Origin of the sequence: Microcoleus sp. LAD1_D3 (genome assembly GCF_036702135.1) — a bacterium.
GTDB lineage: Bacteria > Cyanobacteriota > Cyanobacteriia > Cyanobacteriales > Microcoleaceae > Microcoleus.
This window is the reverse complement of record NZ_JAUBSB010000016.1, coordinates 57,672-104,738: the sequence shown is the minus strand read 5'-3', so window position 1 is coordinate 104,738 and position 47,067 is coordinate 57,672. Positions and strand designations below refer to the sequence as shown.

At 45.0% G+C, this 47,067-nt stretch carries 34 protein-coding genes; 23 read left to right on the top strand and 11 right to left on the bottom strand.

The genetic code is table 11. The annotated features are described in order from the left end of the window. Positions 1–221 precede the first annotated feature (221 nt). Positions 222–428 carry a glycogen debranching protein gene (locus tag QUA74_RS12245; protein ID WP_333038077.1) on the top strand — a complete coding sequence of 69 codons (207 nt, stop codon included), beginning with the start codon at positions 222–224 and terminating at the stop codon, positions 426–428. On the opposite strand, the gene QUA74_RS12240 is transcribed toward QUA74_RS12245, so the two are convergent. Next, a complete protein-coding gene (locus tag QUA74_RS12240; RefSeq protein ID WP_333328778.1) occupies positions 425–589 on the bottom strand; it encodes a hypothetical protein in 165 nt (54 codons plus the stop codon). The genes QUA74_RS12245 and QUA74_RS12240 overlap by 4 nt on opposite strands. Before the next feature lie 213 nt (positions 590–802). Here QUA74_RS12240 and QUA74_RS12235 point away from each other — a divergent pair, with 213 nt between their 5' ends. The 3 genes from QUA74_RS12235 to QUA74_RS12225 all read left to right on the top strand — a co-directional run bounded on the left by QUA74_RS12235 (position 803) and on the right by QUA74_RS12225 (position 3,182). Next, complete coding sequence (locus QUA74_RS12235) at positions 803–1,798, top strand: AEC family transporter (protein WP_333328775.1); 996 nt, start codon at positions 803–805, stop codon at positions 1,796–1,798. 75 nt (positions 1,799–1,873) lie between these two features. Then, a complete protein-coding gene (locus tag QUA74_RS12230) occupies positions 1,874–2,692 on the top strand; it encodes a Uma2 family endonuclease (RefSeq protein ID WP_333328772.1) in 819 nt (272 codons plus the stop codon). 76 nt (positions 2,693–2,768) lie between these two features. Further along, complete coding sequence (locus tag QUA74_RS12225) at positions 2,769–3,182, top strand: nuclear transport factor 2 family protein (protein WP_333328769.1); 414 nt, start codon at positions 2,769–2,771, stop codon at positions 3,180–3,182. A gap of 335 nt (positions 3,183–3,517) precedes the next feature. On the opposite strand, the gene QUA74_RS12220 is transcribed toward QUA74_RS12225, so the two are convergent. From QUA74_RS12220 to QUA74_RS12210, 3 genes are all read right to left on the bottom strand, one after another. Then, entirely contained in the window at positions 3,518–4,186 is a 669-nt protein-coding gene (locus tag QUA74_RS12220; RefSeq protein ID WP_333328766.1) for a 2OG-Fe dioxygenase family protein, read from the bottom strand. A 188-nt stretch (positions 4,187–4,374) separates the two neighbouring features. Next, complete coding sequence (locus tag QUA74_RS12215; protein ID WP_333328763.1) at positions 4,375–5,139, bottom strand: aldolase/citrate lyase family protein; 765 nt, start codon at positions 5,137–5,139, stop codon at positions 4,375–4,377. 92 nt (positions 5,140–5,231) lie between these two features. Then, on the bottom strand, positions 5,232–5,744 hold the full coding sequence (locus QUA74_RS12210) for a hypothetical protein (RefSeq protein WP_333328760.1): 513 nt from the start codon (positions 5,742–5,744) through the stop codon (positions 5,232–5,234). 162 nt (positions 5,745–5,906) lie between these two features. Here QUA74_RS12210 and QUA74_RS12205 point away from each other — a divergent pair, with 162 nt between their 5' ends. From QUA74_RS12205 to QUA74_RS12155, 11 genes are all read left to right on the top strand, one after another. Then, positions 5,907–7,979, top strand: coding sequence for an FAD-dependent oxidoreductase (locus tag QUA74_RS12205; protein WP_333328757.1), 2,073 nt, complete (start codon positions 5,907–5,909; stop codon positions 7,977–7,979). Positions 7,980–8,271: 292 nt separating this feature from the next. Beyond that, complete coding sequence (locus QUA74_RS12200; protein ID WP_333328754.1) at positions 8,272–14,088, top strand: HAMP domain-containing protein; 5,817 nt, start codon at positions 8,272–8,274, stop codon at positions 14,086–14,088. Between the two features lie 114 nt (positions 14,089–14,202). Further along, entirely contained in the window at positions 14,203–15,030 is an 828-nt protein-coding gene (locus QUA74_RS12195) for a protein-glutamate O-methyltransferase CheR (protein ID WP_333328751.1), read from the top strand. Next, positions 14,984–15,709: a chemotaxis protein CheB gene (locus QUA74_RS12190; RefSeq protein ID WP_333328748.1), complete on the top strand. Its 726-nt coding sequence runs from the start codon at positions 14,984–14,986 to the stop codon at positions 15,707–15,709. Before QUA74_RS12195 ends, QUA74_RS12190 begins: the two co-directional genes overlap by 47 nt. Before the next feature lie 7 nt (positions 15,710–15,716). Then, positions 15,717–17,786 carry a response regulator gene (locus QUA74_RS12185; RefSeq protein WP_333328745.1) on the top strand — a complete coding sequence of 690 codons (2,070 nt, stop codon included), beginning with the start codon at positions 15,717–15,719 and terminating at the stop codon, positions 17,784–17,786. Between the two features lie 138 nt (positions 17,787–17,924). Beyond that, positions 17,925–18,752 (top strand): type I methionyl aminopeptidase, encoded by an 828-nt coding sequence (gene map / locus QUA74_RS12180; protein WP_333328742.1) that lies wholly within the window; start codon positions 17,925–17,927, stop codon positions 18,750–18,752. 205 nt (positions 18,753–18,957) lie between these two features. Beyond that, complete coding sequence (locus QUA74_RS12175) at positions 18,958–19,650, top strand: response regulator transcription factor (RefSeq protein WP_333328740.1); 693 nt, start codon at positions 18,958–18,960, stop codon at positions 19,648–19,650. Positions 19,651–19,756: 106 nt separating this feature from the next. Then, positions 19,757–19,915: a hypothetical protein gene (locus tag QUA74_RS12170; RefSeq protein ID WP_333328737.1), complete on the top strand. Its 159-nt coding sequence runs from the start codon at positions 19,757–19,759 to the stop codon at positions 19,913–19,915. Positions 19,916–20,260: 345 nt separating this feature from the next. Continuing rightward, positions 20,261–20,620 (top strand): hypothetical protein, encoded by a 360-nt coding sequence (locus QUA74_RS12165; protein ID WP_333328735.1) that lies wholly within the window; start codon positions 20,261–20,263, stop codon positions 20,618–20,620. Between the two features lie 538 nt (positions 20,621–21,158). After that, positions 21,159–26,348 (top strand): nSTAND1 domain-containing NTPase, encoded by a 5,190-nt coding sequence (locus QUA74_RS12160; RefSeq protein ID WP_333328732.1) that lies wholly within the window; start codon positions 21,159–21,161, stop codon positions 26,346–26,348. A 211-nt stretch (positions 26,349–26,559) separates the two neighbouring features. Continuing rightward, a complete protein-coding gene (locus QUA74_RS12155) occupies positions 26,560–28,848 on the top strand; it encodes an FdhF/YdeP family oxidoreductase (RefSeq protein WP_333328729.1) in 2,289 nt (762 codons plus the stop codon). Positions 28,849–29,012: 164 nt separating this feature from the next. Here the strand turns inward: QUA74_RS12155 and QUA74_RS12150 are convergent, their stop codons facing one another. Next, entirely contained in the window at positions 29,013–30,278 is a 1,266-nt protein-coding gene (locus QUA74_RS12150) for a glycosyltransferase family 2 protein (RefSeq protein WP_333328727.1), read from the bottom strand. Positions 30,279–30,610: 332 nt separating this feature from the next. On the opposite strand from QUA74_RS12150, the gene QUA74_RS12145 reads away from it, so the two are divergent. Next, positions 30,611–31,018, top strand: a complete 408-nt coding sequence (locus QUA74_RS12145) for a hypothetical protein (RefSeq protein WP_333328724.1) — start codon at positions 30,611–30,613, stop codon at positions 31,016–31,018. Next, a complete protein-coding gene (locus QUA74_RS12140; protein ID WP_333328723.1) occupies positions 31,012–33,534 on the top strand; it encodes a protein kinase domain-containing protein in 2,523 nt (840 codons plus the stop codon). The genes QUA74_RS12145 and QUA74_RS12140 overlap by 7 nt, the downstream gene beginning before the upstream one ends. A gap of 15 nt (positions 33,535–33,549) precedes the next feature. Here the strand turns inward: QUA74_RS12140 and QUA74_RS12135 are convergent, their stop codons facing one another. Next, positions 33,550–34,962 (bottom strand): hypothetical protein, encoded by a 1,413-nt coding sequence (locus QUA74_RS12135; protein WP_333328720.1) that lies wholly within the window; start codon positions 34,960–34,962, stop codon positions 33,550–33,552. 77 nt (positions 34,963–35,039) lie between these two features. On the opposite strand from QUA74_RS12135, the gene QUA74_RS12130 reads away from it, so the two are divergent. Then, the gene (locus QUA74_RS12130) at positions 35,040–36,065 is read left to right on the top strand and encodes a hypothetical protein (RefSeq protein WP_333328717.1); all 1,026 of its coding nucleotides are present in this window, start codon (positions 35,040–35,042) and stop codon (positions 36,063–36,065) included. A 307-nt stretch (positions 36,066–36,372) separates the two neighbouring features. Here the strand turns inward: QUA74_RS12130 and QUA74_RS12125 are convergent, their stop codons facing one another. Continuing rightward, positions 36,373–36,696: a TMEM14 family protein gene (locus QUA74_RS12125; protein ID WP_333328714.1), complete on the bottom strand. Its 324-nt coding sequence runs from the start codon at positions 36,694–36,696 to the stop codon at positions 36,373–36,375. A 126-nt stretch (positions 36,697–36,822) separates the two neighbouring features. Between QUA74_RS12125 and QUA74_RS12120 the strand changes: the two genes are divergently transcribed. The 4 genes from QUA74_RS12120 (at position 36,823) to QUA74_RS12105 (ending at position 40,440) form a co-directional block, all read left to right on the top strand. Beyond that, the gene (locus QUA74_RS12120; protein ID WP_333328711.1) at positions 36,823–38,127 is read left to right on the top strand and encodes an ATP-binding protein; all 1,305 of its coding nucleotides are present in this window, start codon (positions 36,823–36,825) and stop codon (positions 38,125–38,127) included. 238 nt (positions 38,128–38,365) lie between these two features. Then, positions 38,366–38,812: a tellurite resistance TerB family protein gene (locus tag QUA74_RS12115; RefSeq protein WP_333328709.1), complete on the top strand. Its 447-nt coding sequence runs from the start codon at positions 38,366–38,368 to the stop codon at positions 38,810–38,812. A 153-nt stretch (positions 38,813–38,965) separates the two neighbouring features. Next, entirely contained in the window at positions 38,966–39,379 is a 414-nt protein-coding gene (locus tag QUA74_RS12110; RefSeq protein WP_333328706.1) for a thioesterase family protein, read from the top strand. Between the two features lie 89 nt (positions 39,380–39,468). Further along, positions 39,469–40,440 carry a putative 2-dehydropantoate 2-reductase gene (locus QUA74_RS12105; protein WP_333328704.1) on the top strand — a complete coding sequence of 324 codons (972 nt, stop codon included), beginning with the start codon at positions 39,469–39,471 and terminating at the stop codon, positions 40,438–40,440. A gap of 101 nt (positions 40,441–40,541) precedes the next feature. Here the strand turns inward: QUA74_RS12105 and QUA74_RS12100 are convergent, their stop codons facing one another. From QUA74_RS12100 to menA, 4 genes are all read right to left on the bottom strand, one after another. Continuing rightward, positions 40,542–41,978 (bottom strand): 2-succinylbenzoate--CoA ligase, encoded by a 1,437-nt coding sequence (locus QUA74_RS12100; RefSeq protein WP_333328701.1) that lies wholly within the window; start codon positions 41,976–41,978, stop codon positions 40,542–40,544. 69 nt (positions 41,979–42,047) lie between these two features. Then, entirely contained in the window at positions 42,048–43,085 is a 1,038-nt protein-coding gene (locus tag QUA74_RS12095) for an o-succinylbenzoate synthase (RefSeq protein WP_333328699.1), read from the bottom strand. An 11-nt stretch (positions 43,086–43,096) separates the two neighbouring features. Continuing rightward, on the bottom strand, positions 43,097–43,897 hold the full coding sequence (menH, locus tag QUA74_RS12090; protein WP_333328696.1) for a 2-succinyl-6-hydroxy-2,4-cyclohexadiene-1-carboxylate synthase: 801 nt from the start codon (positions 43,895–43,897) through the stop codon (positions 43,097–43,099). Between the two features lie 401 nt (positions 43,898–44,298). Beyond that, complete coding sequence (gene menA / locus QUA74_RS12085) at positions 44,299–45,195, bottom strand: 2-carboxy-1,4-naphthoquinone phytyltransferase (RefSeq protein WP_333328693.1); 897 nt, start codon at positions 45,193–45,195, stop codon at positions 44,299–44,301. Positions 45,196–45,599: 404 nt separating this feature from the next. Here menA and QUA74_RS12080 point away from each other — a divergent pair, with 404 nt between their 5' ends. After that, entirely contained in the window at positions 45,600–47,033 is a 1,434-nt protein-coding gene (locus QUA74_RS12080) for an isochorismate synthase (protein WP_333328690.1), read from the top strand. Positions 47,034–47,067: the final 34 nt, after the last annotated feature.

Genomic DNA, 47,067 nt, shown 5'->3' with positions numbered 1-47,067 from the left:
TGTGGAACAGGCATCTTGCCTGTGTGTGGAACAGGCATCTTGCCTGTGTGTGGAACAGGCATCTTGCCTGTGTGTGGAACAGGCATCTTGCCTGTGTGTGGCACAGGCAAGATGCCTGTTAACCTAAAATGCCGCACTAGGGTTAATTAATACCTACCTACTTAATTGACAAAAATATAGGAAAATTTAGATAATAGTTAAGTTAATGGGGAGAGTAGATCGTGATTATTTGGGTAAACGAGCAAATCGATCCGTCGGGTATTCTTTATTCTTGCATTGCTTGTTGCGATGAGACTCAAGCGAAGGATTGCCACGAATCTTTTGAGAAGAATTTGACGGCAGAGCAAAAACAGCAGGGCTGGGTTGCTACTTTGCGGACTGTTAGTTCTTGGGATGAAGTGCCGGTTAATGCTTTGAAATTGAATTAATGAGTGCAAGTCATTAGCAGCTTTAGTGTCGCCGTATTTCCGTTAGAGCGAAACGGCAGGACAACGTGGGACATCTGTTCGGAAAAGGCAAGATAGCTCGATCGCACATTGGTCAAATTAACAGAGGTTTTGTGAATCTGAATGCAAAAAACTGCAAGCATTTGGGGCTGCGAGTCTGAGGATTGTGTCCTGAAAGGTGCGGGAATTTGGGCGGAAATTTTCGGGCTGGCACTGCTGCGAACACGCTAGGACGAAAAAGCGTGCAAGTGCGATCCTCTTCGAGGGCTCCGCTAACGACAATTTGCATTTATTCAACAGACTTTAGCATTACTATTAATAGATAGAGGCATTTCCAATTGCCTAGTTAAATTTTTATGATTGAAACCTTATTTCACGCTTATACGCCTCTAGTTATCTGGACTGGCTTGGGACTGCTTCTGTTTCGGTACATCCCAGTTGATTTTCCCAAGCTGCTGAGCCACTTTCTTTTCTGGATTGGGATACCGCTGCAAATTCTAGTTTTAGCCCGTCAAAGCGATTTTTCGGGTGCTGTGGGGTTCACGCCGGCGATCGCCATATTCGTGTTATTTCTGAGTACGAGTTTTGCTTGGCTGACTTGGGTATTATTGCGTAGGCTGAGTGCGGCCCACATCAAAAAACCCTATTTTCAGGGCAAAAATTCTCTAGTAAATTTATTCTTATTAAATTTTAATTCCCTGAAGCGATCGAGCCAAGGCAGTTTTCTCCTAGCTGCGATGTTAGGGAATACGGGCTTTGTTGGATTAGCAATCACCCCCTCTATCATCAGCACCGATAACAACAACTGGGCTGTCTTGTACAGCGTCACTAACAACGTTATTGGAACTTATTGTTTCGGTGTATTTATTGCTAGCTATTTCGGGAACTCCGAGCAAAAAAATCACTGGTGGACTCAGATCCGGGACGTGCTGACAGTTCCCGCCCTGTGGGCTTTTTTAATTGGTTTTTATACTAGAAACATCCCCCTGCCCGAAACAGTGGAATCGGGATTGCAGACTGCTGTTTGGGTGGTAATTGCCAGTGCTTTGCTGCTGGTTGGCATCCGGCTGAGGTCTATTAAGAAATGGGAAAGTTTTGAACTGGCGTTAATCCCGTCGCTTTTAAAAGTGGTAATTGTGCCGGTGCTAATCGGGTTGGGTGCTAGTTATTTCGGATTGAGTGGCGATCCGAGGTTCGTGTTGGTGTTGATGTCGGGAACGCCCACAGCTCTTTCGGTGCTGATTTTAGCAGAAGTCTACGAGCTCGATCGCGATTTGTTAGCTAGCAGCATCGCCATAACTTCCGTCGGTTTACTGCTGATGCTTCCCCTTTGGTTAGCTGGGTTTAGCTAATATTAGCTAAAGTCTCAAATCAGCTTGCTCTAAAATTTCGCAGTACAATTAACAATAACTGCACGGAAAACGACGATGACTGAGATAATAACTGCTACAGATCGGCCTCCTGCATTCCCCGATCATACCCAATTGCCAGACGAAGACGGTACATTTGTGAAAAATTTTCAGGAGCATCCTCAGAGCATCATTCTGACAGATTCGATCGGGCCGGTTGTAGAGCGACTGCATCCAGACGGACAATATGCGATCGGGCAAGATTGCGGCATTTACTGGCGAGAAACTGACCCACCAGAGCGAGGTGCAGAAGCACCGGATTGGTTTTACGTGCCCAATGTACCGGCAACACTCGATGGTTTTCGCCGTTCTTATGTACTTTGGCGGGAACACATGGCTCCGTTCATTGCTTTAGAATTTGCTAGCGGTAATGGAGAGGAAGAGCGCGATCGTACTCCGCTTTCTGTGGCGGCCGACGGTACAACAACTAAACCCGGTAAGTTTTGGGTGTACGAGAGAATTATCCGCATCCCTTACTACGGTATTTATGAAATGAGAACTGGCAATTTAGAAGTCTATCACCTGATAGATTTTCTGTATCGAAGGATGGAGCCAAACGAACGCGGTCACTATCCCATTCCTGTACTAGATGTAGAATTGGGACTGTGGCAGGGAAGCTATCAAAATCAAGAACTTCTTTGGCTGCGGTGGTGGGATTCCCAGGGAAATTTGCTGTTAACTGGCTCCGAACAAGTTGAAATTGAGCGGGCCCTGGTCGAACAAGAACGGGAAAGAGCCGAACAAGAACGGGAAAGAGCCGAACAAGCAGAGCGAAAAGTCACCCAGTTAGCGGAGCGACTGCGAGCAATGGGAATCGATCCCGATGCTGAGGATTGATATCAAAGTCCCCAAACTCTCTCTGTAGCGCTAGCATCCCGCACCTTATCTTTTATAATCACAAAAAACAAAGCTGATGGAAACTAAACCACCTCTACCGCCCTTTACGTTGGAAACGGCTAAAGCCAAAGTTCAAGCTGCTGAAGATGCCTGGAATACCCGCGATCCAGAACGAGTAGCCTTAGCTTATACGGAAGATTCTCAGTGGAGAAACCGTGCCGAATTCTTCAGCGGACGGGAAGAAATCAAGGCTTTTTTAAGAAGAAAATGGACAAAGGAATTAGATTACCGTTTAAAGAAAGAACTGTGGAGTTTTACAGATAATCGGATTTCTGTTCGATTTGAGTATGAGTGGCACGATGATGCTGGCTACTGGTATCGCGCCTATGGTAATGAACAGTGGGAATTTGCAGAAAATGGGTTAATGCGAAGACGTGAAGCTAGTATTAATGATGTTCCCATTCAAGAGTCTGAACGGAAGTTTCGATAGGAGTTATCTGTGAGTTGCTAGAGGCATAAACCTGGCTTTTTAGGAAAATATGCAGGTTTGTAAGCTGTCGCGCATTTAAATTATATATTCAGGGCGGGCGGGACGCCCAACCCCTACTCCCCACAAGACTGTAATTTTTTTTGACATACAATTTAAATGCCGCAACAGCTTAGTAATGACTTGAGTCATGATTGAGGAAACGCCAGAAAGACGCATAAAGTCCTCACTACTAACGAAAGGTTTGTAGTAAGGACTTTAGTCATGATTGAGTAAACACCAGAGAGAGGAGTAAAGCCCTCACTACGAACGAAAGACGCGCAATTGCCCAACTCTCCTCAATCGGTAAGCAAACTCGGAGAAGTCAGCACAAAGACATCCCTGGTTCCCACTCCTTCAGATTCCGGTTTAATCGGTGTAGTAAAGTGGAAAAACTCGTGGTCGTTAACTAACAGCAATTCTCCCGGATGCAGAATTTTATTAAAAACAGGCTTCTCTTTTTTAGCCAAGTACAAATGCGTTTCCCCGCCTACAATATTAGTTCTGTCAACCGAGAAAATCCCGATAAAGTCAGTACCGTCTTGGTGAATGCCTTCCGGTGCGGGGTTGCCGAAATTGTTTGGCGAACAAGTCGTCCTGATTTGATGAATGCCGATTTCAGCTTCCGGGTGAATTTTGCAGGAATCGAAAAAAGCAAAAATCATCTGTTTGAAATTATCGAGGGCGATTAGTCGATCGTCCAATTCGGCAAATTCCCGCCTGAGATCACCAACTAGCGGATTGTATGTTTTGCTTTGATACAAATAGCCGTGAGGTAACTTAACTAACTCATTTCCGTTGACTGCAAACCGCGATAATCTTCTCGAACGATACTTACCTTTCACATACGGATCGACAGGCATATCGTCAAAAAATTCCTTGAAGCCTTCTAGCTTAATCGAGTTTACTTTTTTGAAAGTAAACATGAAGGCATAATCCAAATGAATGGATTCTAATACGGTTTTCATAGATTTTACTCCCTGAAGCCTTGCTCCCCTCCCTAATTTTGCCTTGAGGAGGTGTATGCTTCTACTCTAGCGCAGGTTTTTTGTATGTGTCGTAAAAGACACTACAAAAATTGCAAAGATATCGTAAAGCTTGCAAGATGAATCCGGGGGCTGGTTCTTCTTTTAATCCAAAATCCCTAATCTAAAATCTAAAATCGATTGACTGCTTTCACCAGCGACTGACAGGCCCGCAGGAAAACGGCAACATCGACCCCAAGTGCGACGTACTGAACGCCAGCATCAATCCACTGCTGGGCAATTTCGGGGTTTTCGGCAAAAGTACCGGCGGCTTTGCCTGCTTTGCGGATGGTTTGCACTGCCTCCTGCATCATGTCGATGACTCGGGGATCGCGGACTTGGCCGGGAATGCCGATCGACTGTGACAGATCGTAAGGCCCTAGAAAAATCACGTCCACCTCTGGGACGGTCACTATTTCTGCCAGGTTGTCGATGCCGCCTTTGCCTTCGACATGAATCACAACTAAGGATTCTTCGTTGAGTTTGTCGGTGATATTTGTACCTGCTGCAGTGAAAAGTCCTGCCCGCGTAGCGAAGGAAAGGCCTCGCGTGCCCAGAGGACTGTATTTAGCACTTTTGACAGCGGTTTCGGCATCGATTTTGCTTTCAATTTGAGGTACTTGAACGCCTGCACTGCCGATATCAAGAGCTCGTTGAATTTGCGGGCCGTCGTTTTTGCGGACACGAACAATCGGTGCAATTCCGGTACAGTCGGCGGCGCGACACAAATCTTCAGCAGCAAGCGGGTTCAGGGGGCCGTGTTCCATATCGATAACGGCGAAATCAAATCCAGCGTGACCGCAGATTTCCATGAAGGCGGGATAGGCGCAGTTCATAAATAAACCGAGGACTGTTTCGCCTTGTTTAATTTTTTGTTTGAGTTGGTTTTGACGCATGGGTAATCCCGGAAAGTTTAGTTTTTTTTTACCGCAGATGAAGCCAGATTGTTTTTAATAATACAGCTCAAATATTGTCGTGATACAATACTTTATGTTAAGAGAATAGATAAAAATTTTATAGCTGCTTTTGCTTCTATTTTAAAAGGAATCAAGCACAAAAGCCAGCCGAAAATAAACATTCCTAAAATTGGTAAAAATATTGGTCCCACGGAGGGTTCGACTAACCAAGCAAATAAAGAGAACATTCCTATAGTGCCAGTTGTCCACAGCCAAAGAATCAAAAATCCTAGGACTATTTTATGTAAAGTCATCCTAATTTTGATGGAACAACCGAACTGTTGAGTGTATATATCTCCTTCTATAATTGGGAACAATAAATTTCGACCGATGATGATGCGATTAATTTTGAAAATTTTGCCAGAAATTGTTCCTTCATAAGGTTTGGGAGGGGGCGGGCCAAAGGGTATAATTATTCTAACAACTTTGGGAGGAGTGACAAATTCGTCCAACCTGCGCCCCACTTCCGAAAAAGTTAAACTGGTGGTAATTGTTAAACTCTCAAAAGGAATCAATGACCTAAAAATTTTGACGATTTTGAGCATAAGGTTTATCCGGCTGTTCAATAGTTGTTGCTGGTATTAATGCCTCTTTTCTCAAAAAACTTTTCCCTGACAGCACCGCGAAATACCAGTATACTGCAAAATAAACATTTAGATGGGATGAGTGTTTTTCGCGCTATGTCAAAATTAATTCCACAATCTCCGATGAAACTTCGACAGTATCTATTTTTGCTCAAAGGTCGATCGATCCTTAGCCTCACCCTCGGCATAATTTCCGCGATAGGGAGCATTTCACCAGTATTTGCCGCACCGCCCCGCAATCCGGACTCTGCAGAAACTTGCGACATTCTAGTAGCAGGTGGCGGGCTCGCAGGCGCTGCTACCGCTTACGAAGGTTTGCTGGCGGGGCGCACAGTTTGCCTGACTGAAATTACTGACTGGGTAGGCGGTCAAATTTCCTCCCAGGGAACTTCCGCACTCGATGAAAGAGAGACTCAGCGATCGCTCTTATATTACCCCCGCGGCTACCTAGAATTGCGGGGGCGGATCGAGGAACATTACGGCCGGCTAAATCCCGGAGGCTGTTGGGTTAGCTATTCGTGTTTCATGCCCTACGATGGTCACAAAATTCTATTTAACATCTTGCAGGATGCCGCTAGAAAAGGCAAAGGCACGCTGAAATGGTTTCCCAATACGGTTATTAAAGAACTAGCAATTACTCCTGCTGTGGCGGGGAATACGGTTGGGGGCCAACAAATTAAAAGTGCGATCGCCATTCAACACAAACCGGCCGCCAATACCCCGCCCATCAACACCGAAACTCTTTCTCAGACTATCGAAGATGCCTATCGCTATGAAAATTCTGCACGATTTAACAAAACTATTATTCGGTTTATTCCAAAACCACCTAACCAGTCAAATTCCCAACCTAGACCTGCTGATTGGTACGTGGTAGATGCCACTGAAACAGGCGAGTTGATCGGACTTGGGGATGTTCCTTACCGCCTCGGAATTGACCCGCGTTCTCCTCTCGAACCTTCCTCCGCTAGCCCTAGCGGCGACGCTTACTGCACTCAAGGTTTTACCTACACTTTTGCGATGGAGGCAACGAAGGAAGCGCAGCAGCATCAAGTGCCGTCTTTTTATCAACAATACGCTCCTTACTACAGCTACGAATTGCCGAGATTGGCGAGCTTTCCCTTAGTTTTCACCTACCGCCAAATCAGGAGCATGAGACCAGATCAAAAGCGACCTTCAGACCCGAAGCAATTCCCCATTTATCCCGGTGATATCTCGATGCAAAACTGGACTTGGGGTAATGACTATCGTCCCGGTTCGGCCCAGGATAATTTAATTTATTCTCGCGCGCAGTTGGAAGCGGCCGGTCAACTGCAACCGGGGGGATGGATGGGCGGTTTGCGAACGGAAACTTTGCGTAAGGGTGAAGAAAATGCCAAAGGATTTTTCTACTGGCTGGTAACAGGAACTACTGACTCGCAGCTAGGAGATGGAGTGAAAAAGCCTCATCCAAACAATCGTTTTTTGAGCGGGTTGGAGTCGCCGATGGGGACGGTGCACGGACTTTCTAAATATCCTTATATGCGGGAGGGCCGGCGTATTATTGGGCGGCCGAGTTTCAATCAGCCTCAAGGTTTTACGGTGTGGGAAGTTGATATGTCTCGCACTGACTTTACGGCTGATTTTTATCGCCAGAATTTGTCGGAGGAAGAGTATCGCAATTTGTGGTTAGCTGTGGGTGGTTTGAATGCGCCGGCTTTGGCTGTGGGAAGTCAATCTGTTGAGGATACAACATCGCGATCGCGCGCTACGATTTATCCTGATTCTGTGGGTATCGGTCATTATGCGATCGACTTTCACCCCTGCATGACCAACAGTCCGCCGGAAGCACCAGGAAATACCGAACGCGAAGGCACTCGCAAAGGTCAAGGGCAAGCTTATCCCTTCCAAATTCCGCTGCGGGCAATGATTCCCCAGAAAATTGACAATATGTTAGTGGCAGGTAAAAGTATTGCTGTTAGCCACACAGCGGCCGCTGCTTATCGAGTGCATTCTTTTGAATGGTCTGCCGGTGCGGCGGCGGGAGTTACAGCTGCTTTTTCCCTAGAAAAGGGGATTCTACCTTATGAATTGGTGGACGAATTGCCCTCTCGCGAGCCAAACTTGGAAGTGTTACAGTTGCGGTTGCAACAAAATGCCAATCCGATCGCCTTTCCGGGTACTTCTATTTTCAATAGTTCGTGGCAAAATTGGAAATAATCGCAGTTGGTAATCTGTAGGGCGGGCATCCTGCCCGCCGCACAATAAAATTCACTCTTTGTGGAACAGGGTGGAACAGGCTTTCGGGCCTGTTCCTGCCAACCCACAATTAACTCGTTACCAAGAAGAGCCTGCTAACCAGTATAAAATAACCAATAACTACATAGCTGATAAACAGCAATTTGTCATCCATCTTTCGATAGAAGCAATCAGACACTGCTTTAGTCGGATAATATCAATAATCTCAAAAATATTCCCCCCTTCCCCTTCAAACTCGCCAAAGGTAACGGTCATGTCAACTGCACAGATAACAAGCCCCAATTCCAATAATGGTTATGCCAAACAGTTACTCAGAACCTTAGTGGCAGTCAAAAAAGGGGACTTTTCAGTTCGGATGCCCATAGACCAGACTGGTCTAGCGGGGAAAATTGCTGACGAACTTAACGACATTATCGAACTCAATGAGAGAATGGCGGCCGAACTCGAGCGGATTGGCACAGTTGTGGGTAAAGAAGGCAAAATCGCCCAGCGGGCCACCATCGGCAACGCCGAGGGGTCATGGTCAGCTAGCGTAAATTCTGTCAATACCCTAATTACAGATTTAGTGCAACCAACCTCTGAAACCGCCAGAGTAATTCGGGCCGTAGCAAAAGGAGATTTATCGCAAACCATCGCCTTAGAAATAGAAGACAGACCCCTCAAAGGAGAATTCCTCCAAACAGCCCAAATTGTTAACACAATGGTAGACCAGTTGAGCTCCTTTGCGTCGGAAGTAACGCGAGTGGCTAGGGAAGTGGGAACCGAAGGGAAATTAGGCGTGCAAGCTGAAGTGCGGGGAGTTGCAGGAACCTGGAAAGATTTAACGGATTCAGTTAACTCGATGGCCGGGAATTTAACAGCACAAGTGCGGAACATTGCTGACGTGACCACCGCTGTGGCCAATGGCGATTTATCCAAGAAAATTACCGTAGATGTTAAAGGGGAAATTCTCGAACTGAAAAACACGATTAACATCATGGTGGATCAGTTGAGTTCCTTCGCATCTGAAGTAACGCGGGTGGCGAGAGAAGTAGGAACCGAAGGGAAATTAGGCGTACAAGCTGAAGTGCGGGGAGTAGCAGGAACCTGGAAAGATTTAACGGATTCAGTTAACTCAATGGCCGGCAATCTTACCGCACAAGTACGGAACATTGCCGACGTGACAACTGCTGTGGCAAATGGTGACTTATCTAAAAAAATTACTGTAGATGTTAAAGGGGAAATTCTGGAGTTAAAAAACACTATTAACATCATGGTGGATCAGTTAAATTCCTTCGCATCTGAAGTAACACGGGTGGCGAGAGAAGTAGGTTCCGAAGGCAAACTCGGCGGTCAAGCAGAAGTTAAAGGAGTTGCAGGAACTTGGAAGGATTTAACTGATAGCGTTAACTTCATGGCAGGCAGTTTGACAGCACAAGTGCGGAACATCGCTGAAGTGACAACCGCCGTGGCAAAAGGCGATTTATCTAAGAAAATTACTGTAGATGTTAAAGGCGAAATTCTTGAACTCAAAAACACCGTCAACACGATGGTTGACCAGTTAAATTCCTTCGCATCTGAAGTAACCAGGGTTGCTAGGGAAGTGGGGAACGAAGGGAAATTAGGCGTACAAGCTGAAGTGCAGGAAGTAGCAGGAACCTGGAAAGATTTAACGGATTCAGTTAACTCAATGGCCGGCAATTTAACAGCACAAGTCCGAAACATTGCTGAGGTGACGACGGCTGTTGCTAACGGTGACTTATCTAAAAAAATTACGGTACAGGTTAAAGGCGAAATTTTAGAACTGAAAAACACCATTAACGTGATGGTGGATCAGCTTAATTCCTTTGCTTCGGAAGTAACGCGGGTGGCGAGAGAAGTGGGTTCTGAAGGTAAACTCGGCGGTCAAGCCGATGTCCGAGGCGTAGCAGGAACTTGGAAGGATTTAACGGATTCAGTTAATTTTATGGCGGGTAGTTTGACAGAGCAAGTACGGAATATTGCTGCTGTTACGACTGCTGTGGCAAATGGCGATTTATCTAAGAAAATTACCGTAGATGTTAAAGGCGAAATTCTCGAACTAAAAAACACGGTCAACACGATGGTTGACCAATTAAATTCCTTCGCATCTGAAGTAACGCGGGTTGCTAGGGAAGTCGGAAATGAAGGGAAATTAGGCGTGCAAGCTGAAGTTAAAGGGGTTGCAGGAACCTGGAAAGATTTAACGGATTCAGTTAACTCGATGGCGGGTAATCTTACCGCCCAAGTGCGGAACATTGCCGAAGTGACAACGGCTGTGGCAAATGGCGACTTGTCGAAGAAAATTACTGTGGATGTGAAAGGGGAAATTCTCGAACTGAAAAACACGATTAACATCATGGTGGATCAGTTGAGTTCCTTCGCATCTGAAGTAACGCGGGTGGCGAGGGAAGTGGGAACCGAAGGTAAATTAGGTGTGCAAGCTTACGTGCGGGGTGTAGGGGGAACGTGGAAAGATTTAACCGATAATGTTAACTTGATGGCCGGGAATTTGACGGCGCAGGTGCGGAATATTGCGGAAGTGACGAAAGCGGTAGCAAATGGCGATTTGTCTAAGAAAATTACCGTTGATGTCAAAGGCGAAATTCTCGAACTGAAAGACACTATTAACGTGATGGTGGATCAGCTTAATTCCTTCGCTTCTGAGGTAACGCGGGTAGCGCGGGAGGTGGGAACTGAGGGTAAATTGGGCGGTCAAGCTGAGGTGAAAGGAGTTGCGGGAACTTGGAAGGATTTAACCGACAATGTAAACTCGATGGCGGGAAATTTGACAGCGCAAGTGCGGGGTATTGCTAAAGTTGTGACGGCGGTGGCGAATGGCGATTTGAAGCGGAAGTTAATGCTGGAAGCTAAGGGAGAAATTGCGACTCTGGCAGATACGATTAACGAGATGATCGACACGCTGGCGACGTTTGCGGATCAAGTTAGTACGGTGGCGCGAGAGGTGGGAATTGAAGGGAAGTTAGGCGGTCAGGCGAAGGTTCCGGGGGCGGCGGGAACGTGGCGAGATTTGACGGATAATGTGAATGAATTGGCGGCGAATTTGACTACTCAGGTGCGCGCGATCGCCGAAGTGGCAATTGGTGTTACTAAAGGCGATTTAACGAGGTCAATTTCCGTCGCTGCTGAAGGAGAAGTTGCGATCGTCAAGGACAACATCAACCAGATGATTGCCAATCTCCGGGAGACTACGCAGAAGAATACCGAGCAAGATTGGCTCAAGACCAACCTGGCTAAGTTCACTAGAATGCTGCAAGGTCAGCGGGATTTAGAAACAGTTTCTAAATTAATTCTCTCGGAATTAACACCGCTGGTTTCTGCTCAGCATGGCGTCTTCTTTATGATGGAAACTGTAGAACACGACCCCTTCCTCAAACTGTTAAGTACCTACGCCTACCGGGAACGTAAAAGCTTAGGAAATAAATTCCATTTAGGCGAAGGTTTGGTCGGACAGTGCGCCCTGGAAAAGGAAAGAATACTGCTGACCGAAGTGCCGGACAACTACGTTAAAATTAGCTCTGGTCTGGGAGAATCTACGCCGCTGAATGTCGTGGTTTTACCTGTACTGTTTGAAGGGCAGGTGACAGCGGTGATTGAGCTAGCTTCGTTCCGCCGCTTCAGCGAAATTCACTTAACATTCCTCGACCAACTCACGGAAAGTATTGCCATTGTTTTAAATACTATTGCGGCGAGTATGCGGACGGAAGAGTTGTTGAAACAGTCGCAATCTTTGGCTGAAGAGTTGCAAGCTCAGCAAAAGGAACTAACGGAAACTAACAAGCGGTTAGAACAGCAAGCGCAGTTGCAGCAGACGAACGAGGAACTGCTGAAGAAGCAGCAGGAAGAGTTGCAACAAACAAATGAAGAACTAGAAGAACAAGCTGAATTGCTAGCGCTGCAAAATAAGGAAGTTGAGCGGAAAAACCGAGATATCGAACAGGCGAGGGGGTTGTTGGAAGAAAGAGCGGAACAGTTGGCTCTAACTTCTAAGTATAAGTCGGAGTTTCTGGCAAATATGTCTCACGAGTTGCGAACTCCACTGAATTCGCTGTTGATTCTGGCTCGATTGCTTTCTGACAATACTGAAGGCAATCTGACTCTGAAGCAAGTTGAATACACGCGCACAATTTACTCGGCGGGAACTGATTTGTTAGGGCTGATTAATGACATCTTGGATCTGGCGAAGATTGAATCAGGCACGATGTCGGTGGAAATTGAGCAAGTGTTGTTTCCGGACTTGCGAGATCATTTGGATAGAACTTTCCGCCAAATCGCCCTGGATAAGAAGTTGAGTTTTCAAATCGAGCTTGAGCCTGGGTTGCCAAAAGGTCTCTATACTGATGCTAAACGGCTGCAACAAGTTTTGAAGAATCTCCTCTCTAATGCGTTTAAGTTTACAGAGCGGGGTGAGGTGAAATTGCGTGTCGAAGTAGCGTCGCAAGGGTGGAGTTTAGAGATAGAAAGTTTAAGGAGTTCCGCTACTGTTTTGGCTTTCGTCGTTAGCGATACGGGGATTGGAATTTCGGCTGAAAAACACAGGGTTATTTTTGAGGCTTTCCAACAAGCTGATGGTAGCACTAGCCGCAAATACGGCGGGACGGGTTTGGGTTTGTCAATTAGTAGAGAAATCGCTAATCTGTTAGGGGGAGAAATTAAATTGACAAGTCGCCCTGGTGAGGGTAGTAGGTTTACGCTTTATCTGCCGCAAACTTACCAAGAATCGCGAATAATGAATGATGGGGAATCGGGAAGGGGCAAGCAAACGGCTCAATTGCCGGCTGCTACTTCTTCAGCAGTTCCTTCCCCGAATTTCAACTTGCCGATCGCTCCTTATCCATCACCGATTATCGCTGATGACCGGGAAAGTGTCGAACCCGGCGATCGCGTACTGTTGATTATTGAAGATGACGTGAACTTCGCTCGCATTCTTTTGGATATGGCGCGGGATCAGGGTTTTAAAGGTTTAGTGGCTTTACGGAGCGATATCGGTTTGGCGATGGCGCGAGAGTTCAAGCCAACTGCGATTATGCTGGATCTAAATTTGCCTGTGATGGATGGCTGGACAGTGCTCGATCGCTTGAAGCACGACCCAACTACGCGCCACATTCCGGTTCACATTGTATCAGTGGAAGAAGGGCGGCAGCGCAGTTTGCAGTTAGGGGCGATCGCCTATTTGCAAAAACCTGTTAGCAGCGAAGCTTTGAGCAAAGCTTTGATGGATATTAAGGGTTTTGTCGATCGGCGAGTCAAGAATCTGCTAGTCGTGGAAGACGACGAAACGCAGCGTCTGAGCATTGTGGATTTAATCGGCAATCACGATGTTTGTACAACGGCTGTGGGGAGTGGTGCAGAGGCGCTAGCAACTTTAAGATCGGGGCATTTTGACTGCGTTGTACTCGATTTGGGACTGCCAGATATGACGGGTTTTGAACTGATCGAGCAAATCAAGCAAGATGCAATTTTAAAAAGTCTGCCGATTATTATTTATACGGGCAAAGACTTGACGAAAGCCGAAGAAACTCAACTCAAGCGCATGGCGGAAACAATCATTGTTAAAGATGTGCGATCGCCAGAACGTTTGTTAGATGAAACAGCTTTGTTTTTGCACCGAGTCCAAGCAAATTTGCCTGAACCAAAGCGCCAAATGCTAGAGCAATTGTATCAAACAGATGCGACGCTCGCGGGCAAAACCGTTTTGATTGTTGACGACGATATGCGGAATATTTTCGCCCTCACGAGTATGCTGGAGCGCCATAAAATGAAAATTGAGTATGCTGAGAATGGCAGAGAGGGCATTACTAAATTGCAAAATACGCCTGACATAAATATTGTGTTGATGGACGTGATGATGCCAGAGATGGACGGTTACGAAACAATGCAAGCAATTCGTAATATGCCTCAATTCGCTTCGCTGCCAATGATTGCTCTTACTGCGAAAGCTATGAAGGGCGATCGGGAAAAATGTATCGAAGCTGGTGCGTCTGACTACATTACCAAACCTGTTGATACGGAACAGTTGCTCTCGCTGCTGCGTGTTTGGCTTTATCGATAAGGGAAAGAAGGAAGAAGGAAGAAGGAAGAAGGAAGAAGAAAGAAGTCCGTAGTTATTTGTTAGGTGCTACCAATGCCCAATGCCCCATTCGCAATTCCCAATTACTAAGTGAAAATGCCCGAAAGCCATGAACTTGAAACAATCGAAATTCAACTCCTACTAGAGGGAATGTTTCGCTATTACGGATTTGATTTTCGCAATTATGCTCTTGCCTCTCTCAAGCGCCGTATTTGGAACACTATTCGCTCGGAACGGCTCACTACTGTCTCTGCACTTCAGGAAAAGGTACTTCACAATCCTGCTTACCTAGACCGTTTACTGCTGGACATTTCTGTCAATGTAACGGCGATGTTTCGCGATCCTAGCTTTTACATTAGTTTCAGAAATAAAGTGGTGCCGCTACTGCGTACTTATCCTTTTATTCGGATTTGGCACGCTGGATGTTCAACGGGAGAAGAAGTCTATTCTATGGCAATCTTGCTGCAAGAAGAAGGACTGTATGACCGTTGTCGGATTTACGCTACGGACATGAATGAATTAGTTTTGAAAACAGCCAAAACAGGGATATTCCCGCTGAAACAAATGCAAGAATATACGCAGCTATACCACCAAGCGGGGGGCAAGAAAGCGTTTTCTGAGTATTACACGGCTGCCTATGAAAATGCGATTTTTCGCTCTTCACTTAAAGATAATATTGTCTTTGCTCACCACAACCTAGCAACGGATAATTCTTTTAATGAATTTAATGTTATTTTATGCCGTAATGTGATGATTTATTTCAATTCACACCTCCAAAAGCGGGTACACAAGCTTTTTTATGAGAGCCTGGGAATGTTTGGGGTTTTAGGACTAGGACATCAGGAGTCTCTGACTTTTACGCCTTATGAAAAATACTATGAACCAATTGAAAGTAGTGATAAAATCTACCGAAGAGTTAAATAAAAAAAATTTTGAAATAGTGGTTGTTGGCACGTCTTTGGGAGGGCTAGAGGCTCTGACTGTGCTGCTGGCCGATTTGCCACAAAGCTTTCCTTTGCCTGTAGTTATTGTCCAACACCGCCATAAGAGTTCTCAGAATAGGCTTACTTATTTTTTACAAAAGCAAAGCTCTCTCCAAATCACAGAGGCCCAAGACAAAGAGGAGATCGCACCTGGACGGGTTTACTTGGCTCCTGCGGACTATCACTTGCTAATAGAATCGCCCTCTGACGAGGAGTTTAGCCTGTATGAAAACGACTTTACAGAATGGGGGAGCGTGGCAGTGGAGTCAATCCATAATTCAAAATCTCCAATCCCCAATCGCGGAACTCCTAAATTTGCACTATCAACTGAGGCTCCTGTGTGCTACGCGCGGCCCTCAATCGATGTGCTGTTTGAGTCTGCTGCGGATGCCTTTGGGGAGAAAGTTATCGGCATAATTTTAACGGGAGCTAATTCGGATGGTAGTAAAGGGATGGCAAAAATTAAAGCTGAGGGAGGATTGACATTTGTGGAGGAACCGGTTTCAGCTCTATGCCCGACGATGCCAGCGTCGGCGATCGCAAATGTTGAAGTAGACTGGATTTTACCCCTCTCTAAAATCGCTCCCTGTTTAGTCAATTTGCTAAGAATTAAAGATTAAAAAATTTATGAATATACAGCCCCCCCATCGAGTAAATGTCCTTTTAGTTGACGATCGCCCAGAAAATTTGATAGCTCTAGAAGCTATTCTCAACAGCCCCTCTTATAATCTAGTACAAGCTAGTTCGGGTGCGGAGGCTCTGAGATGTCTGCTTAATGAAGAGTTTGCGGTAATTTTGCTTGATGTGCAGATGCCGGGAATGGATGGATTTGAGACAGCAACATTGATTCGCTCTAGAGATCGATCGCGATCGACTCCGATTATTTTTATCACAGCATTCAGCAGTAATGACACCCACGTGTTTAAAGGTTATTCACTGGGTGCGGTGGATTACCTGTTCAAACCCTTGGAACCGGAAATATTGACATCGAAGGTGGGGGTATTTGTGGAATTGTTCCAAAAAACAGTCGAGGTGAAGCAGCAAGCAACACAGCTAGCTGCTGTTAATAGTGAACTAAGTAAAAGTGAAGAGCGGTTTCGCACTTTGTGTGCTTGTTCGCCGCTGGGAATTTACTTAGCTGACGTTGAAGGCCGGTGTACTTACATCAATCCCCGTTGTCAAGCGATTTGCGGGTTAACTTTGGAGGAAAGTTTAGCAGAGATTTGGCAGCGGGAAGTTCATCCAGAAGATCGCGATCGCGTAGTCACAGATTGGTTAGCTTGGATTAAAGAAGGCCAGGAATATTCTAACGAGTTTCGATTAGCTGGTAGCGAAAATGTGCGTTGGATTAATGTGCAGTCGTCGCCAATGTTTTCGGATTTGGGAAAACTGATAGGTCACGTGGGCACGGTTAGAGATGTCACAGACCGCAAGCAAGCAGAGGAAGAACGCGGCAGACTAATCCGCGAACAAGTGGCGCGGCAAGAAGCGGAGAGAGCTAACCAGATGAAGGATGAATTTCTAGCTATTCTCTCTCACGAACTCCGCACTCCTTTAAATGCAATTCTCGGCTGGTCTAGGCTGCTACGGGCCAAAACATTTGACCAAGAAACTATTGATAAAGCCCTAGAAACAATTGAGCGCAATGCTAAATCTCAAGCTCAACTTATCGAAGATATTTTAGATGTTTCGCGGATTCTGCGGGGGAAACTAAATTTAAATATGCATCCGATTCGGTTGGAATCTGTGATCAAGCTGGCAATAGATTCTTTGCAGCCGCTGACTGAGGAAAAATCAATAGTCCTAGAATTAACGTGCAGTCCCAATGTAGGTGAAGTTATCGGCGATTTCGATCGCTTGCAGCAAATTGTGTGGAATTTGCTGTCAAATGCGATTAAGTTTAGTCCGCAAGAGGGTAAAGTAGAGGTGCGGTTAGAGTCAGTTGGAGATGAAGCTCAAATTCAGATAATTGATAGCGGCATTGGTATCGCTCCTGATTTTTTGCCTTATGTTTTCGATCGCTTCCGCCAAGCTGATAGCAGCACAACTAGGTCTTACGGGGGTTTGGGACTGGGATTGGCGATCGTCCGTCACTTGGTGGAACTGCACGGCGGTAAGGTGTATGCAGAAAATAATCCGGGCGAGGGTGCGAAATTTACGGTGGCTCTACCTATTGCTAAGAGGAAGACCGCAAGTGCAGGGGATGATTGGTCGCCGCTCAATGACGCGACAGAGGCTCTCCCCACTCTGACTAATTTGCAATTGCTAGTGGTGGATGATGACGATGACACGCGGGAGTTTTTGATTGCTTTACTCGAGGACGAAGGAGCTATGGTGCGATCGGCGGCATCGGTGGCCGGGGCTCTAGATACACTGAAGAGTTATTGGCCGGATCTGCTGCTGAGCGACATTGGAATGCCGGAAGCAGACGGTTATGAGTTGATCGCGCGGGTGAGAGAAATGGAATTGCTCAGGGGTGGAAAGATGCCTGCGATCGCCCTGACAGCCTACGCCAGAGAGGAAGAGCGCCAGCAAGCGCTGGAAGCTGGTTTCCAGATGCACTTATCTAAACCAGTTGACATAACTAAGTTAATTGCTACAATTGCTAACCTCACAGGAAGACTGGGAAATCCCGATCAGACGGACTCGGCGGTTGAAACCGCTTTGTTGACCCCCCAATCCCGTGCTGATTACTGAGAAAAATATTAAGCTAGCTTAAAGGACACGCGATCGACAGTTCGGAACAAGACACCCGTTTTTCCACAAAAAGCTGGATATTTGCCGTTTTTTGCTTCAACCTGCCGTCCAAGTACAAAATTACCCGCCGATCAATACATGAATATTTTTAGCAGTCTGCTTTCTAGTCCAACTCAAGCACCCCAAGTCAAAAAACAGCGTCGAGGCATTGAAATTAAGTCGGAACGCGAAATCGAAATTATGCGGCAAGCAGCAAAAATCGTTGCAACGGTACTTAAAGAAATTTCCCAAATGGTGAAACCGGGAATGACTACTGCTGATTTGGATGCTTATGCGGAAAAACGTATCCGTTCTATGGGGGCAACTCCGAGTTTTAAAGGCTATCACGGTTTCACGGGATCGATTTGCTCTAGCATTAATAACGAAGTTGTTCACGGCATACCCAGTCCCAAAAAAGTAATTCGGGCAGGAGATGTTCTCAAGGTAGATACTGGGGCATATTATCAAGGTTTTCACGGCGATTCTTGCATCACGATCGCAGTTGTGGAAGTAACACCGGAATCGGCAAAATTAATCCGAGTCGCAGAAGAAACGCTCTACAAAGGCATCGAACAAGTGAAGGCGGGAGCGTATTTGCTCGATCTGGCTGGTGCGATGGAAGATCATGTCAAAAGCAACGGTTTTAGTATCGTTGAGGAGTTTACCGGCCACGGTGTCGGACGAAATTTGCACGAGGAACCGTCGGTTTTCAATTTCCGCACCCGCGAAATGCCGAACGTGAAATTGCGAGCGGGCATGACATTGGCGATCGAACCAATTCTGAATGCCGGTTCTAAGTACACTCGGACGCTTTCTGACAAGTGGACCGCTGTAACGGTTGACAATGCTATGTCTGCTCAGTTTGAGCATACTGTGTTGGTGACGGAAACTGGTTATGAAATTTTGACCGATCGTTCAAAAGTTTAAGTGGAAGGGTTCAAGAATAATTTTGAGTTTTGAGTTTTGAGTTTTGAATTAAAGATTTAATCAGTTTTTAATCGTTAGATCAAAACCTAACTCAAAACTCTTGAGTTGGACAACAAGTTTTTAACTTCCTTCGATGGATAGAGTGACAATAATAGTTGAATTCAGCTAAATTAAAAAATAGTGGTAAAGCGTAAGGGTAACAACTATGTCAGCACGATTATTATTGGTAGATGATGAACCGGGTTTGCGGGAAGCAGTACAAGCTTATTTGGAAGATAGCGATTTTGCGGTTGAGGTTGCCAGTAATGCTCGCGACGGCTGGGAACTTTTGCAGCAGTACAATCCCGATTTGCTGATTTCAGACATTATGATGCCCCAGGTGGACGGTTATCAGTTTCTCAAGCAAGTGCGGGAAGATCCTCGCTATAAGGCTTTGCCGGTGGTGTTTTTGACGGCTAAGGGGATGACGAGCGATCGTATTCAAGGCTATCAAGCAGGCTGCGATGCTTATCTTTCTAAGCCCTTCGATCCCGACGAATTAGTAGCAATAGTAACCAATTTGCTGGCCCGCCGCGCGGCTGCTAAGGAGACAAGCGAAAATGCTGAAAGTCCAGATATTGCTGCTTTGACAAGCCAAATGGCGAGAATTGAGTCTTTGCTGAGTGGGCGGAGTTCGATCGCCCAAAGTCCTTCGCCGATTAAAATTGATTTGACTCCGCGAGAACAAAGTGTTTTGGATTTGGTTGCTCAAGGTTTGATGAATAAGGAAATTGCCCGCCGCTTGGAAACTAGCGTGCGTAATGTGGAAAAGTACGTCAGCCGTTTATTTAGCAAGACGGGTACTAACAGCCGTACTGAGTTGGTTCGCTTCGCTCTCGAACACGGCTTGACGAAATAGGAGCCATCTCGACTTGGCTGGAGGCTCTGCCTCGCCGAGCTGCGTTACCAGGCTCTTCCTGGTAACGAGAATTATGCAAAAAATTAGAAATGTTAAGATATAAGTATTGACAGATGTCCGGTGGCTGTGGTATGTCACATCAGCTTGCTGGTGGCAGCGCGGGAGTGCGAAAACTGGTGTGCCAAAACAGGTGTGCGATCGAACTTCTCACCCACTTTGCTTTGAGTCTGAGATGAAGGCTCGCAAACGCCGGGGAATTACTTAACGGGAAAACCTGACTGTTTAAGAGTTTTCACGTAGTAAATAAGAATGGCAAACAGTTGACCGGATATGCTCCGTTAAGCAAACTTGCCACGAAGAGTCACAGATAAGGTTATATCCTGTGGAAAAACAAGCCACTATTTATTAATGACTCTGCTCAAAAACGGATAGTTGCGAACTGCCGGAGTGGTAAGTAGCCCACAATTTTAGATCAAAGTTCAAGCTCTCAGATTCATCTGGGGAGTAAATCTAAAATCTAAAATCTAAAAGCGAGTTACAGCCCAGGAAAGTAGCGGCGGATGTTGAATTTATAGCAGCACCAAAGTTTAGTTTATACCAGGAGGATAGCATGAGGAAAATCAGGGCGCGACAAACGATAAGCGCCATAGTAGCACTGCCGATCGTATTAATAGCCAATACAACTCAAGCTTTTGCCACTGATACCGGTCAGAAAATAGATCCAATTAAGAAAGTTTCGGATTTTGGCGATGAACTAGATTTTGATATGGCGACACCAACAACAATCAGCATTGAAGAAAGCGAGGATTGGGATGAACCTGATTTTACAGCTACTTTAGATATCGAGATTAGTAAATTTATGACAAACAATCTTCAAGCTGTAATTGATGAGCCGCCGCCGATAGTTTATCTCAGTGCGGCCAGGGGCCAGTCAACCCGGGAATGCCGGATTTCTGGGATCTGCGAATAACTGAATCGGATTTGGGCGATTTGGGCGATGGCTGGGAGTCCCGCAAACAAAGACTCTTTTGCTGGGTAGAATTTGAGCAATCATCAAGATTTCAGTAAAATTAGGTTGATTTTGCTGGGAATATGCGAATAACAGAGTATGTATTTTTTTGGGTATGCTTTAATGCGATCGGCTAAAATAATAAGTATGCAGGCTGAAATAAAATTAACTAATTGATAGTTCCCAGTGATTGGAAATCGCCCCAAAGGGCAGAAATAAAATTAATCATGTGATTGTTCGCTGTGATTGGTAAACGTAAAAACGGGTTAAAGTGAACTTAGAGCAACCGCCAAAATAGTTAGGAAGTTCTTAATTACACTTTCCCCAGCAGTCGATTCCTGACATCCGTTACATCCGTTACATCCGTTAAAAAATCCGTTGCCGAACTGCCATCCGTTACATCTGTTACATCCGTTGCCATCCGTTACATCTGTTGCCGAACTTCCTTTTTTCGGCAGTTGACAGCATCTATCCTGAGAAACTTTTTCAAAAATTAATTATGATTATGATTAATTCGCACTGCCAGCAAGACACCGCAGCACAACAAAACAAAAGTTCGCTGCAAACTCTCTCCCGGACTCTGAGAATGTCTCAGGGGCAATTTTCGCTAATTTTGGTACGGTGCAATTACAGTGCGATGAGAGAGGAAATTGCACGGCAATTGCGGGAGGAGTCTGGGATAGAAATTCGAGAAATTGTCCTCCCCCCATCTGTTAAAACTCTTTACACGACGATAGAAACCAAAGTTTCCTGCAGCCACCCCTCAGCTTTAATGGTGTTTGGATTGGAATCGGTAAGTGCGATTGATCGACTGCTGACTTCTACCAACTACGTGAGGGAAGAATTTCGGAATAATTTTCCCTTCCCGGTGGTGCTGTGGGTGACAGACAAAATCTTAAAAAAACTGATTCGGTTAGTAACAGATATCGAAACTTGGACGACAAGTGTTGAATTTGTGATTGGCCCCGACGACTTGGTGGATTTCCTGGGCAAAAGTGCCGATCGCATTTTTTCCAACATTTTAGAAAGTGGCAATTGGCGTTTAACTAATTCTGCCATTCTCGGAGCCAATTCTTTAACTGAACTAGAGTCGGCTAGCCAAGACTTGCAAACTTGCAACATCAGGTTAGAACCAGCTATTGAAGCGAGTTTGCAATTTATTCGCGGGCGGCACGAATATGCTTGTCACCGCATCCCTGCGGCTATTGAATTGTATCACAAAAGTCTCACTTTTTGGAAGCATCAAGTAGCATTTATTGGAGCCAAAACAGAATTTAGCGATTTGTTATTTACCGTTCACCCTGCACCAGTGTTAGAGGGAATTATCCTATTCCACATCGGTCTTTGCTACCGCTTCCAAGCAGAACAACACCGCAGTGGCAACCGTCCTTACTGGACGGAAGCTAAGAATTATTTTCAGGAATGTATTGATGTTTTAGAACGGGCGGGACGGTCGGATGCCGTTGGTATATTCATCAATCAACTTGGTGAAGTATTGCAGTATTTAGAAGATTGGGATGCACTCTGGAATTTAGCTATAAAAGCTCGGAGGTTACATGAAAACATGGAAAATTCAGCAGTTAATTTGGCTCAAGATTACGGCTTTTTGGCTAGAGTAGCCTTAGAGCAAAAGAACTGGCAAGGGGCGAAAGAATGGGCTTTAATCGCTCTAGACGTTCTCAACTCAAATTTAGAAGCGAGGGGACAGGGAACCCCTGTAAAGTCGCAGCATCTAGGCTTGTATCTGTTAATTTTAGCAGAGGCCCAGAGTCAGTTGGGTGAGGTGCGGGAGGCGATCGCACATTTAGAGCTTGCTCGCTTGGAAACCGAACCTTGCTACAACCCGCAACTGTATTTGCGGGTTTTAGAAATGCTGCGATCGCTCTATTTTCAGCGGGGAGAATATCTCGAAGCATTTCAAATTAAGCAAGATTATCGAGCGGTGGAACACACCTATCGGTTCCGAGCTTTTATTGGAGCCGGAAAGTTGCAGCCGCACAGAGAAGCGGTTAATTCCGTCGCCGAAACTGTTGCCGGCGCTGCTACTATTGCTGACGAAATTACAGCTTCCGGCAGAGAGCAAGACCTCAACCGCTTGATATATAGGATGAACAATACCCCCGACAAACTGACAGTAATTTACGGTCAGTCTGGAGTTGGCAAAAGTTCAATAGTCACGGGAGGATTAGTACCTGCTCTCAAACAAAAAAAAATAGAAATGCGGACGGTTTTGCCCGTAGTGCTGCAAGTTTACAACAACTGGCCGCGGGAATTGACCAGACAGTTATCTGCTGGGAAAGCTGAAATATTCGATCCGGAAATTGCCGAAGCAGTACCAGAAATTGCTCCGGTAGATTTGACCGTAGAAGCAAGCTTAGTCAAGGGAAATCTTATTTCGGGATTTCACGGTGGCTCGACTGGGAATAATGAGGATCAAAGGGAACAGTCACAGCCAGTAGAATTAATCATACAACAACAGGCGATCGAATACGAAAACCTTATCAAGGAGCTGCAAAGAAATTCCGAACATTTAGTGACTGTTCTGATATTTGACCAATTTGAAGAATTTTTTTTCGTATGGAAAGAGCCAGCGGAAAGACAAATATTTTTTGATTTTTTGCGGGAATGCTTGAAAATCAAATATTTAAAAGTCGTCCTGTGTTTGCGGGAAGATTACCTGCACTATTTGCTGGAATTTTCCCGACCCAAAAACCCGACAGTATTGGTTAATAATGATATTTTAGAGGACATTCTCAGCAAAAATATTCTGTTTTATTTGGGAAATTTTTCGCTGCTCGATGCGCGATCTGTAATTCGCACTTTAACTGAGCGAGCGCAGTTTTACTTAGAACCAGAGCTGATCGAAGAATTAGTCAAAAATTTAGCTGGAGAATTGGGAGAAGTCCGCCCGATCGAACTACAACTTGTCGGCGCTCAACTGCAACAAGAGAACATTAGAACTTTAACTCAATATCAGGAACTTGGCAACAATCCGCAACAAAAATTAGTCGAAAATTTTCTCGAAGAAGTCATCAAAGATTGCGGCCCAGAGAATGAAGTAGCGGCGCGCCGAGTATTGTATTTGCTGACAGATGAAGATGAGATCCGTCCCCTAAAAACCCGCGCAGAATTAGCCTCAAATTTAGCGACATTTGCTGAAGCTGACAAATTAGATTTAGTCTTAGAACTGTTAGTAAACTCTGGTTTAGTTTTTCGATGGACGGAACTACCGGCAGAGCTTTATCAGCTCGTTCACGATTATTTAGTTAGCTTCATTCGCCAACAGCAAGAATTAGATAAAAAGGCAGAATTTGAGGAACTGCTAAAGCAAAACCAAATTAACCGAGATGAAATTGAACAAATTCGCAAAGACAGAGAGCAAGATGCTTTACTGTCGGAAGCTAGAGACAAACAGTACCAAGCAGAAGCTCAACTTTACCAATCTCGGAGATGGCAATTGCGGGCGGCGGTTGTAGGAGTGCTTGTACTCGCAGGTGTTTCGGGGATGGCATTCGAGCAAGCAAAATTAGCAGAAATCGCACGGCAAGAAGCAGAAAAAAGTCGGACTGATGCCCTAAATTCGGCGTCGGAAGCTTTGGTGCTTTCTAATGAAAAAAATCAATTAGGAGTGTTGGGAAATAGTATCAAAATTGGTCGTGATTCTCAGAAAAGTACAGCGCTGCCTGTGGACACTAAAAATCAAATTGCTGAAAGACTCAGACAAGCAGTTTCCGGGGTGCAAGAACGCAACCGTTTCGAGCAGCACAGCAAGTTTGTTTTGGATGTGAGTGTCAGCCCGGACGGCAATTCAGTTGCTTCGGCAAGTGCTGACAAAACTGTTAAATTGTGGACGAAAGAAGGTAAGTTATTAAAAACTTTCAATCACCCGGATAGCGTAACGAGTGTTAGTTTTAGTCCCGATGGGAAAACGATCGCTACTGGTGGTGCCGATCGCACAATTAGAATTTGGCAAGTAGATAACGACAAAAGTGCCATCGGCATTTTATCCAGCCACCGCGATATCGTCACCAGCGTCAGTTTCAGTCCCGACGGTAAAACCTTAGCTTCCGCCAGTCACGACAACACCGTCAAAATCTGGAACCTTGCGAACAAAAAATTGCTGCAAACCTTAACCGGACACAAAGACTGGGTGCTCGGCGTCAGTTTCAGTCCCGACGGCCAAACAATAGCCTCAGCAAGCGTTGACAAAACTGTCAAACTTTGGAACCGAGAAAGTAAAACCGATAAATTTCAAATTAATCCCAAAACACTAACCAAACATTCTGACATTGTGTACAGCATTAAGTTCAGTCCAAACAGTCAAGAACTCGTCTCAGCAAGTGCGGACAGCACAGCCAAAATTTGGAACCGAAACGGTGAGGAAATCAGAACTCTCAAAGGACACAACGATGAAGTTGTCAGCGCGAGTTTCAGTCGCGACGGCAAAAAAATTGTCACCGGCAGTGCAGACGATACGGTGAAAGTTTGGAGTCGCAGCGGCACTTTGCTCAACACTTTTCGAGGACATCAAGACGACGTAAGATCCGTAACTTTCAGCGGCGACGGCACTATTGCTTCCGCAAGTAAGGACAAAATAGTGAAAATTTGGAAACCGGACAGCACTCCGCTGAATAAGATTTTATCGGGACACGGCGACTGGGTTTACAAAGTCAGTTTTAGTGCTGACGGCAAAACAATTGCTTCTGCTAGCGGGGACAAAACCGTGAGACTTTGGCGGGCTGACGGCAGTTTATTCAAAACCTTAGAAGATCACAAGAATTCTGTTACCTGGGTGAGCATTTCACCTGATAATAAAACTGTTGCTTCGGCGAGCGATGACAAAACAGTGAAAGTCTGGAATTTAAACGGCAAACTGTTAGATACTCTCAGCCACAGTGGCATTGTCAGAAGCGTGAGTTTTAGTCCCGACGGAAAGATAATTGCCGCCGCAAGTGCCGATCGCAAATTGTACCTCTGGCGCTGGAACGGTTCTAAAGCCACTTTGTTTGCAAAACTCGATCACAGCAATCCAGTAATTAGCGTTAGCTTCAGTCCCGACGGCAAAACTATTGCTACTGCTACCGCTGCTGAGGACAAGCCAAGCGGGAAGAAAAAGGCTTTTGAAATTACCGGAGAAAAGAGAGTTTACCTGTGGCAATTTAACGGTTCGTCGGCGAAAATTCTGAAAACTCTCGACCACCAAGACAGCGTTAAAAATGTTAGTTTTAGTCCCGACGGTAAGACTATTGCTGCTGCTTGTGGTGACAAAAAAGTTTACTTGTGGGAGTTTGATGGAAAAATGGCGAATTTAACTGAAAAACTCGACCACAGCGATACTGTAGAAAGCGTGAGTTTTAGTCCCGACGGCAAGTTGATTGCGGCGGCAAGTGGGGGAAACACTGTTAAGCTGTGGGATTTTGACGGCCAGAAGGCGCTGCTATCTAAGACTTTGGAATCGAGCGATCGCGTGTTGAGCGTTACTTTTAGTTCTGATAGCAAAACTCTGGGTTTTGCTAGTAGGGATAGGACTGTAATTCTGTTACCTGTGGAGAATTTGGAACTCAATAATATCATTGCTCGGAGTTGCGAGTGGTTGGGAGATTATTTGCAAAATGGCCCGAATGTTGCTGAGGGCGATCGACTGCTTTGTCTTGGATTTGGGAAGCAGGCGTTAAATAAGAGGAAATAAACCCTTTAGTGAGGACTGCATTCCTCTGTCGGCGGATGAATAAAAACTTGCATTCGTGGCGGCGAACATCGAGTTTAATTTAGATTAAAATATCTATCTGTTGACTGGTGTTTTCTGCTATAAATTTGCGGTAAAATTCCAGTAAGAAACTTAACTTTTTTGGCGGTTTGCCCGCCGCATCAATCCGCAATTCCAACAAAAGGTAAACCACATGGATGTCAACTCCCAAAATGTCCAACCAATCCCGCCCTTCAACGAGACAAACGAGGAAACACCAGAGATAGGTGGCGGTTTGCCCATAATAGAATATTGGGCAAAACATACATTGTCCCCGGAAGGCCCGAAACTTTGGAAAACTTTGCTGCACAAAAGTGCTTGTTTGTCATGTTCTTGGGGCACTGGCGGGCAGAAAGGAGGTTTTACAAATGAAGAGGGCGAAAAACTTCAGCGCTGCATGAAAAGCGTCGAAGCAATCTCCGCTGAAATCAAGCCGGGCATCTCAACTCAATTTTTTGAACAACAAAGTATTGCCAAACTTCAGCAATTAACTTCAATGGAAGCAGACAGGCTGGGAAGGCTGAGTTTTCCGATGATTTTGCGGGCTGGTTCCTCTCATTACGATCGCATTTCTTGGGAAGAAGTTTATCAAATTGCCGAAACTGCTTTTCGCAAAACCCCCGAACGAGTGGCATCTTACAGTTCCGGTCGCTCTTCCAACGAAGCCGCTTTTCTGCTGCAATTGATGATGAGAGCGATCGGCTCTAACAACTTAGCAGATTGTTCTGATCTCTGCCACGCTCCCTCGACAATTGGGTTAAGCGAAATGTTTGCCACCCGCACCTCGTTAGTGAGTCTAGAAAACTTAAAGGAAGCAGATTGCGTCGTGCTCGCGGGCAGCAATTCTTCCTACAACCATCCCCGGTTGATGAACGAGTTAATTAAAATTCGCGACAAAGGCGGTAAAATAATTGTAATCAATCCGGTGATGGAAATCGGGTTAGTCAAGTTTGGTTCTCCCGCATTTCCCGTCAAGTCGCTCATCCCCGGTTCCGATATTTCCTCCTTATATTTGCAACCAATTCCCGGCAGCGATACGGCGCTATTTATCGGCATCCAAAAGTCTATAATCGAACAAGGGTTGCTTGACGAAAAATACTTACAAGCTCATACAGAAGGCTGGGAAGCAGTAGTCCAGCGCGCCCGCGAAACCGAGTGGGAAACTATTACTAAAACCTGCGGAGTTTCACAAGCAGAAATTGAGGCGGCAGCCATAATTATTGGCACGTCCCAGCGAGTTGTATTCGGTTGGGCGATGGGAATTACCCAACACGATAACGGTGTAGATAATGTTTTCAGCCTCGCCAATACTGCCTTAATGACAGGAAATGTCGGCAAAGAAGGGGCGGGATTAATGCCCGTCAGAGGACACTCAAACGTCCAAGGATTCGGCTCTATGGGCGTCACTGTGAAGCTAAAAAAAGAAATTCAACAAGCTTTAGAAAAGTTATTGAATCGTCCCCTCAGCCCTGTTAAGGGTTACGACACTCGATCGCTCATTGAAGCAGCAGATGCAGGCAAAGTCGATACCCTGATTTGTCTGGGCGGTAATTTGTACGGGGCGAATCCAGATTCAACGCAGGCCAAACGCGCTTTAGCCAATGTTGAAACCGTTATCTACCTCGCAACCAAACCGAACTTAGGGCATTTTCACGGATTGGCAAAACACAATACAATTGTGATTCCCGTGCTGAATCGCTTTGAAAATCCCCACAAAACAACGGTGGAAGCCGGTAATAATTTTGTGCGTTTAAATGATGAGGGTGAAACTCATCTCCAGAATTCGGATTTGATTCCTGAAGTTTATTTTTTGACAGAATTAGCCAGCAGAATTCACGGCAATTTTCCCGTTGATTGGCGCCAACTGCAAGACACAAAATACGTTCGGCAATTAATTGCTAAAACTATCCCTGGCTATGAAAAAATAGCGACAATTGATGAAACCAAAGAGGAATTTACCATCAGCGGTCGCATTTTTACCGAACCTAAATTCCCTACAGAGTCTGGGAAAGCGAAGATGTTTGTCACGCCTTTACCTAAGCTGAAATTACCGGAAGCGAAAGAGTTTGGAGTACCGGAATCAACGCAGGGTATTGTTGTGGCATTGATGACGGGACGCAGCTATTCTCAGCATAATACTGTCGTCTACAAAATTGATGACAAATACCGAGGAATGCCGCACCGCAACTGCATTTTGATGAATCGCGCGGATGCAGAAAGCACGGGTTTTCAAGAACATCAGCGGGTTACGGTGCAGGGAAATGTGGGGAAAATGGAAAATGTCGAGGTGATTTACGGGGCGGTTCGTGAGGGTGCTGCTTTGATGTTTTATCCTGAAGTTAATGTGATTTTTAACCCGGAAATAGAAAAGCGATCGGGCACGCCTGCTTACAAGCGCGTACCTGCTTTTGTATACGCGGAAGTTCGGCAACGGATTCTGTAACGGATGTTATGATTAGCTCTGCCTTATTTCTTTTTCCTTCTTTCTTCTATAACTCACATTTTAGATGATTTTTAAGAACAGGCTTTCCGGCCTGTTCCACAAGGAGTTATTTTTTTGTGGGGAGTAGGGGTTGGGCATCTTACCTGCCCATATGCAAGTCTTAATTAACTCTTAATTTGCAAAGTTCTACCCCGCCAAGTCCATCCCCAACCGGTTTCAGTTTTAATCGCAGAACCGATCGCCATCGCCGCCACTAACGCACCTCCGAAACCTCCCAACCACCAGTATTTCGTAGGACATTCAGAAATCTCGGCACCCAAGCGGCGCAAATTGTAATGCTGCCAAATTACGATTACGGATAAACAGATAGTTAACCAGGTAATTGGCAATTGGTAGTTGGTAATTGGCAATTGGTAGTTGGTAATTGGTAATTGGTAATTGGTAATTGTCAGAATTTCTGTGAAGCCGCCGTTAGCCAGCAAAATACCTAATGCCAACCACGGCATCGGATAAAGAAATAACATAATTGTGGCCATGTAAACCATCATGCCCCAACTGCGGTTAGCGCCGAGATACAGATTCTTTGTCCAGCCTTCCCACAAGGCGCTCCAAGACCGATACATCTGCACGGATGCCAAATTTGACCCGGAATAAAGTCCGAGCTTTAAACCCGCACGTTTGATGCGCCTAGCTAATTCCACATCTTCCACAATTTCGCTTGCAACTGCTTCGTGACCGCCGATTTTTTCATAAGCCGATCGCCTAAATAACATGAACGGGCCGGCGGCAAAAGCACTGTCTGTTTTCGAGGGATCGTTGACGGCGGTGAAGTCGAAGCAAAGTGCTAAGTTATTGAACATTATCGGCTGCACCAACCACTCGGCAAAACACTCGCAAACCAGCGCTGGCATACAGGTAAACAAGTCTATTTTCTCGGTTTCGGCTGTGGCGATAGCGGTTTCGATCGCCCCTGGTTTGAGTCGCACGTCGGCATCGATAAATAATAAGAAGTCTCCGGTTGCTATTTGAACAGCTTGGGCGCAGGCCCAGTTTTTGCCCGCCCAATATTGGTTGGTTGGTCGCGGCTGACCTGCTAATATTTTAAGCCGGGGGTCGTTGAGATGCTGTTGCAGGGTTTGCCCGATCGCCTTGGTGTCGTCTGTCGATCGATCGTCTACAATTAAAACCTCTAAGTTGCCCACAGACAGCGGTGTACTCTCCAAAATGGCGATCGCGCAATCCCGAATATTCTCTGCCTCGTTGTATGCTGGTACGATTACCGAAACTTTAGGGAACTGCGCGGTGGACTCCGGTGACAGTTTAGCCAAACTTCTGTCGGTTCGAGGCGCATTTTCGACCGATCGGCGCAAATTCTTAGTGTAAGCTCTACTTACAATCAGAGAAAAAATTAGCAGGGTTAACAATATCAAAGCGAACTGACCTCAAAATTTTCGGTACACGATTTGTCTCCCTAAATATTAAAAAATATTAAAACAAAAAGCTAGTCGATCGCCCGAAAAGTTATTTTGACCGCCTCTTTTGCTATAATTTGTGAGCATCTTTCGGCTCGCCCGCACCGAGGGGCTAGACCCCTCACCCAGACAGCGACCGAAAAGCCGAGGATAGATATCAGTTGTCAGAGGAGATTGCAATGGGCGAATTTTTTACAGTCGATGTGTTTGCGAACACGATAGCGGTACTCGGCGCTTTGGGTTTTTTCTTTTTGGGATATCAAGCTTTGCAGATGTTGAAAAAATAAAGTATGTCAGAACTGAGATGTTGCACTATTGTCAAGAACGGGCAAGATGCCCGTTCCACAAAGAATGAGTTTTCTTGTGGAACAGGCATTTTGCCTGTTCCTAAACAAGTAATTGAGAATGGTGCAATATCTCAGTCAGAAGTCAGAAGTCAGAAATCAGAAGGAAAGAAGTCAGAAGGAAAAAAGGAAGAGGGAAGAAGTCCGATGGAAGTCGGAAGAAGGACAGAAAGAAGAAGGAAAGAAACAACTATTCCCAATACCCAATGCCCTGTTTTGCCAAGGCCCAATGCCCTGTTTTGCCAAGGCCCAGGAACACCTAATTTACCGGAAAAAGGCTTTACAACTGACTCAACAGTGCAACTGTTTCTTGCGAAAATCAACCAAAAAAAGGCTGCGTTATTATCATGGTGAGCCAACTTTTAGATGGACGCTATCAAATCATTGAAGTCATAGAAACAGGAGAATTTGGACAAACCTATCTGGCCAAAGATATTCGCCGTCCCGGAGAACCGCAGTGCTTTGTCAAGCACCTGCGTCCCGGTACCACCGAACCGAAATTAATTAATACTACGCGCCGTCTTTTTCAAAAAGAAGCAGAAGTTCTAGAAAAGCTCGGTCAACACGACCAAATCCCTCAGCTATTCGCTTATTTTGAAGAAAATGAAGAATTTTTCTTAGTTGAATCCTTTGTTGCAGGTCACTCGCTATCAACCGAGATTGTACCGGGCAAACCTCTAACAGAAGAAAAAATGATTGCTTTGCTGAAGGAACTGTTAGAAATTTTAGTGTTTGTACACGGACAGGGAGTAATTCACCGAGATATTAAACCAGCCAATTTAATCCGCCGCTATTCAGACAATAAGTTAGTTTTAATCGACTTTGGCTCGGTGAAAGAAATTCACATCGCTCAAAGACAAGCGCCGGTAACTGTGCGGATTGGCACTCTGGAATATATGCCGATCGAACAATTTCAATACAACCCGCAACTCAACAGCGATATCTACGCTTTGGGAATGATTGGCATCCAAGCAATGACGGGTTTGCCGGCTTACGATTTGCCGAAACTGCGGGATTTGAAAAATTCTAATAAAGGCGAAATTGTTTGGCGGCATTTAGCCACGTGTTCCCAAGCGCTGGCCGATGTTTTGGATAATATGGTGCGCTACGATTTTCGGGAGAGATACCAGTCGGCGGCGGAAGCTTTAGCCGATTTGAGGAAAATTGGCGATCGATCGCGGGCGCGGATTCCCAAGCTGACAATATATCGCGAAGAAGTCGATCGGCGCAGCAGCAGCCGGGGTGACATTACAGTCGTCGGTCGGAGAATATTAGATGAACTGCGCGTCAGTTTGGAATTGCTGCCAGAAGAAGCAGAGGCGATCGAAGATGAGGTATTGAACCCTTACCGCAAATACAGGCAAAAAGGCGAACGCTACGAACAATCACTGCAAGAAGCAATGCAGCAAGAATATCCCTTTTCTGTGGAAACTCGCGGCGAATTAAAACGCTTGCAGCAAGTTTTAGGGCTTACCGACGAAGATGCCGCGAAAATCGAAGAATTAGTCATTCCTAAATCTTTATTTGCTAAATTGTACAAGGCGATCTCCACAGTTTTGGAGGGACACCGCAACCCCAATGGGCCACCACCGAGTAGCGCCCCTCACCTTGAATTGCAGGCAAGTCCGGCGGTATCCTCGCAGGTAAATCTGAACGGAAAAACCGATTTCTCGTTAGCGCAGCCCTCGGAGAGGATCGCCAGCCCAGCAGCACTTGTCCCCAAAGAAACTCGCAAATTCAATCCTTATCTCGCCGGGGCAACAATTGCGGCTCTCTTAGCCGCGATCGGCGGAATTTACGGATATCTCAAGTGGCAAGAATGGCAGCAGCGAGTCCAGAAAGAATCCCAACAGCTCAATCAAATTGCAGCTCTTTATAAAGGCAGTAATTATGAAGACTGCATCAGCCAAATACCAACAATTGCCGATACTTCCAGCAGCTATGCGTCCGCTCAGGAGTTACAGGAACAGTGCCAAGCAGGTCTGCGGTGGAAGAACGCCAAAGTCAAAAACTTCGCTCAGCATTCAGATGCCGTTGGGTCTGTTGCTTTCAGTCCAGACGGCTTAATGTTAGCCAGCGGTTCTAAAGACAAAACCATCCAAATTTGGGATTTAGCTACAGGCAAGTCGATCCGCACTTTTCCAGGAGATTCCTCCACTATTTGGTCGGTTGCTTTTGACTCAAACGGTACGAAACTGGCGACTGGAACCGGTTTTTGGCGAGTCATGCTGTGGGATTTGAAAACAGGGCAAGTGATTCGCAGTCTCGACCACACTGCTTCTGTTTGGTCTGTCGCTCTCAGTCCCGACGGACAGCTTGTGGCTAGCGGTAGCGGAGACAAAACCACAAAGATTTCGGAGGCAGCAACTGGTCGTTTGATTCAGAGTTTTCCAGACCATACAGATTTTGTTTATTCTGTTGCTTTCACTCCCGATGGAAAAAGTTTGGTGAGCGCTTCTAAGGATAAAAAAATTACAGTTGTTGATGTCGCAACAGGGGCGTTGCTCAAAACTATTGAGGGACACGGCGACCCCGTGAGGTCGATTGCTGTTAGCCCAGACGGCAAGACAATTGTTAGCGGTTCCTACGATGAAAGTATTAAAATCTGGAATATCGAAACAGGAGATTTAATTCGCTCTATCAAGGGACATTCTGACGATATTGTCTCGGTTGCTATCAGCCCCGACGGGAAGTTTATTGCGAGCGGGAGCAAGGATAAAACTATTAAAATTTGGGATTTTGCTACCGGAGAATTGCTGAATACTTTGACGGGACATTCCGATGAGGTTTATGTGGTGACTTTTAGTCCTGATGGCAAAACTATTGCTAGCGGTTCTAAAGACAATACTATTAAGTTGTGGCTGAGGTAATTGGTTTCCTGTCATTTAATTGCTGTAATTAAGCTCGTTTTTTAAGGTTTTGGGAAAGTGCCAATAAGGCGTTTCTAATTCGTCCTCAGTTGGATAATTTTCAGTTGAGTTTTCTCGGATTTGAAAAAAGTAGTAGAGGTTAGCGACAGTTAAATCGGATATTTCTTGCCAATTCGAGGCAGCTAAAGCTTGATAGCCAGTAGCGATCGCCTGCTGGCTGATATAAAATTCGTATCCCCGGCGGATTTCCGGCGACACAGCGAAGGTTAGCTGGTCGCGCAAGGATAGAAAGTGAGACTTTTGCTTTAAACTTTCATAAAGGGAAGGTTCCGCAGCTAATACCGTGAATGTAGTGTACACGCTGCTTTTTAAGCTCTCGCTGGTGAGTTTATCTAAACTAGCTAACTGGTGCTGCTCTTTTGGAGACAAAGTTTCCATCCAATCAACCTCATTTTGCCAAAATTCTATTACACTTAAATCATGACCGAGAATCCTAGTAACTTCAGGAAATAAAAAATCTAGTTCGGCTTCTGATTGACATTTTTTAACAACAGTTAGAAGATTTCGACGAATTTTTGATTGGAGTTCCAGCAGGCGATCGCTCACCCTATCGTAGGCTCGCTGCAAGTGAAACGTGACCCCGATCGCCTGCTCGATCGCCCAAACACATTCCATTTGCCTGAGTTGTCCGGCAGAACACACCCCCTCCAACAAACTAGGATTATCATAAATTTTAAAAGCCTCAAACAGCATATCCCGCCCGCTATTAATTTCGGAATTCCGAAGTTTAATATCTGGCACTGTCAGGGCTGACTGACAGCGTTTAATAGCTTTAGAAAAAATTTCATAACCGTTAACCAGTTTCTGGCGGTGCATTTCAAAACTAGAGTCGTGAGCCACCTTAAAAATCTGCTGGATTACCTCTACTCCCCTATCTTTGAGGATGTGTCTGAGATCGATAAACCCGTCTTTAATTTTTAGCTTCTGGTGCTTGGCCTCTTCTCGGATTTTTAATACTTGGTTGAGGTTTACTGCTGACAAAACTGTGCTCGATACAGCGCCAATACCCATGACAGCAGCAGTCGCTTGCATCACTGCCAAATTAATTTTCAGACAGTTAAGCATTCTGTATATTTTTTGAAACCCCTGATGAGTTTGAGCAACCTGCAACGGCGCCACTGTCACGTATACGGGAGCTACCAGGGGCTGTACGGGGCCACCTCCGGCTAACTGTGCGAGCAATCCTATAACTCCGCGCGAGGATAGAGTTTCACTTCTTGATTGATAAAAAATTTTTCCGATCTCCACAAACTCCCCTGTCACCGGATCTCTAGCAGCAGGGAGCAATTTTCCTGTTTTGACAGCAGGCTGTACAAGGTTGCCACTATTGAGTCGCGCCTGAGTTGCAGGAGTGAATATATAATCCATGTTGTGACTCAGTTTCCATTCAAAAAGGCAGATGTTCTGTATTGTATGCTGTTTAGGGAAACGAGGGATTAAAGGAAATGAATGAGTATCTCAAGGCATTCCAGGCTATTACCCTGTTTAGCGATCGATTGTTGGCAGACGAATATCAATCCGTGGAGATTAAACAGTCAGCTACCCAACTCAGTTTAGATGTGGAACCTTGTATTGACGAAATTAAGCAATCTGCCATCAGACTCAAGGGGTTACTTCAGGTATGTTTCAAAGATGTATCTCAGGCTGAGGATGTCTGGAATAGCAAGCCGAGAATTGCTGGAGCATCTCCTGTTGATGTCTGGGAGCAAATTGGCGAACTAAGCGGATGCGATGTGAGAATTCGCAGTTTAGGAAAACAGGGCAAATATGATGCTATTGCTAAAGTTCGCCAATCTTGGATCGACAAGGCGACCAAGTTAAAAAATCAGTGGTTTTTGTGGGATAAAAACCCTCAAGTCTTTCAAAGAGATACTATTGGTTTTTTTGAAAAAGATAATTTGCACAAAGAGTTGCGGAATGAAGTTGATGTCCAAGCCGAGCGAGTGATTTTAATTATGGAGAATGAACTAAGTTTAATTTTTCAAGAATTACAATCTATTGATATAGAAAAAATTGAAGTTTGTATTGAATGCTTTGACCTAAATAGTCAGTCGAAATTTAGAGAGCGACTGCAATCTATAGGAGGGGAGATTGTATCGAAGTTTACCGAGCCACTAAAATATTTGCCGGATTCTTATATGAAGACTTTTAAAGAAACGCTGAAAGAGCCTGTAGAAACTCTAGTTCATAAAAGCAAGATAGGAATCAGTTTGGTCGATTTTGAAGATTCGTGTAAAGTGATTGAGTTAATCCTGGATAATGTAATTATAGCGATTTTTGATGCGCGTATGAAACTGGCAATTCAAACAGTTGAAAAAGCAATTAAATTCTACAATAATTTTTTAGAGAAGCAGGCGCGGTATCAGAAAGAGACGCCGGAACAGCGAGCTGCGGAAAAAGATTGGATCGAATACCAGCGGCAGCAACTCAGGGAAGTTCAGCAGTATATTGAAGCACTTATCAGTCCTTAGTAATTGGGAATTGGTAATGCAGGCTGACACCGAATCCGGCTTTAATACTCCTTGAATCTTTAGTTTTTCGCTCGCTCGGCTCCGAGGTAAGTGTAGTGGCGGTTTCAACCACAGAAGCTGATAATTATACCAATTATTAAAAGTCGCATCTTCCCGCACCGGACACGGCATTGCCGTGTCCCTACTCGCGTCCTTTTCAGAATTGGTATAAGTCATGGAAATCAAAAAATTAGACTTTAGTTAAAGCTCCCACTCAAGGCTGGGGAGTCAATCTAAAATCTAAAATCTAAAATCTAAAATCGAATGACTATTGATATTGACCGCTGATTTCGTAAACGATCGCGCCCAAAGACGCTAAGCTAGCTAAAATTAGCATTCCTGCCGGCATGAATTTTTGAGTTTTAACCAGGCGCACAATAAAGACTATTACTAAAACAGCGGAGATGGCTGCTGCTAATGTTAAACCCCAACTTTGTCCCATAAGCTGCGCGGAGCCAGCAAAAATTAGCAGCGAACCGCTAATCAGGCCGGAAATGAGCGAGGCTTGGCTTTTGGCCTTGATATAACCCATGATGCCGCCAACCAGTGTTAAAATGCCGTAGCCGATCGCCGCTGCTGTCCCTAAATTCATTTTTAATCCTCCAAATTTCACTCTTTGCATCTAAATTTATACAGCGCGACCTGCAATTAGTGTCACGAATTGTTAGAAAATTTATTAAACCCTGTCAGGATATCTAACTGTTATACAATTGCCATTATGTCAGCCCTAACTTCTGGTGCGATCGCCCAAATCCGTTACCTCCAGCGCCAAGCAGCATCCCTGCTGCTGTATCAATCAGTTCTCAAAAGCCCCGCAGGTCAAGCTTTTCTCGATTTGCTGCAAGCCCTCCACCACAACGAAGTCAGCGGTTTAGAATGTCAGGTAGCTTACGGGAACTGGTTCAAAGTTCAGGCTGCTAAAAATCTGAGCTGGAAAGATTCTCTGATTTCCGAAATTCTCAAAGACGAAAACCCCTTTTCACGCCGAGCACAGCAAACAGATTTTGCAAGTTTGCCTCCTGCTTTGGTGGAGGCTGCCCGACATGATTTACAAGTGCTGCAAAATATTTACGAATGCAGCAGCGAACAATTGAGCAAGTGGGTGGCGGTAGCGGGTCAACTTGGCGCTGGACCTCCGATTTGGCATTCAGAAACTGTAGCCGAACAGGGAGATTTGCCCCTGCACGGAAAACTGGAAAAATGGTCGAGCGCTGCGGAATCTTTGGCAGTTTATTACCGACAGTTTGGCACGGGTTTGTTTGCCGAATATCGCGCTTTTGCGTGGCGGGGAGGGCAGTTTGCGAGTATTTCACATCCCGATCGCATAACTTTAAAAGAGTTGGTTTGCTGCGATTGGCAACGGGATGCTCTGGTGAAAAATACGGAGTTTTTGTTGGCAGGTTATCCGGCTTTGCACGTTTTGCTGTACGGCAGCCGCGGTTCGGGCAAGTCTTCTTTGGTGAAGTCGCTGTTAAATGAATTTGGCTCTCGCAATCTGCGCTTGATTGAAGTATCTAAATCGGATTTGCAAGATTTGCCGCTAATTGTCGAGCAGTTGCGGGGAGTTCCTCAAAAGTTTATTATTTTTGTAGACGACCTTTCCTTTGAAGAAGATGACGATGATTTTAAAGCTCTGAAAGTTGTTTTGGAAGGAAATGTCACTGCTCGCTCTCAAAATGTGGTAGTTTACGCAACATCTAACCGCAGGCATTTAATTCGAGAGTTTTTTGACGACAGGCCTCGCCCCCGCGATGGAGAAGAAGTTCACGCTTGGGATACTGTGCAGGAAAAACTTTCATTTAGCGATCGATTTGGCTTAACTTTAACTTTTGAACCGGCCGATCAAAACACTTATTTAACAATTGTCCGACATCTGGCAGAACTTGCTGGCATCAAACTCGCTTCTGAGGATTTGGAACACCGCGCTAAAGAATGGGCAACTCGTCGCAATGGGCGATCGGGCAGGACTGCGCGGCAGTTTGTTGATTTCCTGAAAGCAGATTTAGCCATTTTGGACAAGTAGATCGTCGGCGCTGGGAGGGCGGGTTTTACCTGACCTATGGGAAGGCAATTCACGATCGGAATAAACCCCCCATTGCAGCGCCAAAGGGCGAAATAAAAATTCTTAATTTTTTCCTAATTTTATTGAGAATAAATAACTAACAAAATTTGATATAATTATCAAAATCCCCAAAAAAATCTCCCGAGCCAGAACCCATCCTGACTCCATAAATCGACCACTAAATAATGAGGAAAATATCATGGGTTTATTTGATAAAGTATCGCAGACTCGTCAAGAAACGGACGTAACATTAGGGCCGGCAGAATCATTTGCGGCGATCGCGCTAATTGCCGTAGCAGCCGACGGTTACATCAATGACAGCGAAAGTAAAGCGATTAGCATGACCCTATCTCGGATGCAACTGTTCCGCAGTTATCCCGATGACGTGATGAGAAAAATGCTCGATCGCCTGCTGATGATTCTGCAACGGCAAGGAGTGGAGGTACTGTTTAATGCGGCTTTAGCAACGCTTCCCGACGAACTTAAAGAAACTGTTTTTGCTGTGACAACTGATATCGCTTTAGCCGATGGCGAGGTTTCAGAAGAAGAAGAACAACTTTTGAACGATCTTTACAGTGCATTGGGGCTTTCCGAAGATGTTGCACTCAAGATTATAGACGTGATGTTGATTAAGAACAAAGGTTAAGAAAGAAGGGGAAGGAGTGAGGATGGCGAATTTTCCAATATAAAAAATTACCGCCTACTTACTTAGCTGATCACTTCGGCCTAAGTGCGGTTTTACCGATATGATGGTTGGTAAAATTGCGATCAAATTTGCGATCGCCCGTTACTACCTCAAATGCCTTTCACTTACACCCGCACTGTTCACTTTCAAGATACCGATGCTGCTGGAGTCGTTTACTTTGCTAACGTTTTGGCGATGTGCCACGAAGCTTACGAGGCATCTCTAGCAGCATCAGGAATCAATCTCAAAGCATTTTTCAGCAATACCGAGGTTGCCTTTCCCATAATTCATGCTAGTGTAGATTTTTATCGCCCAATGTTTGCGGGCGATCGGCTGACGATTCAATTGACGCCCAAACAAGTTACTGGCGATGAATTTGAAATTGCCTATCAAGTATTTTCTGAGGAAGTTGCAGGAAGAAGCGCTGCTAAAGCTCTTACTAAGCACGTCTGCATCGATGCAGTTAGCCGAACTCGAAAACAGCTATCGGAAGACTTGATGGAGTGGATGAGAAAATTTGAGAGTTGAGAGTTGTGATTAGCTCTATCTTTAAATAATAGCAGGGTATGACAGTCAAATTTCTTTTTTGTTGATATTATTTCTGACTTTTTGATATTATGTCAAATCGCAATTATGCCATTGTGGGCACGGGAGCCTTAGGCGGATTTTACGGTGCTAGACTGCAACAAGCAGGTTTAGAAGTCAATTTTTTGCTACACAGCGACTACGATCAGGTCAAAAAACACGGTTTAATTGTCGAGTCTCCCGAAGGCGACTTCACCCTCCCCCACGTCCGCGCCTACCACGACGCGCACAAAATGCCTCAGTGCGACGTAGTAATTCTAGCGCTGAAAACAACTCAAAATCACTTGTTGCCCAAAATTTTGCCTCCTTTATTAAAGGATAACGGCGCGGTTTTAGTATTGCAAAACGGATTAAATACGGAACCGGAAGTCGCTAAAATTGTCGGCGCAGAACGAGTGGTTGGCGGGCTGTGTTTTCTCTGTTCTTATAAAGTTGGGCCAGGTCACATCTGCCACCTAGATTACGGCACTATCACGCTGGGAGAATACGCCCAAGACTACAAAATAATCGGTATTACTGATAGATTGCACAAAATTGCTGCGGACTTTAAACGTGCTCATATTCCTATTAAAATGAGCGAAGATTTGTTATTATCAAGGTGGAAAAAGCTGGTTTGGAATATTCCTTATAACGGGATGTCTGTAGTGTTGGATGCCAGAACAGATGAACTGATGGCTAATCCTGATACTCTGATTTTAGTCAAGGAAATCATGGGGGAAGTGATAGCAGCCGCCAAAAGTTGCGATCGCATTATTCCCGATGACTTTATCCCACAGATGCTCGAATACACTCAGAAAATGAAGCCTTACCGCACCAGCATGAAAATCGATTATGATGAATCGCGACCCCTGGAAGTTGAGGCGATTTTTGGTAATCCGATACGGGTGGCGCAGCAAGCAGGTATTAAGTTGCCCCAAATAGAGGTACTTTACCGAATGTTGAAATTTGTGGATGTTCAAAGACAAGAAGCAGAGAGGACCAGAAGGCTGTTAGGTTTATCGTAATTAGTCAGTTAACTCTTGACTGTTGACTGTTGACTGTTGTCAGAAGTCGGAAATAAGCATGAGAAATTCGGCCTTTTGCATTGAGTGCGATCATCTAATAATTATTGATATTCGATCGCAATTTCTTGCAATTGTTCTCGATTAACTTTGCCTTGAGAATTGCGCGGCAATTGTTCGACGATTACCCAATATTTCGGTCGCTTAAACTTACTCAACTTATCTTCTATTGCCGCTTGCAGATTTTTGAGAGTAACTTCGGAATTAGCGGGAACGTAGATAGCCGTAACGACTTGACCCCAATCTTTGTCTGGCAAGCCAATTACAGCTATATCCGCAACTAAATTAGTCGCTCGCACAACGGCTTCCACTTCCGCCGGAAATACATTTTCTCCGCCTGTGATAATTTTGTCGCTGCTGCGTCCGACGATATTTAAGTAGTTATTTTTATCAAAAAATCCCAAATCGTCTAATTGGAAATATTCGCCAGCATCGCCAAAATTTTCAGGATAATAACCCAACGCCAAAGATTTAGCGTTTACCGCAATGTTTCCGATTTGATTATCGCACAAAATCTCGCCTTTTGCACTGCGAATAGTTATTTGCGCGTGGGGTAAAATTTGACCGGAACTGTTATTGCCAGCGAGAAAATCTTGGGGTTTTAGTGTAGCAATTTGCGAGGCAGTTTCGGTCATGCCGTAACTGGGCGCTAATTTGATGTGATAGTTTCTAGCTGTTTCTAAAAGTTCCGGCCAAGCGGGAGCACCGCCCAAAAGTACAGTACGAAACCGTCCAAGCCAATTAGCTGTATCTGGGTTTTGCAGCAGCCGTTGCAGTTGAGTTGGAACTAAAGAAATGAAAAATTTTTCGGGTTTGATATCGCTTTTTTTACCATTTTCTAATTCTTTAAATGGCTGAACAGCGAGTTTTCCTCCGGTAGTAAAGGAACGCATAAATTGCATTAAACCGCTGACGTGGTATAAGGGCAAAACGCAAAATGAGTTAATTTTGTCAACTTGAAAATATTGTTGAAAACCTTGCACTGATGCTGTTAGCGTTTCCCAAGTGTGGATGGCAAAACGGATTTTTCCTGAAGAACCGCCGGTGGCAATCATGATCGTATCAGAACCGTTTTTAGTGGGCGAATTGAAGTCGGGCGAATGGAATTCGCGGCTATACAAACGAAGTCCGCCTTCGCGGACGGGGATATAGGGATTTTTGGGAAGCGGGTATTTTCCTAAAAATATGTCTGGTTGAACTAAATCAAAGACTTGTTGCCATTCTTGTTTTACCCAGTTGGGATTGCAGAGAAAAATCGGGCATTTGGCGGCGCGGGCGGCGGTGAAACTGGCAAGAAATTGCACGGGTTCTGGTTCTGCGAGGCAAATTTTTGGGGGTGTTTTTTGTGCGGGATTTTGGGTAATTTCTTGAAATAGCCGATCGACAATTCGGGCAAATTCGCGACTGTCACAACCGATAAGCCAATCATCGGGCAAGCCAGACGCGATATCCAGGATATTTACTGTTAGATTTGTTGCCATAGATGCTTTCACCAACTTTCTCGATTCAAAACAATTACCTAACCCGGTTGATTTAGTCGTGGGAGTAATCTAAAATCTAAAATCTAAAATCGAATGATTGTCATCGAACCAGCAATCGGTGCCGAAGCCGAGTGCCCTATTATTTAAAGACAATTGTGTTGCTAAATTTAATGCTGCTTGTCGGCCGATTTGGGTTTCAAATACGGATGAGAAAACAGCGTCTATATTGTGAGTTTGACAAAATTTTCGCAGTTGGGATGGAGAACCGCATATCGCAGGTTTAATGACGAAAATTCCCCGCCAGCCTTGGCTGTAGCACTCTTGGATGTGATCGAGGTTGGCAGCAGATTCGTCTAGGGCGATCGTAGTTGCATAAATAGCATCCAATTCTACCATTTCCTGAAACTGTGTTACGGGCAGCGGCTGTTCCAAAAATTCAATGTCTGCGGAAAAGTCGGGAGTTGTTTTTACCTTGTCGCAAGCTTCCAGCCATGTTTTAGCCTCCGAGTAATTGAGTCCCCCGTTGGCATCTAAGCGCAAAAATGCTTTTTCGCGATCGCACAAATTGTGCATTGCTTCTATTAGCTGCTGAAAAATCTTTAATTCTTGTTCAATTGCAGCAACACCAATTTTCCATTTAAACGTGCGATATCCCTCTAACCAAAGCACTTGCAAAGCCTGCAAAGCTGTTTCACCTGCTGGCAATAAACCGCTGTACTGACTCAGCCTCTTCTCCTCCTTTTGGGAAAGGTAAGTTAAATTTTCGCTTTTCTCCCCCCCTTGGCAAGGGGGGGCTGGGGGGGGTGAATTTTGCTCGTTTGATAGTGCTGACTCAAAGCCAAATTGACAAGCCGGCAATTCAGCGGAAATAGCAAAAATCATCTCTGATGAAATATTACCTGGCAACTGCTGACAAAAATCTAAAGCTTGCTCAAAAGTTTCCGAACCAAACCAACTCAAAGGGGCAATTTCTCCCCAACCAATTTGATTATTTTCGCCCACAAGTCGCAGGATAATTCCTGAGCGAGTATCCCAGATGCCGTGACTTGTTTGCAAGGGGCGCTTAAATTTTCGCTGATAAGTGCGAAACTCGAATTGATAAAGCATTAGTTTTTGAGTTAATCATAAAATTGTCTCACAACTGTGACAAACTTATCAATATTTTCAAAATGGATATTGTGACCTGCTTTTGGTACAATTTCCAGAGTAGCGGCCGGACACAAGCTGGCAATTTCGGTATTTATAGTTGTAAATTTATCATCATATTCTCCCGCTAGCAAGAGGAGAGGGAGTTGATTTTGTTCCAGTTTTCCCCAGAGAGAGGGCTGGTTGCCGGTTCCCATGTTGCGGAGGGATTTGGCTAATTCTAAGGGATTGTTTGCTAAGCGGGTTTCTATGAGTTTGTCGAAGTGGGGAGAGTTTTTTAAAGATTTGAATAAAGGGCGATCGTACCAGTTTAATAAAAAATCTTTAATGTTGCTCTTTTCCAGCTTTTGTGCTAGCTGTGAATCGGCTTGCAGGCGGTGCGATCGCTCTTTTTCTGTCTTCAATCCCGGAGACGCTGACTCTAACACTACTTTCTCGAATCTTTGTGGAAAATGTAATGTCATGTAAAGTGCCAATCGCCCGCCCATTGAATAGCCCAACAACAAACATTTGTCTATTTGTAAATCATCTAATAAGTGTATCAATGCTTGGGCTGTATTTGATATATTGTAGCAACTTTCGTCGCCGCTGACTCCGGTTTCTCCGTGACCCGGAAGGTCAACTGCTAGACAGCCATAATTTTTAGATAGTAAGGAAATGACGCTGCTAAAATCTTGAAAGTTTCCCGTGAATCCATGCAAAAATAGAATGGTCGGCTGATTCTTGTTGCCAGTTAAGGAATAGTGAAAGTGATAATTATTAAAGTTTGCCATTTCTTCATAACATCACTGGTAGGTTGTCAGGTATCGAGTCAGTATATTCTAGTGCTACAGATTGTCAATTCCTTGAAAAATGATTATTGTAAAGCAAATCGCGCTCCGGTGAGTGTGCTAAAACTTTACCTCGAATTACATTCAAATCCTCCTCCCGTTCAGTGTAAGCAATTAGCACCCACTCGCTAGGATATAAGTGGATGATTTCTTATAGGCTCAGGATTTTGTCAATTTCTGTTTGCGTACTCATGCTTTGATTCTCCTTCTTTACGATTCAATGTGAGGTACGGATTGCTAAATTAAAGAAGATTTTGAGAAGTCGCCCAACTCTGCCAACTCCCCCAACTCCCTCAGCTTAGCAAACCATACCTCCAATTTACCGGAATTCTCGATCGCCTGATCTACAAAGCAAACCCCAACGCCAGCAGCAATCCGCTCGAAAAATGCAGTGTAACCGCGATAAACTTAGAGTTGCTGACCTTTGCAGGTTGGTCGTGATAGTCTGTGACATGGCGGCAAAGCTCGATCGCAAATGGCAAACTCCCAAAAATCAACAGCGTCCAAATTGGGAACATTCGCAACGCCACAAACAGCACAGTCAAAGCATAAACGCTGCCGCACAACCACTGCAACAACTGAGCACCTTTTTTCGTACCGAGTCGCACAATTGGCGATTTTTTACCCGCCGCCACATCATCCGCAATTTGATGAAAGTGGGAACAAAATAAGATGATACTCGTAGTAATTCCCACGATTACCGAAGCCGCAAAATTAGTTGCAGACCAAGTTTGAGTCTGACTGTAATAAGCAGCCGCGAAGGCTAGTGGCCCAAAAGTGAAAAAGCAGATTATTTCCCCCAAACCTTGATAGCCAAGACGAAACGGAGGCCCTTGATAAGTGTAGCCCAGAGCACAGCACCAAACTACTAGCAAAATTACTGTTGGGTCTTTTTGCCACCAGCTTATGGCGCAGATTCCAGACACTCCGACTGCTAAAAACAGGTTTGCAATCCCGAAAATTAAAGCTTTATTTCCGGTTAAATTAACTAGGGAATGCGCTTTGTTTTTATCGATCCCTGTTTCCGAGTCAAATACATCATTGCTGAGATTCAGCCATGCTATAATCAAAATGGCTGACATTAAAAATGTCGAAAAAATTGACGAATTAATCGTTTGAGTTTCGGCAAAAGCAACTGCTGTTCCTACTGAAATAGGAATCACCGCAACGCTGTACATGGGCGGCTTGATTGCCGCTAGCCACAATTTACTATTTGGACGTTCAATTAACTTTGTTGTCATTACACAAACTTGATGCAATTGATAGCAGCTTAGTAATTTTACAATTTTATTGGTGAACAAAGTCTACTCTGTATAAGGTTGAGTGCGCGGGGGGCATCCGTTGAGAGGCTTTGCGGGCGATCGCACGCCCGGTAATGCCCGTCTGCAAACCTTTGTAGGGGCGATCGCCTTTTGTCGAGATTTAGTCGCTCAATCTTAAAGTTTTATGTCTAAATGTTTCGATTGATCGCGCGTTGGCGAAGCCGTCGAAGAGGATCGTCTGTTTTCTGCCCCAAGCGAGCCGAAACTTTCCGGGAAACTCCAAAGGTCATGTTTTGCGATCGCCCTCCCGTGCTTAGATCGAAATAGGGGTTTTAGCCGGACAAACCCACACTCTATCTGACAAATCTGCTATTCTCGCTTTCATGACAGTAATACCGCACCGCGCTAATCTCTTGCAAAACCGCAATCAACTGCATCAGTTTCTGTTAAATTGCCAGCAGTCTTTAACCGAAAAAGATCGCACAAAAATAGTTAGTATTTCTCAGGAAATTTACCCCCTCGATCCGCTAGCTGTACTGCAAGAGATTTCCGAACCTTGTCAGCGGCACTTTTACTTTGAAAAAAGAAACCCAATTGACGGCAAAAGTTTTGCGATCGCAGCCCTTGATTCGGCAATACATCTCACAGTAGCAGGAACTGAGCGATTTGCCTTAGCTCAAAATTTTATTCGTTCAACACTTGCCAATACAATTACCATTGGTGCGGAACGCTTGCCATTTAGCGGGCCTCACTTTTTTTGTAGTTTTGCTTTTTTTGATGAGAACATTGCCGCTAATTCCTACTTCCCGCCCGCCACCATATTTTTACCCAAATGGCAAATTACCCGACAGAAAGATAGCTGCATTCTCGTCGCCAATGCCCTAATAGAAAAAGATCTAAATATTAAAAATATCGCTGAAAATATTTGGCAAACCTTGGATAAGATTGAATCTCGCAAATACCCTAAACTAACTCTTGCTATCAACAGTTCGATATCTTTGAAACAAATCCCCGTAAATGATGCCAGTCAATTTAAAACATCAGTCAAGTCTGCTTTAGAATTGATAGCCTCTAAATATTTTAGTAAAATTGTTTTATCCCAAGCAATCAATGTGATTTCTCAAACCCCTTTCAGTTTAATAGATTCATTAAACAACTTGCGCCTCAGCTATCCCGATTGCTATGTATTTTCAACCAGTAACGGCAAAGGACAAAATTTTATCGGTGCCAGTCCAGAACGCTTAATTAGCATTCACAACAATCAGTTATTAACCGATGCTTTAGCAGGTTCAGCACCGAGAGGAAAAACTGAGGCGGGAGATGCAAAATTAGCCCAGGGATTGCTAGAAAGCGAGAAAGATATTCGAGAACATCAAGTTGTGATCGACTTTATTGTCGATCGCCTGTCTAAACTCGGCATAACTCCCAAATTTTCCCCAGTGCCGAGACTGCTGCAACTATCAAACATTCAGCATTTGTGGACACCCATAACTGCTCAAATCCCCCCTGATATTCATTTATTAAAGATTTTAGCTCAACTGCATCCAACCCCAGCGGTAGCAGGCGTGCCGAGAGATATTGCCCTAGAACAAATTCGCCGCTGCGAAAGCTGCGATCGCTCTTTGTACGCAGCACCCCTCGGCTGGATCGATCGCAGGGGAAACGGCGAATTTGCCGTCGGCATTCGATCGGCATTAATCGATGGCGATCGGGCTATACTGTATGCTGGTGCCGGTATTGTTGCCGGTTCGGAACCCGAAAAAGAACTAGCAGAAATTCAGCTCAAATTACAACCACTTTTAAATGCTTTAGTTTAATTCAGCTACTTTGCCGAATGTAGAGTTGTCTGGC

Coding starts and splice junctions, on each gene's coding strand:
- QUA74_RS12240 (WP_333328778.1), bottom strand. CDS start 589: ATGCTTGCAGTTTTTTGCATTCAGATTCACAAAACCTCTGTTAATTTG.
- QUA74_RS12235 (WP_333328775.1), top strand. CDS start 803: ATGATTGAAACCTTATTTCACGCTTATACGCCTCTAGTTATCTGGACT.
- QUA74_RS12230 (WP_333328772.1), top strand. CDS start 1,874: ATGACTGAGATAATAACTGCTACAGATCGGCCTCCTGCATTCCCCGAT.
- QUA74_RS12225 (WP_333328769.1), top strand. CDS start 2,769: ATGGAAACTAAACCACCTCTACCGCCCTTTACGTTGGAAACGGCTAAA.
- QUA74_RS12220 (WP_333328766.1), bottom strand. CDS start 4,186: ATGAAAACCGTATTAGAATCCATTCATTTGGATTATGCCTTCATGTTT.
- QUA74_RS12215 (WP_333328763.1), bottom strand. CDS start 5,139: ATGCGTCAAAACCAACTCAAACAAAAAATTAAACAAGGCGAAACAGTC.
- QUA74_RS12210 (WP_333328760.1), bottom strand. CDS start 5,744: ATGCTCAAAATCGTCAAAATTTTTAGGTCATTGATTCCTTTTGAGAGT.
- QUA74_RS12205 (WP_333328757.1), top strand. CDS start 5,907: ATGAAACTTCGACAGTATCTATTTTTGCTCAAAGGTCGATCGATCCTT.
- QUA74_RS12200 (WP_333328754.1), top strand. CDS start 8,272: ATGTCAACTGCACAGATAACAAGCCCCAATTCCAATAATGGTTATGCC.
- QUA74_RS12195 (WP_333328751.1), top strand. CDS start 14,203: ATGCCCGAAAGCCATGAACTTGAAACAATCGAAATTCAACTCCTACTA.
- QUA74_RS12190 (WP_333328748.1), top strand. CDS start 14,984: ATGAACCAATTGAAAGTAGTGATAAAATCTACCGAAGAGTTAAATAAA.
- QUA74_RS12185 (WP_333328745.1), top strand. CDS start 15,717: ATGAATATACAGCCCCCCCATCGAGTAAATGTCCTTTTAGTTGACGAT.
- map (WP_333328742.1), top strand. CDS start 17,925: ATGAATATTTTTAGCAGTCTGCTTTCTAGTCCAACTCAAGCACCCCAA.
- QUA74_RS12175 (WP_333328740.1), top strand. CDS start 18,958: ATGTCAGCACGATTATTATTGGTAGATGATGAACCGGGTTTGCGGGAA.
- QUA74_RS12165 (WP_333328735.1), top strand. CDS start 20,261: ATGAGGAAAATCAGGGCGCGACAAACGATAAGCGCCATAGTAGCACTG.
- QUA74_RS12160 (WP_333328732.1), top strand. CDS start 21,159: ATGATTATGATTAATTCGCACTGCCAGCAAGACACCGCAGCACAACAA.
- QUA74_RS12155 (WP_333328729.1), top strand. CDS start 26,560: ATGGATGTCAACTCCCAAAATGTCCAACCAATCCCGCCCTTCAACGAG.
- QUA74_RS12145 (WP_333328724.1), top strand. CDS start 30,611: ATGTCAGAACTGAGATGTTGCACTATTGTCAAGAACGGGCAAGATGCC.
- QUA74_RS12140 (WP_333328723.1), top strand. CDS start 31,012: ATGGTGAGCCAACTTTTAGATGGACGCTATCAAATCATTGAAGTCATA.
- QUA74_RS12135 (WP_333328720.1), bottom strand. CDS start 34,962: ATGGATTATATATTCACTCCTGCAACTCAGGCGCGACTCAATAGTGGC.
- QUA74_RS12130 (WP_333328717.1), top strand. CDS start 35,040: ATGAATGAGTATCTCAAGGCATTCCAGGCTATTACCCTGTTTAGCGAT.
- QUA74_RS12125 (WP_333328714.1), bottom strand. CDS start 36,696: ATGAATTTAGGGACAGCAGCGGCGATCGGCTACGGCATTTTAACACTG.
- QUA74_RS12120 (WP_333328711.1), top strand. CDS start 36,823: ATGTCAGCCCTAACTTCTGGTGCGATCGCCCAAATCCGTTACCTCCAG.
- QUA74_RS12115 (WP_333328709.1), top strand. CDS start 38,366: ATGGGTTTATTTGATAAAGTATCGCAGACTCGTCAAGAAACGGACGTA.
- QUA74_RS12110 (WP_333328706.1), top strand. CDS start 38,966: ATGCCTTTCACTTACACCCGCACTGTTCACTTTCAAGATACCGATGCT.
- QUA74_RS12105 (WP_333328704.1), top strand. CDS start 39,469: ATGTCAAATCGCAATTATGCCATTGTGGGCACGGGAGCCTTAGGCGGA.
- QUA74_RS12100 (WP_333328701.1), bottom strand. CDS start 41,978: ATGGCAACAAATCTAACAGTAAATATCCTGGATATCGCGTCTGGCTTG.
- QUA74_RS12095 (WP_333328699.1), bottom strand. CDS start 43,085: ATGCTTTATCAATTCGAGTTTCGCACTTATCAGCGAAAATTTAAGCGC.
- menH (WP_333328696.1), bottom strand. CDS start 43,897: ATGGCAAACTTTAATAATTATCACTTTCACTATTCCTTAACTGGCAAC.
- menA (WP_333328693.1), bottom strand. CDS start 45,195: ATGACAACAAAGTTAATTGAACGTCCAAATAGTAAATTGTGGCTAGCG.
- QUA74_RS12080 (WP_333328690.1), top strand. CDS start 45,600: ATGACAGTAATACCGCACCGCGCTAATCTCTTGCAAAACCGCAATCAA.